Source organism: Candidatus Cryosericum terrychapinii (genome assembly GCF_003570925.1).
GTDB lineage: Bacteria > Caldisericota > Caldisericia > Cryosericales > Cryosericaceae > Cryosericum > Cryosericum terrychapinii.
Genome location: NZ_QXIS01000001.1, coordinates 68851 through 113687, shown reverse-complemented (window position 1 = coordinate 113687; position 44837 = coordinate 68851). Strand labels below are relative to the sequence as shown.

Below are 44837 nucleotides of genomic sequence, written 5' to 3'. Positions count from 1 at the left end.
GACACCACGATATCATGAAAGTCCGCTTCCTCCAGGAGTCGCGCTTCTCGAAGCGCTTCTTCAGCAAGGGCTTGGGCTCTCTCTGAACGCGTAAGGTCAGGGTTCATCGACCCCAGATTTGCGCCGACGCGGATCGGCACGGACGCCGACTTCGCGGTCTTGGCGACCTCACGCAGCATCGCTGGGTCCTTGATGTTGGAAGGGTTCAGACGGATCTTGTCGACACCGGCTTCAATGGATGCCAGTGCAAGGCGTGGGTCAAAGTGAATATCAGCAACCAGCGGTATGGACACCTCTCTCTTGATGGTCCGAAGGGCCCGGGCCGCTTCCATATCCTTGACTGCGAGGCGAACGAGTTCACATCCACCAAGTTCCAGCTCATGGATCTGACGGAGGGTGGACGCGACGTCACGGGTATCCGTCTTGGTCATCGTCTGTACGACGACGGGGTGGTCGCCACCCATGACCACGGATCCCACCTTGACGACGCGCGACACCCGACGTTCCATAGCTAGTGTACGAAGATTCCCGCTACGTCCTTGATGGAGATCAGGACCATGATGCCGAGAAGCGCGAACAGGCCGATGCTCTGGATTGTCCCCTGGCGCTCCGGCGAGATGCGGCGACGGATGACGGCTTCTGCCAGCAGGAACAGGACCCAGCCGCCATCCAACGCCGGAATTGGGAGAAGTTGGGTCAGCCCGATGGCTACCGAGATGATGCCGGTCAGCCACAACAGGCTCATGAACCCGCTCATCGCGGCTTCACCAGTCATGCGGGCAATGCCGATAGGGCCGGTGAGGGACTGGACACCTCTCTTCGTAAACAGCAATGGAAGCGCCTTGATGTAGGTGACGATGTATTCCCCTGTGAACATCAGCGCGCGCCAGACAGCCTTGAACGGGTTGTAGCGAACGAACCCAGGCCCATAGCCGATTGCAACATAGCCGAGACTCGCATCCAGCGCGGGGGTCACGAGGATATCGACCTGCGATCCGCCCCGATCGACGCGGATGTCGATCTGCCTGTTCTCGCTGGCTTGGACAACAGCCGAGATCTGGTCAAAATCCGTCATGGGCACACCGTCGATGGCGAGAATGTTGTCACCCGCCTTCAGTCCTGCTGCTTCTGCGAGGGAGGAAGGCGTCACCGTGCCCACCTTGGTGGATGCGCGCGGGTCTCCAAGCGTCGAGAACACGATGCTGAAAATGAGGAACGCCAGGACCAGGTTGCCAAGCATGCCGCCGACCATCGTAAAGAGGCGAGCCCACCATCCCTTCGTATAGAAACCATCGGGTGCGTCGTAATTGGACTCCATGCCTTTGATCTTCACGTATGCAAGGATCGGCAACGCGTTGATCTTGAAGACCGTTCCGCGCCACGTACGGGACCACACGGTACGGCCAAACCCAAGTCCGAATTCCTCGGTCTGCGTATGGGAAGCGGCCGCGGCGAGCATGTGGCCACCCTCGTGGAACAGCGTCGCCAACGTGAAACTGAACACAAACGCGAGGATCGTAACAATTATCTGCACAGGTCAGACTCCTTCCCGGTTACCCGGCTGAGTGCTGTATCTCTTTTCATACCACTGTTCAGCCAGTTGACGCCCGTGGGCCACGGCTTCGACATGTGCTCGAACAGTCGGATCGAGGACCTCGTCCCCGGTCTCGCTGAGCACGTATCGCAGGGCTGCCACTATATCCCCAAACGTACCCTGTGCAACGAGGAAGCATGAAACCGCAACCTCGTCCGCGCCAAGAAGCGCGAGCATGGATCGTGGCGAGCGCCTCTCTGCCTCACGGCCGACAGCAAAGGCCTCAAACTTCGCGTCGATGGGCTCGAACGTAAGTTGTCCCAGTTCTTCCAGGCGCAAGCGGGTCACCTCTTCGTGCAGAGGACGATCGGGAACCGACAATGCGTACGCAATGGCGACGCGCATGTCGGGACGGTACGCGATGGCACGCGTGGTGCCATCCCGGAACTCGACCAGACCGTGGACCACGGACTGAGGGTGCTGCACTGCAGTAATCCGCCTGGGGTCGACACCAAACAGCACGTGCGTTTCAGCCAGCTCGAGCGCCTTGTTGAACAGTGTCGCCGAGTCGACGGTCACCTTGCGGCCCATCCGCCACGAGGGATGCACCAGCGCCTGCGCCACTGTCACACTGTCCAGCTCTGCCGCCGGCTTCGTTCGAAATGGACCGCCCGATGCAGTCAGCACAACGCGCTCGACAGTCTCGGGATCCTCACCCGCAAGGCACTGCCAGACCGCCGACAACTCACTGTCGATAGGGCGCAGTTGCGCCCTGAATGGCTCCAGCAGGTCCCCCAGCGTGATGAGCAGTTCCTTGCTGGCGATGGCCATAGGCAATCCCGATCGCAACAGATCGTAGACGACCTGCGCCAAGTCAGTCGAGGCTGCTGCGACGACAGGCATGTCGAAAGCGACCCTGCCGAGCATCGAGGGCAAGTCCTGATCGCTGGCCACCGGGATACGCAGATCATGACGCTCCAGCCTGATCATCAGCCGTTCACGGGCGGCATCGTCCGACATTGCGACGAAGCGCGGCCGAAAGGCCACGGCCTGTTCAGCGAGCAGCTCGTCGTTCGTGTGCGCAGTGAGACCGACAATGTGGTATCGCTCGGGCTGAGCCTGTACCACATCCAGCATCTGGGTTCCAATGGAACCCGTCGAACCAAAAAGCACAAGACCCTTGCTGCCTGTCATGAGCTACCGAACCTCCGGTTCCTAGATTTGAACTTCTGCACAATCATGTCGAGCGTCGCCGGTGTGAAATCCGGCCACAGCAGGTCCAGAAAGAACAACTCGGCATAGGCCATCTCCCACAGTAGAAAGTTGGATACCCGCGACTCTGCTCCGGTACGGACAATAATATCCGGGGGGGCCTCACCCCACAGCCACAGATACGAATCGAACCTGTCTTCGGTGAGGTCTTCGGGCGCCGCCGTTCCCGCCGCACATTCGGCAGCAAATGCCCTTGCCGCATGCAGGATCTCCGCCCGTCCTCCATAGTTGAGGGCGACGTTGAGATGAAGACCGTCGCAGGACACCGTACGCTTCTCGATTGTCTCGACAGAAGCGCTGACGTCGGCAGGCAGCGCCGCACGATCTCCGATAATCCGCACTCGCACGTGCTGAGAAACCAGCTCTGGTAACCATTTCGTAACCATCGAGACGAACAGGTGCAAGATGTAGCTCACTTCATCCGGCGGTCGCTTCCAGTTTTCCGTCGAGAAGGCAAAAACGGTCAAGGCGGTCACGCCCAACCCGGGCGCAGCCGCCACGATGTCATGTACTGCCTGAGCGCCCTGCCTGTGGCCGGCAATTCGAGGGAGTCCACGCTCAACCGCCCACCTGCCATTGCCGTCCATCACAATGGCGACATGAAGCTGACTGCATGTGGTCACGACGTCAGGTGTCCCTACAGAGACAGGATCTCCTTCTCCTTGGCTTCGAAGGCTTTGTTGATCTCTGTGATGTGTTTGTCTGTGAGTTTGTCGAGCTCTTCCTCTAGTCGATGCTGCTCATCCTCAGACAGTTCCTTGGCCTTCTCCTTTGCCTTGATGTCATCGCGGACATCACGGCGAACGGAGCGGATCTCTTCGCGGAACTTCTCCGTGAGCTGGGAGATACGCGCTACCATCTTCTTCCGCTCGTCAAGTGTCAGATCCGGGAAGACGAGCCGTACACGCTGGCCGTCATTAGTGGGCGTGACGCCGATGTTGGCCTTCAGGATGGCGCGCTCAACTTCCTTCAACAGGTTCTTGTCCCATGGTTCCACAACAAGGACCTTCGCCTGTGGAGCCGAAATCGTAGCGACATCCTTCAGAGGGTTGCGTTGTCCGTAAGCCTCAACGACAACACCGTCAACGTAGGCCGGCGTGATTCGACCGGCGCGAATCTCGGAGTAGTCCTTGAGAAGGGCCTGATGAGCAGCCTGCATCTTGGCATCGATTGGCGTGAAGTACTTCTCCACCTAAGCCTCCTTGATCAGAGTTCCGATGTCGCCTTGCATCGCCGCCCGGACAATGTTACCGGGCTTGTTCATGTTGAATAGCAGAATTGGGAGATGATTCTCGCGGCAAAGAGAGACAGCTGTTGCGTCCATCGCCTTCAGATGGTCAGCCAGAAACTGGTCGTAGCCAATCTGGCGATACGGTGCGGCTGTTCTGTCCGTGCGCGGATCCGCGGAATATACGGCGTCCACGTTTGTGCCTTTCAGGAAGATGTCCGCTCCGACCTCGACGGCTCGAAGGGCCGCTACGGTATCCGTCGTGAAATACGGGAGACCGGTCCCTCCTACAAAAATGACGACGCGATTCCTGCGGAGGTGCTCAAGGGCCCGCTGGCGGATATACGGCTCACAAACCTCATCCAGACGCAATGCCGACATTGCCCTCGCTTCGAGTCCAACCTGCTCGAACGCCGATTGCAGCGCCAGTCCATTCATGATGGTCGCCAGCATCCCCATGTAATCGGCCGTGGCACGGTCCAGACCCGTACCCTCAGCATTGGTTCCTCGCCAGATGTTTCCGCCGCCAATGACCAAACCGACCTGTACGCCTAGTCCGAGAAGCTGCTGCACCTCTCGCGCAATGAACTGCAGTACCGAGAAATCGATGCCAGAAGCGGCGCTGCCCTTCAGAGCCTCGCCGCTGAGTTTCAGCACTACTCTCTTGTACAACGCCGCCATGGGTGTGAGTGTATGCCGAAGACTAGCAGACTGTGGGCTTGCCGCCGATCTTGAAGCGCGCAAACCGCGCGACTACGATGTTCTCGCCGGTCTTGGCAATCATCGCCTTGATGAGCTCGTCGATCGTCTTGCTCTCATCACGGATGTACGGCTGCTGAATCAGACAGTTCTCTTTATAATACGCTCCCAGCTTGCCCTCGATGATCTTCTCCCAGACCTGCTCCGGCTTCTTCTCAGCCTCGAGCTGAACGCGGTAGAGATCCTTCTCATGCTCGACGACGTCCGCCGGAACGTCCTCCAGACGGATGAAGGAAGGATCTGTGGCCGCCACTTGTATCGCAATCTCCTTGCCCAGGCCCTGGAAATCCTCGGTCTTGGCGACGAAATCGGTCTCGCAGTTCAACTCGACCAAAACACCCAGCTTGCCACCAGCGTGTATATAGGTGAAGACCATGCCATCTCCAGCCTCACGTGACGACTTGGAAATAGCCTTGGCCAGTCCCTTCTCCCGCAGCACGTCGATAGCTTTGTCGATGTTCCCATCGCAAGCTACGAGTGCCTTCTTGCAGTCGAGGACACCGGCGCCGGTTCGTTCGCGCAGGGTCTTGACAGTCTGCATATCAATCGTTGCCATTATCTCACCTCATTCTCGTCGTCCGTAGTGTCCTCCACCTCTAGCACCGGCTCCTTCGCCTTCTCAGCTTCATGGGCGAAGTCATCCATGCTGGCGTGCTCCTCATTTGCCTCGGACTGCTGCACACCCTCGCGTCCCTCGATGAGGGCACTGGCCATGAGCGCGGTGATGAGACGGAGAGACCTGATTGCATCATCGTTTGCTGGAATCTGGTAGTCGATCTCATCGGGGTTGCAGTTGGTGTCGACGATGGCGACCACCGGAATGCCGAGCACATGTGCTTCCTGGATGGCACTATGCTCCTTGTGGGTGTCGATGACATAGATGGCGCGGGGAAGGCCTTCCATGGTACGAAGACCGCCGAACAGCTTGCTCAGGCGAGCCTTGGACTTCATGGTCTTCGTGCGTTCCTTGATTCCCATTGTTTCGATAACACCATCGGCTTCTTCACGGTCGATCTGCTTCAGGCGGTCGATGCTCTTGCGGACAGTGATGTAGTTGGTCATGAGACCGCCGACCCAGCGCTCGTTGACATACCAGGCGCCTGCACGGGTCGCTTCTTCGCGAACGATATCCTGCGCAGCTTTCTTGGTGCCGATGAAGATGACGTTGCCACCTTCGCGCGAAACCTTCGAAAGGAAGGCATACGCCTCGTCGAGCTTGGCAACGGTCTGTTTGAGGTCAAAGATGTGAATGCCGTTGCGCTGCGTGAAGATAAAATGCTTCATGCGCGGATCCCATCTGCGAACCTGGTGACCAAAATGCACGCCTGCCTCGAGCAGGGACTTCATTGTTACGACTGCCACAATAGTGCCTCCTGTTAGTTTTTGCCTCCGCCCGTTCACCTTCCGGAGAACCGCAATGCGGAACACTCCAGAATCCCGGGCGTGTGGAATCTTGCATGGCAATTGTACCAGAAAATGCCGTCGCTGGCAAGCGAGGCGCTGTGACGACAGGAAGGACACAGGGGCTTTGGACATCGACGTGGAGGCAATGCGATGTCCAGATATCCGGATGCGTAGCATCTCTACAATTGACTTGCATTTCATCATCTCTACAATGAAAAAGAGAGACCGGAAGCTCGTTGTTCTTCGTAAGGAGACGCGCCTGCTGGAAGAACACGAGAGGGGCATGAGGAGGCACCATGGAAGAAGTCTTGCGGAAGCTGGACAAGGAAATGGGTGTGACAGGAAGTGCCATCGTGAGCAAGGACGGCCTTATCATTGCCAGCGCTCTGGACCAGGATGAGGAGTCTATCGCCGGCATGGCGGCAAGCGTTTTTCAGAACGCTTCGACGACATCCGGTATCATGGCCATAGGAACGATTGGCATGATTACTCTCGAGGGCGACAAGGGCAAGGCCTTCATGATTGACCTGCCCGACGCGTTTCTCGTGGTTCTCACGAACTCGGAAGTGAACCTCGGGCGCCTGCGCATCGAGATTCGCAAGGCTGCCAACCAGCTCAGAACACAGATGTAGCCGCTGCTGCGCGCGGGCATTTCTGGCGCGGCACTGTCGGTCATCCGACATCTCTGGTCGTATTGTGGTGTCATTCGAGCGCAGCGGGCTGTTCTCACGAACGCGCGCTACGCGCGCGACAATGTGCAAGGAGGAACCATGGCAGACGGTTGGATGGACAAGCTCAAGAGTGCCGCGGGCAAGGTCGCCGACGGAGCAAAGGACTTGGCGGCAAGCACAAAACTGAAGATGGACATCTCAGGTCTTCAGGGCAAGATCAAGGACGCGAAGCAGGAATTCGGCGTGAACGTGTACGCCATGCTTGAGCAAGGAAAGACCATCGATGACATCACCGGCGCATTCGCCGCAGTCCAGGCGGCAGTCGGCGAGTTTGAAACTCAGATAGCTGCAAAACAGGAAGAGCTCAAGAAGATCGGCGACGACAACGCCTGAGCTTTCAGTCTTCGATAGCAGCCTTCGAAAGGCGTGCGCAAGGAGCGCACGCCTTTCTGTCTTTCCTGTTCCGGGTACACTAGTTTCATGACAGAGCATGAACTGCAGTTCCTGTTGCGGGAGCTGACGACCTCACAGGATTATGATGGCCAGATTGTCAGCCGGCTGGACTTCGAAGCGCGGGAAGCGTCGTTCGCCCCTCTACCGCCAGCTGTCGATCCCGACTTGTCAGCCGACCTTGCAGACAAAGGGATCCGCGAGCTGTACGCCTTCCAGCGCGCCTGTTTCGACAGGGCCTGTGACGGCTACAACGTAACAGTGGTCAGCCCCACGGCGAGCGGAAAGAGCCTTGCCTTCCAGCTACCAGTCCTGGACCATCTCCTCAAGCATCCCGGGGCAACAGCTCTATTCCTCTACCCCACGAAGGCACTTATCGAAGACCAGCTGGCCAAGCTGAGGGAAATGGAACGATGCATGGCCCGCATCAACACCGCCGTCTATGATGGCGATACCGACCCCGACGCGAGGCGCCAGCTGCGCAAGTTCGGGCGTCTCATCCTGTCCAACCCCGACAGCCTCCACTACAGCATTCTGCCACATCACGAGAGCTGGTCACGGTTCATGCGCGGACTGGCGTTCATCGTCGTCGACGAAGGTCACTACTACCACGGCGTCCTGGGTTCGCACATGGCCCTGCTCCTGCGGCGTCTTCGGCGACTGGCCAACTTCTACGGCGCCCACCCCGTGTTCTTCGTTACGTCCGCTACGATCGACGAACCCGGCAAGTTCGCTTCCCAGCTTACTGGAGAGCTCGTCCACAACGTGGATTCGTCCGGAGCTCCCAAGGGACAGCAGACCCTCCTGCTGTTCAATCCGAGGATCGTCGACAAGCAGAACAACATTCGTAAGAGTGTCATGAAGGAAGCACTGTGGCTTCTTCAGCGCGCCGTTCAGGAAGATGTGCGAACGATCGTCTTCACGAAATCGCGTCAGGAAGCAGAGTTGTTGTACAAGTACGTCAGGGACGCCGGAGCAGGCAAGGGCCAGCGCCTTGGGGACCGCGTCGCGACCTACCGCGCAGGCTACCTCCCTGCCGTTCGCAGGGGCATCGAACACCGTCTTTCCTCCGGCGAGCTGACCGGCGTCATCACAACCAATGCGCTCGAACTCGGCATCGACATCGGGCACCTCGACGTGTCGATCACGGCGGGTTACCCTGGTTCCGTGACCAGCCTCTTTCAGCAGATGGGACGGGCAGGGCGCGAACGAGACCATTCGTTGTCCGTGTTTGTGGCGTCATCGAACCCGCTCGACCAATACGTTGTTCAGACGCCGGGGTTCCTGTCGTCAGGCCGCTTCGGCACGCCGACGATCAACCCTGGCAACGAGTACATCCTCAGCGCTCACCTCCGCTGCGCGGCGTATGAACTCCCGCTGCGAGCAGCAATCGACGTCGAGTACTTCGGCCCGCAGTACACGCCGCTCGTCGAACAGCTGGAGGCGGATGGAAAGCTGCGCGCCCGCGGCCCGCTCATCGTGTCGACTGAGACCTATCCCCACCGGTTCGTGAGTTTGCGCACGCTGTCGGACAAACGCTACCACATTCTGAACCAGGGCGACGGGCAGGTCATCGAGGAAGCCGACGCTTACAAGGTCATCGAGGAATTCTACCCCGGTGCTGTGTTCCTCCATCAGGGAGACTCGTATCTCGTCACGGACAATGATCACGAACAGCAGGTCGTCCATGCCATCCCCACGACGCAGAACTACTACACCGATGCAATTATCCGCAGTGACGTCGTCGTCCAGAACGAACGGGACCACCGTGACTATGGCGACGTCGGCCTGTCGTTCGGCAAGGTCGTGGTGTCCGAGCAGACGGTCGGCTTCATCAAGAAGAGCTTCCACATCGAGACGGAGGTTGGGCGTGAATACATCGACACGCCCGAGATCAGCTATGAGACGATGGCGCTTTGGATCACTGTCCCTGATGCCATGCTCGACACGCTCAAGGAAGGTGGCTATGACATCGCAGGGAGCCTGCATGCCGCTGAGCACCTGCTCATAGCCCTGATGCCGATTGTCGTGCTGTGCGACCAGCGCGATCTCGGGGGCATTTCCACCATTCTCCACCGGGATACGTTGAAACCCAGCATTTTTGTATATGATGGGCATATTGGAGGTGTCGGCCTCACCGAATCGGCGTACGGACACTTTCGCGATATCGTTTACCTTGCACTAGACAGAGTGACCAAGTGCCCCTGCAAAGATGGCTGTCCAAGCTGCGTATACTCGCCCAAGTGTGGCAACAACAACAAGCCGCTGGACAAGAATGGTGCACGTGTTCTGCTCGGGCTCCTGCTCGACAGACTTGACACGACCACTGGAGGTGGCGAATGAGCGAAGAAGGAATGGTTGCTCTTCTCAAGGATGCACTGCAGCTGGAAATCGAAGGATGGCTGTTCTACCGCGGCGTAACCTACACCCTCCCCGAAGGGGCGGTGCGTGACGTTTTCGTCTATCTGACCGAGCAGGAGGAGAAACACCGGCAGTACATCAACAAGGAACTGGACCACGTGCAGGCAGGCAGCATGCTGGACATCACTGGACTCGGAGCACTGAAAGAGACGACTCACGATGAAGTCCTGGCCGACGCCGTGCGCAGCGCAACAGATCTCTCGCAGCACGAAGCCTCCGTGATTCACACGGGTATGCTGCTTGAGCGCAATTCATGGGAGTTCTATCATGCAGCGGCCGAAAAGGCTACCCAGCCCGACGAGGCTTCACTCTACAGACAGCTGGAAGAATGGGAGAAACTCCACCTTCATCTTCTCGAGAAGGCATATGACCTCCTCAAGGAACGCATCTGGGCGGAGAACCGTTTCGCACCGTTCTAGAGAGCAGCGTTCTCCTTGAACCCCAGACACTTGCCCGCGATGATGTGAAGGTGCAGGTGTGATACGGTCTGTCCACCTTCGGCGCCCGAGTTGATGGTGACGCGGTACCCTGCTTCAAGGTGATACTTGACCGCGATGAGACGGACGACCTCGAAGAGGTGAACGATCAGCCCATTGTCTTCTGTGCTGAGAGCATCGATACGAGCGATGTGCTTGCGGGGGATCACGAGCAAGTGTACCGGCGCCTTCGGAAACCGGTCCTTGATGACGAAGACCGTCTCATCCTCGTAGACGTATTCGGCCGGCGCTTCGTGCCGGCCGACACGGCAGAAGACACAGTCCTGTTCGTTCGCGCTCATTATGCGGCTACACTCCCGGAAAGGATGACCCGGTTGCCGTCGAAGTGGCAGCCCTCGACACGAACGACGACAAAGCTGTCACGTTCCAGCATGTCGTTCCCGTGTGTCCGTCCCTCCGTCCAGAGGTAGTGCTCTGAATACCCTTCAACCTCCCCGGGGGAGGACTTCTCCGATACGATCGTCACGTCCCGACCGATGAATCGATGGGCAAATGCCATACCTGTCTGCTCCGCGGTCTCAAGCACGCGGTGCAGCCGCTCCTTCGCGACTCCCGCGGAGACCTGATGGTCCTCACGCGCCGCAGGGGTGAAGGGACGAGGTGAATACGGGAAGACATGGACCTTGGCAAACGCCGCAAGCCGGATCACGTCCAGGGTAGCCTGCAGGTCCTGCTCGGTCTCACCGGGGAACCCGACGATGACGTCCGTCGTCAGGGCAAACGATGGGTCGACAGCCCGTAAGCGTTGAACACTGTCGAGCAGGTCCTTCGACGTGTACGGCCGACGCATGCGCTTCAGCACCGCGTCACTCCCGCTCTGCAGGGGAAGATGCATCTGTGGACATAGCGTGGCATGGTTCGCAAACTGACTGACCAGTGCTTCCGTGATCGCGTCCGGGTTCAGCGAGCTGATGCGTACACGCGTCGGAAGGCCTGCAGTCTCAAGCGCTCCCAGCATGCTGTCCAGCAGGACGGGCAGTATGTCCGGCGCCTTCTCACGAGCATGTTTTTCCAATGCCCCCTGAGCATGTTGGTTCAATGCAAAGGGTGCACTTCCCGAGTATATCCTTCCAATACGAGGGGTGCTTCTGAGTGGCGTTTCTCCGTACTTGCCTATCTCCGTCCCGGTCAGCACGACTTCCTTGACGCCTGCCGTCGCCAGCCCCATAACTTCGTCCACTGCAACATCGACCGGCTTGGATTCCAGCCGCGAGCCACGCACAAACGGTACTACGCAATAGGTGCACATGTTGTCGCAGCCCTCCTGAACGCGCACATCCACGCGGTTGCGAGCGCCCGCTCTCTGAATGCGCCCGTCGACCCATCGCGCAGCGGTCTGGACAGCCTCACGCGAGCCGACGACAAGTCTCGCCACTTCCGAACGATCGCCCATGGCAACGACGGTAACACCGACAGGAGGTTGCGTACGCGTCAGGTTCAGCAGTGCTGCCCCGCACCCGGTCAGATACACAGGGGCGCCTGGCCGTTCGCGCAGAGCACGACGCGCAAACTGCAGACTCTGAGCCTGAGCTCGGTTCGTGACACTGCACGAGTTCACAACGACGGCGTCGGCTTCAGTCAGCGTTGTGGTCGTCTCGGCGCCCAGCAACTGCATTTCTTGCCCATAGAGCTCGGAGTCGACCTCGTTGACCTTGCAACCAAGCGTGTAGATGAACACCTTCATGGGGTCGCCTGCAGCTCCCGCACCATGAGCATGGTGGCGAACCCGGCGAGTTCGCTCCTGAGAATGCCTATGCTGAGGCGAACGGCCAAGGCGCCTCGTTCGATGAGCAGGGCCTCCTCGGGCCCCGAGAACCCACCCTCCGGGCCCACTGCGACCGCAACTGAACCATCCAGAGCATGTATCCCGTCACGCGCAAGTCCCATTATGGTCGAGGCTGCGCGAGGAGACATCATGATCAGACTGTCCACAGGGCCGGCACATGACAGAGCGCCCTGGAGTCCTGTTGCCAGTTCGACCGTTGGGACGTCACCTGTCTCGGCTTGCTCGGCCGAGGACAGAGCCACCTGGCCCAGGCGCTCGAGCCGCCCGGCGACATTCCATGGCTGGCTGCGCTCAGCGGCATACAGGACGAAACGATGCACTCCCAGCGGAGCACAAACATGGACAACGTCATCGAGCAGTGCAGGTCGGATGATTGCCTGCAAAAGGGTGACCGGGTACAGGGAAAAGGGCGACTGGCGGACGCCCTCCACGAAAACGGCAAGGCCGGACCTGGAGGCATCTTCGACGACGGCGTCATACAGTTCTCCTGCGTGAAACAGGATGATCCGTTCGCCATGACGGGCACGGAGGACATCTGCAATGTGGTGTGCGGCAGGCGTGCCGCCAAGCATGACATGTTCGCCCAGCCTGAGCAACCGACCCGTCTCAAACGCCGGCATGGATCAGCCGCTACCCGAGACCCTGCCGAGGTATCCTGCGAAACTCTCCAGGACCGTGATGGCCCGGATGTAGTTCATGCGGATGGGACCGACGAGACCGAGAACGCCCCTCTGGTTCGAATCAAGCGAGTAGCTCACCGATACGAGGCTGAAGCTCCTCAGTTCCTCCCGCTGGTTCTCCTCTCCGATGAACAGGCTGATCTCTCCCCGATCGCTCAGCGAGTTCAGGTACGGTTTCACGACCTCTTCGCGGCTCAGGAAGGTGCTCAGTGTGGAAAACGCCCCTACCTGGTCATCGGGAAGATCACTCAGCATCTGTTCGATACCCCGGACAAAGATCTGACTCTCTCCCTTGCGCAACTCGCCTTCCATAAGCTGGGCCACGGCGTCCAGAACGCCTTCGTAGCGCAGAGCAAGGTCCTGTGGCAGCATGTTGCCAAAGCGAAGCGTATGAATACCTTCTTCGAGGCTCTTCCCGCGGAGCTCCCTGGCAAAAATGGCATTGATGTCTGCGAGTTCCTGCTCAGTCGTGTCTGCCGGGGCAAGCAGCTTGTATCCCTCGACGTTCTCGCGGTCAGTGATAAAGACCAGCATGAGCACTGTTTCGCTGAACGGCACGAGGCTGATATGACGCAGAGTCACAGAGTTCATCGGGGGAGACAGGACGAAACTCACTTTCTTCGTGCGGTCAGACACGGCAGTCGCCACCCCGTCAAACAGACGCGGAAGACTCTCATACTGCAATGGGAGATCCATCGGTCCGGTGAACATGCGTTGACGCGTCGCCTCGACGAGAAATGCCGAGATATACATGTGATACGCCAGCACCGTGGGAACGCGCCCGGCGGATACGTGAGGCTGCTGAAGATATCCCATGCTGCTAAGCTCCGCCATTTCATTGCGGATCGTCGCAGACGAGAGGTCGTTGCCCAGTTGGCTGGTTACGAATCCCGAACTGACAGGCTCGCCGTCGTCCATGTACTTCCGGACGATGGCCAGCAATATGCGCTTCTGTCGTTCTGTCAGGAACATCTATCTCACCCCCTTTATTGTACCGATTAGCGCCGAGCTGACAAGCAAGAAGCGGGCAGCCGCCACGAAGGCAACCACCCGCTCTCGAAAACTGTGAAGATGTCCTAGCTCTTCTGGAGCAGGGCGTCGACCTTCGTTGTGATAGCCCGCTTTGGAACAGCGCCGATAACCTGGTCGACGACGACGCCGCCCTTGAACAATGCCAGCGTCGGTATACTCATGACACCGTAGCGAGCGGAAATCTCCTGATTCTCGTCCACGTTCAGACGAGCGACCTTCAACTTGCCTGCATATTCATTGGCAATCTCGGCAATGACTGGTGCAATCATGCGGCACGGGGCGCACCACGGGGCCCAGAAATCGACCAGAACAGGCAGCGAAGAAGAGAGTACCTCGCTCTGAAAATTCGCGGTTGTTGCAAGAATCTCGTTGTCTTCCATGTGTTCCTCCTTGCAGGATTGTCTGCTCAATGCCATGTCTGCTTCACCACTCTACTTGAGCCCACTGTATGTAAGAAGAAGTCTCTCCAGGCGCTCCAGTTCCTTCTCGGGGGTAAGATCCTGTTGCACGCGGCAGCCGACTTCGTTGAGAAGAATGTCGGTTCCGATGCGACCTATAGCCGCATGAGCAGCCACAAGCTGCGCGAGAACTTCATCGCACGGACGACCTTCGTCGACCATCTTCTGAATCCCGCGCAACTGCCCTTCGACACGTCGAAGGCTATGCAAGACCTTTGTCTTCTCCATCATATACCCCTTGGGGTATATTAGGCAGAAAGTTGCCGTTGTCAAGAATGCCTGTAGTATAATGTAGTAGAGTCTGGAGGTGTTATATGAAGCGAGTGTTCACCAGTCTGGTCGTTCTTCTTGTCGTGTTTGCCATCCTCGCAGTTGTCATTGGCCAGTTGCCAATAGAGTCCGTTAAACTGCCGATTCCGTTCTTCCCGACGATACAGACGTCAGTCAAAGCAGTAGCCTACGCCTCTTTCTTCATCGGTCTGCTGCTTGCCACCGTGATCGCTCTCGCCGGAGACCTGGCCCTCCGGAAGAGGTTTCGACAGATGATGCTCGAGCAGAGAAAGCAACTGAACACAAACGGTGGGACTAAGGATATCGCTGACACCACGGTAACAACTCCTCCCAGCGAGCACAAATCTCCAGAATGAACCGCCACAGCACGGTGCAGATCACCCGCGCCGCCCTCATTGCCGCCATGTACATCGTCTTCACAATGGTCCCACCCTTCAATGCCATCAGCTACGGAGTCGTGCAGTTCCGGCTGGGAGAGGCTCTGGTCCTGCTGCCATTTCTGCTCGACGAGGCAGTCGTTGGCGTGGTCGTCGGTTGTCTTGTCGCCAACCTGTTCTCCCCGTTTGGCCTCATCGACGTCGTTATCGGTACCGGTGTGACCGCGCTGGCCGCCCTTCTCACAAGACGTTTGCGCAGAACCGGTAAGCTCTGGCTGGCAGCCATACCACCGATCGTCCTCAACGCGCTCATCGTGTCCGCCTATGTATCGACACTCACCCTGCCGGGAGCTGAGAACCTGCGTCTCGCACACAGCCTCACGGCGGGTCTGCGCTTTATCCTGGCGCACTTCTCCTGGGGAGTCTATACGCCGGTGGCGCTCTCGATCCTCGCCGGTGAGGCGGCCGTTGTCATTCTTCTCGGCCTTCCCATGCTTGTCCTGGTCCGTCACAATATCCGCCCAATCAAGGAGGTTCGATGACCTATACCGTCGCTCTTGCCCAGGTGAACCCTGCGTGCGGTGACCTCGAATACAACGTGAAGATGCACATCGACCAGGCTGAGCGGGCACTTGAGGCCGGGGCCGACCTGATTGTGTTCCCCGAGCTGTCACTCTCCGGATACCTGCTCAAGGATCAGACGCTTGATGTCATGCGCCGCGCCGACTGCCTCGAATTCGCTGGCCTCTGTGAGCTTTCGCGCCACATCGCGATCTGCGCAGGCTTCGTCGAAGAAGGCGAAGACGGCATTCCATACAACAGCGCGCTCTTCATGGATGCCGGCGAAGTCTGCCACGTCCACCGCAAGATGTACCTGCCCACACACGGCATGTTCGAGGAACTCAAGTTTCTTGGACGCGGGCGGGAACTCTCCGTGTTCGACACACGCTTCGGGCGCACTGGTATCGTCATCTGTCGTGACCTGTTCCATCCCCTCGAGGTATCCACGATGGCCGCTCTCGGCGTGGAGCTGCTGCTGGCGCCCAGTGCCATGCCGGCACGCGGATTTGGCGGTGAGGAACTTGGAATCGAGCAGACCGTCGGCTTGGCCCTCGGTTCGGCCAGCACGTTCCTCGGGATGTTCGTCGTGTATGTGAACCGCGTTGGATTCGACGACGGACTCGGGTTCTACGGACGTTCGGCTCTGAGCGACCCAGTCGGGGGGATCACCGTCTCGGCCCCACGGTTCGAGGCAGTACAGCTCCTCGGAACCGTCGACACGTCGCACATTGCACGACACCGCTACCAGCTTCCCATTCGCCGGGAGGAAGACTTGGAGATCGTACGCCATGCTCTGGAAACGAGGAGGAACTCATGACAATGGATACCCTCGCCCTCAACAACACACTTGTTGAGGACTATCTCAAACGCTTCATCCAGGAAGAGCTGCACACGAGTGGGTTCACAGAGGCGTGCATCGCCCTTTCCGGTGGACTGGACTCTGCACTGGTGCTCAAGTTGGCCGTCGACGCTCTCGGGGCTGACCATGTTCACGCCATCTTCCTTCCCTACAAGGCCAGTTCAGACGAAAGCAGACGGGATGCGCGCACGATGTTCGAGTTCTGCGGCATTCCCTGGCAGGAGCTGGATATCAGCGGCATGGCCGATGCATACCTCGCATTGCAGCCCGGCATCGACCGGCTGCGAACGGGCAACCTCCTGGCTCGACTGCGCATGGCCGTCATTTTCGACCAGTCGAAGAAGGAGAACGCCCTCGTCGTGGGAACCAGCAACAAGAGCGAACTGCTGGTCGGCTACTCGACGTGGTACGGTGACATGGCATGTGCCATCATGCCCATCGGCGACCTGTACAAGACCCAGGTACGGTCACTCGCGCGTCACCTCGGACTGCCACAGCAGGTCATCGCCAAGCCGCCTTCCGCCGACCTCTGGGCCGGCCAGACGGATGAGGGAGAAATCGGTGTGAGCTACGAGACGCTCGACCAGGTCCTGTACCTCCTGGTCGACCAGCGGTGCTCGTCCGCCGAAGTCAGCTCGGAAGGCTTCGAACTCGACCTTGTGCAACGGGTCGAGCGCAAGATTCTGACATCCCAGTTCAAACGCGTCTCTCCTCCTATCGCCAAGCTTTCGCAGCGCACCGTTGGCATCGATTTCCTCTACCCGCGCGACTGGCGCAAGTAGTCTGCGTCGCCTCAAGGCATTGATCAGCGAAGAACGCCCCGGTCATCAGACCGGGGCGTTTGCTGTCAAGCGGCCCTGTGGTTGGTCGGCCAGGATCTAGTAGAAGGTCTTGGCTTGAAGAACAATATCGGCCGGGATGATGTGTGGCTGAGTCGTCGCTTCCCTGAGGTCGGTGAAGGCGATGCGTTGCCCAACCTCACCCACAAGGATGCCAGTCTTGCCTTCGCGCACCGCGTTCACGGCCGCCAGGCCGAGCCGGGTGGCCAGCAACCTGTCAAAGACCGTGGGCGAGCCGCCCCGCTGGAGATAGCCGAGCACCGTGACACGTATGGACAGGTTGGTCGTACTGGCCAATGCTTCTGCCAGTCCGTATCCCGCTACGGGCCTGCCCGCAACGGTCGGTTCATGTATGGTTACCGGGTATCCCTCGGCGACGACGACGATGGAGAAATCCTTCCCCTCTTCCTTCCGCTGCTTGAGGTGTGTTGCGAGTGTCTCAATGGGTACAGGTTGCTCAGGGATGGCTATGAAATCGGCTCCCCCTGCGAGGCCGCCGTACAGCGCCAGCCAGCCGGACTGACGGCCCATGACCTCCACGATCATGACCCGATGATGCGCCGACGCTGTCGAATGGAGTTTGTCCAGCGCCTCGCTGATGGTCGTGATCGCGCTGTCGAATCCTATGCTGAAGTCGGTGCCAAAGATGTCATTGTCGATCGTATTGGGTACGACGACACACGGAATGCTGTTTGCGTCAAAAACTGCCGCCACAGCAACGGCACTGCGGTCGCCGATGATGATGCTGGTCGTGATGCTGTTGCTTTCCAGGACGTCGCGTATCTTCGCCAGGTTCTGGACCGCAAACTCAGGCGACACCCGAGAACAGCCGAAAATGCTTCCACCCAGAGGAAGGATGCCGGAGACTGTCTTCTTGTTCATGATCTCGATGTCGCCACGGACGAGTCCTTCGAACCCATCCCGTACCATCAGGACATCGTAGCCAAGCTCAAATGAACGCCTTGCAACGGAGCGAATGGCTGCGTTCATACCTGGTGCATCCGCCCCTGCCGTCATGATTGCGATACGTCTCATCTGTGTTCCTCCCTTTCCCTTTCTGTTACCGGGTCACACCGGTGAACTGGAACCCCTCGGCCCGGATACTGGGGAGCACCATGGCGCCGATTCCGAATGATGAAGCCAGAACTGCGCGGTTCCGGCTGATTTCAATCGTGTGTGCAAACATGTCGACGAGCCCCTGCGTGAACCGAAGGTTTCGAATCCCATGCGTCTTGTGACCATTCTCGATGAGGTACGTACCGTCACGCGTCGTCCCGGTCACCACCGCGCCCCTTGGCTCGACAGGGTTGCCGTACCAGAAACGGGTCACGTAGATGCCTCGTTCGACATGGGAAACCATGTCAGTCTCACTGCTGTCACCCGCACCCATGAAGATGTTGAGCGGATAAGGACCGATGTCGTTTGGCTGCTGAAGCGAGTGTCCTGTCGTCGCGCGATCCATCTTGGCGGCATAGTAGGAATCGTACACGACGTTCCCTCCCTTGCCTTCAGTCAGGAAATCGACGTGACGCTTCGGCATTCCCTCGAAATCGAAGGGAACGGGCATTCCTGCAGGATCCAGCCCGTCGTCGTACAGACTGACGATGGGGGAGGCGATCTGCTCACCCTCGTGTCCCTCCAGGAAACACGTGTGCTGCTCGACACTGCGAGCGGACAGGGCAAGATAGGCTAGCATGCCCATGAGCTCCTCGACGGCAAACGGGCTCAGGACAACCTCAAAGGCTCCGGGTCCGACCTCAGCAGGATGCCGCGTCTCCACCGCCGTGCGCACAGCTCGTTCGCCTGTGGCTTCCGGATCAATGTTCGCAACGTCGGCCGACGACATCAGACTATACCCGGAACTGTCATCGCCCATGACGACGGCTTTCAATGCCGCGACCGTGTACTGTTGATAGGCTGCTACGCCCATCGAACTCACAACTGCCAGTTCAGAGTTCTGCACCTGATAGGTCCCGGCTGCCCGCAGGCCCTCGTGCTCCGCGCGCTCGATGACCTTCTTCACCGCCAGAACGCGTTCTCCGGGCTGGGAGGCGGCAGTCGCCGCGACCCATCCATCAACGCGTCCTGCAGTTATCGGTTGAGGAGACGGAAGACCTGGAAACCCGGGATCGTCAGGCATGAGCCGGGCAGCCTGCGATGCCTGCCGAACAATAAGCGCCAGACCCTCGGGAGAGCAGTCGGTCGTCGATGCACTTCCGACCTTCTTCCCGACGACGGCACGAACTTGAACCTGCGCCGTATGCTCGGCCACGTTCTGATGAATGATGTTCTCGGCATACCACGTGAGAGCGCTGTTGGAGGTCATGGTCACGATCTCTGTCTGGTCTGCGTCCGACGCCCTCAGTGCGTCGCGCATGAGGCCGTGAAGCTGTTCCTTACTCATGAAGCACCCCCACCTGAACGTGGCGGAACCGGGCAGGCGATGTGCCATGCGACACATGTGCCACCTGCATCGGCTCTCCTTTGCCACAATTGTCGACACCCCACACGTGGTACAGCTCAGGGCCCCCGATGCCGTCACATGACCTCCAGAACTCATATGTGACGCCGGTATACGTCGGGTTCCTGACCATGTCCTGCAGTTTCCCTCCCCTGATCTCCCAGCCGATCTCACTGCCGAACTGGAAGTTCAGGCGCCGATCATCGATGGACCAGCTCTTGATGCCGTCCACGTAGAGTCCGTCCTCGACGCCGGCAATCAACTGCTCGAAGGTTAGGTCGCCCGATTCGAGGTTGATGCTCACCATGCGGACAATAGGACACCGTGCGAAGCCGTCGGCCCTCATCGCCCCCATGGGCTCCTCGCCGACGACGGGCGCTGATGCACGAGAGTTGAGGTAATGCTCGAAGATGCCGCCCCGCACCAGGTACACTTTGCGGCCCTTCACCCCCTCGTCGTCATATGCGAGTCCGCCCAGCGCGTGGGGAATCGTGGGATCAGCAGTCAGATTGACGATGTCGGACCCATAACGGAAGCTGCCTTTCTTGTCGGGCGTCAGAAATGATGTCCCAGCGAACGACGCCTCCATGCCCATGACGCGGTCCAGTTCGGAGGGGTGGCCACATGACTCATGGACCTGCAACGCGAGTTGCTGCCCACCAACGACCAGATCCTTAACTCCCGACGGGCAAGGCTTGGCAGCCAGGAGCGCCAGAGCTTCCTTGGCAGTCGGCTCCGCATGTTCCAGAAGCTTCATGGCTTCCACGAACTCCCAGCCCGACTGAGCGTTGTCGCCGGAGAAGGACATGGGGTAGCTACGGATCTGGACGTCACCTTTGTCGCTGGCCGCCATGGCACTGACGCCGGCCCCACTCTCGACCCGGTCCTGGACGATGTATGAACCCTCGGAGGACGCGAAGATCTTGCGCTCCTTCAGAAACTGCATCTGACCTCGTGCCAGGACGACTCCCGGTAGCATCATCGATCTGGTGGCTTCGGCGAGCAGTCCGATTTTCTCAGAATCAGGGATCGTGAAGGGATCCACGTCCGCCTGGTTCGGTATCATGTCTTGACTGGGAACAACTGTGGCCAGGACGACATCCTTCTTCTTTGCCAGCGCACTCGCGTGCGCGATGGCCACCGCCTCTTCGACGATATGGTCGGCCTCAGCGTCGGCCACGACGGACGATGATGAGAATCCCCACGCCCCACTCGCGATCACGCGGACCCCAAATCCACGCTGGTGAGCATGCACGACGGCGCGGGGTGCTCCCCCGACAACCGACACGTCCTCACGTTCCATGTCAATAAGACGGCAATCACAGTAGCTTGCGCCGAGGCGCTTCGCGCCCGCAATGACCCGTTCCGTAAACTTGTCCACTGGCTACCTCCCCTAATCGATAGTGTCAGTATATTGGAGCATCCGCCAAAAGCAACGCTAGGAGCCACGTGCCGTTGGGTCCGCCAACCTCTTCTTTGCCAAACCTGACGTTCAGGCTAGAATTGTCACGGTGATGAGATGAAGAAAACCGTTCAATCGCATGGTCTGCGGCAGATAATCCTCCACAATCGGCGCTGGCTCGCTGCTTTTGTCATTGTGGCAGCAACCGTGGGTGCCACGACTATGTGGGCGCTCCGTGGAAAAAAGACGGCGCTGCACGTAGTCTCGCAGTTCAAGACTAGTGATTACCCAATTGGAATCGTCGGCACACAGGACCAGGGATATGTCCTGACCGCGGCCGGCCAGATATTTGCGTTGCGTGGATGGGCGAGCCAGAGCGAAGGCGTGGAACTGGGGGATAATCCCACGTCATTGACGTTGAGCACGTCAGGCAAGTACCTTCTGGTAGTGGGACAGCGGCTGACACTGCTGGACGATGCTCTTCGTCAGAAATGGTCACGAAAGACGACGGCTCCCAGCGTAGTCGAGCAAGCCGTGTTCACCGTCACCGGAGGGGTTGCCGTCGTCTACTCGTTCCTGGAGGACCAATCCCGACAGTTCGTCATGTACGATCTTGCCGGCAAGTACCAGGGTGGCTACACTGTACCCGATTTCGGTCGTGGGTCGCAGATCAGCCTTGCGCACAGCGGCATGCTCGTCGTGACGCTGGAAGGCGGCACCATTTACACCGTCTCTCCGCAAGGAAAGGTCATCGCAAAATTCACTGTCCCCAACCCAGACCAGAAACTTGCAGGACTTGTCACGGCTGTCGACGACAGCGGCACACGCATCCTGGCCGGCTACAGCCGCAGCGTCTCGGGTGTTGCCGGTCCCCTGCCCCGCTATCTGTTCGACCAGACGGGCAAGAAGATAGCCCAGATTTCGGCCACTTCCGACAATCCCGGCCTTCGCGCGCTAGGCAATTACTTTCTGACCTTTGGACGCACTGCCGAGATTTTTGACAAAGACGGCAAGCAGCTGCTGTCAGCCTCAAAACTCAACTTCAATGCGATCGATGCCTCGATGTCCAATGGAGAATGCGCACTCCTGTTCCAGGAGCAGACCACCTCTCAGACTGCGGTCTATTTCCTTGGTATCTACGACATTGAGACCCACGCACTTGTGCGCCAGTGGAGTACGGCTGAGAGCGACGAGGTACGAGTGTTTCAGCTGCCGGGGATGCGCTCCGTCCTTGCTCTCGGCACCGGTCTCTTCATTCTTACACCCTGACAGGAGGGATCCGTGGACCGCGATACAGCGCGCGAACGCATACGGGAGCTCAAGGCACAGATCGAGCTTCACAACTACGAGTACTATGTCCTGGACAGCCCGAGGATAGCAGACGCAGCCTTCGACGCTCTGATGCGCGAGCTCAAGAGTCTGGAGAATGAGTTTGCGGATCTGGTGACGCCGGACTCACCGACACAACGCGTGAGCGGAACCCCGCTCGGCGGATTCACGACCGTCCGGCATCGCGTTCCGATGCTCAGCCTCAGCAACATGTTCTCCGAAGAAGACGTCGTCCTATTCGACGCCCGCGTCCGGCGAGCACTCGGACGGGATGACCCCGTCGAGTATCTGACCGAGGTCAAGATGGATGGACTTGCCATCTCGCTTCGGTACGAGAAGGGTCTCCTGGTAGAGGGCTCCACGCGCGGAGATGGCGCAACGGGCGAAGACGTCACCGCCAACGTCCGGACGGTGCGTTCCATCCCCATGAACCTGGGCAGTATGAGGGGCCGTATTCCAGCATTGGTCGAGATTCGTGGCGAAATGGTCATGTTCAGGCGTGACTTCGAGGCACTGAATGCCGCACGCGCTGCCTCAGGCGACCCCGTGTTTGCCAATCCACGCAATGCGGCTGCGGGGACCCTGCGCCAGCTGGACCCGCGCGTGACTGCTTCACGCCCACTGCATCTCGTGGCCTATGCGCTGGGGGAGACATCGGAGGACCTGGTGCTTCCCACCCAGAAGAGCCTGCTGGACTGGATTGCCGGCGTCGGCTTTCGTGTATCGCCGTTTGTGCGCCTGGTGCGGACACCCGCCGAGATGTGGGCAGTAACCCGGGAGATTTCAGCTACCCGCAGTTCGCTGCCGTTTGCTGCCGACGGTATCGTGTTCAAGGTGAACGAGATATCGCTGCAGCGTACGCTGGGCCAGACGGCCAAGGAACCGCGATGGGCCTCGGCCTGGAAGTTCCCTCCTGAAGAAAAGGAAACACGCCTCGAGAATATCATCGTCTCTATCGGTCGAACGGGTGTCGCAACGCCAGTCGCAGTACTCACTCCAGTGGAGATCGACGGGTCGGTCGTTGCGAGGGCGACCCTGCACAACGACGACGAGGTCAAGCGTCTTGGCATCCTTATCGGAGACACCGTCATCGTGCGCAAGGCAGGCTCGGTCATCCCCGAGATTCTGGGACCGGTGCTCTTCGCCCGCACCGGTATCGAGCACCCCTTCATCATGCCGGCCGTATGCCCAGTGTGCGGCTCGCAGCTGGTGCGTATCGAAGATGAAGCCGCCACCAAGTGTGTGAACGCTTCGTGTCCCGCACAAGTGCGGGAAAGGCTGCTGCATTGGTGCTCGAAGGACGCCATGGATATCCAGGGTATAGGAGAAGCCGTGGTCGAGCAGCTCGTCACGGCAGGACTGGCACACGATGTCGCCGACCTCTACGATCTGACGGAGGAGCAGCTTCTTCGACTGGAGCGCATGGGATCTCTCGTAGCCCGTAAGCTGCTGGTTCATCTCGAAGAGAGCAAGGGAAGGGGGCTTGCCCGCGTACTATATGCCATGGGCGTTCCTCAGGTCGGCGAGGTAGGCGCCCGCGATCTGGCCCAGGCCTTCGGCTCCATGGAGACGCTTGCATCGGCCACGCCTGAATCCCTGACCCATGTCTACGGCATCGGAGAGAAAACAGCCGAGAACATCACCGCCTTTTTCCAGGAAGAGCACAACCGCACGCTCGTCGAGCGCCTCCGGAAGGCAGGGATTCACATGGAAGGCATCGCGGCCCCCGGGGCGCACGGTCCCCTCACCGGCAAGGTCTTCGTCTTCACCGGCGAGCTGTCCACCATGGCCCGCAGCAAAGCACAGGAACTAGTGCGTGCGCTCGGAGCCGAGACGTCGGAGACCGTTTCCCGGAAGGTGACGACGCTCGTCGCAGGATCCGCCACGGGGAGCAAGACGGCTAGGGCCCAGCGGCTGAAAATCGAGATCCTTGACGAACAGCAGTTCCTCTCCCTCGTTGGGCAGGGGACCTGAGAAAACAGGCACAGGAGGTATCATCGCTATGATCATCGACAAAGAGACGCTCGAACACGTGGCTTCACTCGCGCGTCTCGAGATAACTCCAGATGAGGACGGGTCTCTTCTGGGGGACCTCGAACGAATTCTCGGGTATGTCGCGCAGCTGGGCTCCGTCGATACATCAGCCATCGTCAGTAAGCGACCCGCCATGACCGAACTCCGTCCGGACGAGCCAGGCGAGGGCCTGACCCGGGAAGCAGGGCTCGGTGGAGCGCCCGCGATGCGTGACGGATTCATTGTCGTGCGGAACGTCATGGGAGGCGAGGATGAGTAGCGAGCTCCCACGCACCCTGGAACAGTATCGCCACGCTGTTCGTGCGCACGAACTGTCGGCAGAAGAGTACCTGGACGAGACGCGGCAACTCATCGAACGCGGAGACCCTCAAGTGAAGGCGTTTCTACACCTGCGCCTTGACGCCGCCCGGTCCGATGCGCAGGCCGCCGATCCCTCGTCTCCTCTTGCAGGAGCCCCGATAGCGGTCAAGGACAACATCATGATGGCAGGCGAACGCTGTACCTGCGGCTCCCGGATCCTTGAACACTATGTCGCCCCCTATTCGGCGACTGTCGTGCAGTCGTTGCTTGCTGCGGGAGCTGTTGTACCGGGCAAAACCAACCTCGACGAGTTTGCCATGGGGTCCTCAACGGAGAATTCTGCCTTTTTCCCGACGCACAACCCCGCGGACCTGAGCCGAGTTCCCGGTGGGTCCAGCGGCGGTTCGACGGCTGCGGTCGCTGCGGGTTTCGCTCTTGGAGCAATCGGTTCCGATACCGGTGGTTCTGTGCGACAGCCCGCCGCGTTCTGCGGGGTCGTCGGTTTCAAGCCGACCTACGGGCTTGTCTCGCGGTACGGCCTGGTTGCCTTCGGGTCCAGCCTCGACTGCATCGGTCCCATTGCCAGAAGCGTCCGGGACGCCGCCCTCATGATGAACGTGATGGCTGCCCATGATCCAAAAGATGCTACCAGCGTCAGGCGGTCCCCTGTGGACTTTGAGGCCGCACTGCAACCGACCCTCGCAGGCAAGCGGGTGGGCATCATCCGTGAGCTCCAGGGGCTGGATGTCCAGCCGGAAATCGCAGCAGCCATGGAGACGACCCGTAAAGCAGCCGTGAAAAGCGGCGCATCTCTTGTCGACGTCAGCCTGCCGCATATTCTGTCCGCGCTGCCCGTTTACTACATCATCGCGCCTGCCGAGTGCTCTGCGAACCTCGGGCGGTTTGACGGCGTCCGTTACGGCCTGCACGAGGACGGACGGGACATGACGGAAACATACAGCAAGACCCGCAATGCGGGATTCGGCACGGAAGTGAAACGACGCATCCTCATCGGCGCATTCGTGCTCTCGGCCGGGTACTATGACGCCTACTACAAGAAGGCAAGCAGTGTCCGCCAGCTCATCACCGACGAACTGGACGCCGCGCTGCAGTCCGCCGACGTGTTGCTCACACCGACCACCCCGACGACAGCGTTCAGACTTGGAGCGGTGACCGACCCGCTTGAAATGTACAAGGCGGATGTATTCACGATCCCCGCGAACCTGGCCGGGGTCCCTGCCATTTCGTTTCCCGCCGGAAAGGACGCCGCCGGTCTTCCTATCGGACTGCAGCTCATGGGTCCCCGCTGGAGCGATGCTGACATCCTCTCCTGCGCGAACGTCCTGTTCACAGCGCTTGGAGGTGAGTCATGACCACGACGATCGGCTTGGAGATCCACGTCCAGCTGGCTACGCAGACCAAGATGTTCTGTGGCTGCAGCACGGCGTTCGGGGACGAGCCCAACACCCATGTCTGCCCCGTCTGCCTGGGACTGCCGGGTGCACTGCCCACGCTGAACGCCCAAGCCGTGCGCTTGGCCGTCAGGATCGCCACGGCACTGGGCTGTACTGTCCACGAGGTCTCCGAGTTCTCACGCAAGAACTACTTCTACCCGGACCTTCCCAAGTCCTACCAGATCACCCAGTTCGACCACCCGATCGCGACAGGAGGATCGCTTCCCATCGTCACGGAACAAGGCGCCCGCAGCGTCCGGTTGACACGCGCCCATATTGAGGAAGACGCCGGCAAGTCGATGCATGCCGCGGACATCACGCTCGGGGGTGAGACGCTGGTCGACTTCAACCGCTGTGGCATGCCACTGGTCGAGATTGTCACTGAACCAGACATGCAAAGCAGCGATGAAGCATACGAGTTCCTGCGTAATCTGAGACGGCTTGTCAGGTGGCTCGGCGTATCGTCAGGCGACATGGAGAAGGGTGTCATGCGGTGTGACGTGAATGTCTCCGTCAGTCCGGATCCTGCGAAGCTAGGGACAAAAGTAGAGATCAAGAACCTCAACAGCTTTCGCAGCGTCAAGCGGGCCGTCGACTACGAGGAGCAGCGCCAGGCACAGTGCATTGCCGACGGTACTCCCATCATGATGGAAAGCAGGCACTTTGACGAAGTGCAGGGAACAACGACCGCCATGCGCAGCAAGGAAGCCAGCAATGATTACCGCTACTTTCCGGAGCCGGACCTGCCCCTGCTGCAGCTGGATCCCACAGAGCTGGAATCCGTGCGGGCACAGATTCCCGAACTGCCCTGGGAGATGCAGTCACGCTTCGAACGAGACCTCGGCCTCTCGCCATATGATGCGGCCCTGCTGACCGAGGAACGCTCCACGGCAGAGTTCTTCCAGCAGACCATTGCTCTGTATGACAACCCGAAGAAGCTCGCCAGCTACATGGAGACCGAGGTGGCGAAGCTCCTGAACGAACGCGACAAGACACTGACGGAGACGCAGCTGACGCCCGCGACACTCGCCGGCCTCCTGACGATGGTCGAGAGCAATGTGATCAGCAACACGGCCTCGAAGGACGTCCTGCCCCTTCTCGTGGACACGGGGACAACGCCCACTGAAGCGGTCAGAAGCCTTGGTCTAGAACAGGTCTCCGACACCTCGGCAATCGAAGGATTTGCGCGCGAGGTGATAGCGGAGAACGTCACCCAGGTCGAGCAGTTCAAGAGCGGCAAGGAGGCAGTACTCGGTTTTCTCGTCGGCCAGCTCATGAAGAAGAGCAAGGGCAAGGCGAATCCGAAGTTTGCCGGAGAGATCCTGCGGATCTTGCTGAAATGAAGGAGCTCAGATCCTGACTCAGAATCATTCTGCCGGTCGTCCTTGTCCTGGTACTGCTGGCCACATCCCTTGCTGTGCATCAAGGGTGGTCAGGACGCATGCCGGCAACACAGTATTGGGAAAACTGACATGACGAGCGGGGATCCCCCTATGAGGAGATCCCCGCTTCCTCGATAGTCACTACGAGTTCACGTCCCGAGGTTCACTTGGTCAAAGCCTCTTCAATAGCCTCCATTGTGTTCTCATCAAGAGTCACATCGATAGCCTTGACATTCTCTTCGATTTGCTCAGGCCGTGATGCTCCAATGATCACACTGGTTATCTCTTTGTGATGGAGTATCCAGGCCAAAGCCAATTGTGCCGTTGTGACATTGTTCTCCAATGCTATCTTTGAAACTCTCTCAACCTTATCAAGGTTTTCTTCGGTCAAGTAGTGCTCTACAAAGTGCCCGACTTTGGGGTCTGCTGCCCTGCTTCCTTTGGGTAGTTCCTGGCCCTTCTTGTACTTTCCTGTCAAAACCCCCTCGGCCAGCGGACTAAACACGGCAATTCCCAATCCTTCCCTGGTGCACATTGACATTACTTCTTTTTCTATATATCTGTTCAGCATATTATACGCCGGTTGATTAATCGCAATGGGATCCAGATTGAGTCGCTTTGCTGTATCCTGAGCGTCAAGTATCTGCGTCGAACTCCACTCACTGACGCCTGCGTACAAGATCTTACCTTGGTGTATCAGGTCATCTAACGCCCGCATAACCTCATCAACAGGTGTTTCAGGGTCGTATCTGTGACAGTAGAAGATATCAATATAATCAGTGTTGAGGCGCTTCAAACTGGCATTGCACTGTTCCATAATGTGCTTTCTGGAAAGTCCTCTGTCATTGGGGCCATCACCCACAGGCCAGAAGGTCTTTGTAGCAAGCACGTATGAAGACCTAGAGAAATCCTCCAGAGATTTGGCCAGGACTTCTTCTGCCGCACCGGGATGTGTCTGTCCGACGCCATAGACATCAGCGGTATCGAAGTAGTTTATCCCCAAATCGTAGGCCTTCTTTACGCATGCATCCGCCTGCTCCTGTCCATAGGAACCGCCATAGGTAAGCCAACTACCCAAAGCCATTTCGCTCACTTTAACGCCATAACGGCCAATCCTTCGGTAGTTCATCCTATCCTCCTTTCATTTTAACAGCTATCATCTCCAACCATTACTATAATCCGCTTTGAAAAGTTCCAAATCTCAAGCGAGAAGTTATGTTACAGCACCCCAGATTCTACTCTGCCGACACCATGAACAACGACATGGGGGGTGGACCGCTTATCCTTCAGGCCGCGACTCCCCAAGATCGCCAGCATCAGCACCAGCAGTCCTATGGTCAGCGAAGGTAATGTCTCAGGACTGGCGACCAAGCTCCTCGTCGCTGTCGAGCCGAAGCGACACGACCTTGGAGACACCACTCTCCTGCATCGTCACACCGTACAGGACATCCGCTGCCAGCATGGTCTCACGGTTGTGCGTCACGACCAGGAACTGTGAACCCTCCTGTTCTCGAAGCAACCGCGCAAAACGATGAACGTTGTTATCGTCTAGTGCATTGTCCACCTCGTCGAGAAGGTAGAACAGGCTGGGTCGCGCCTTGAAGAGAGCAAACTGCAGAGCCGCGGCCGTCAGGACTTTCTCGCCACCTGAGAGCAGCTCAAGAGGTTGCCGCCGCTTGCCCGGAAGCACGACGTCGATGTCGATCCCCGTGAGTTCACCGTTCTCCTGGCGCACCAGCCTTGCCTCACCACCGTCGAACATCTTGACAAAGTTCTCCTGGAATGCCTTCTCGATGACGACGAACGACTCTTCGAATAGTGTCGATGCACGTCGATCGAGGTCATCGATCAGCGCGAGCAACTTTGTTCTCGACTGGGAAAGGTCGTCATCCTGCGTTTTGAGATGCGCAACGCGTGTCGCAAGTTCTTCGCTTTCCCTGATGCTGGCCATGTTCACAGGCTCCAAGTTCGTCATGTTGCGGCGCACCTCGTCCATCTCGCTCTGCATGTGTTCGAGGCTTGCCTCTGGTTCGGTTCTTCCCGTCAGCTGCGCGAAGTCATCGCGCGCCGTGAATTGCTCCAGCTTGCCCTTCCCCTCTGCCAGCAGGACTTCCAGCTCGCGTACGCGGCCCTCGAGACGTGTACGACTCGCCTTGACCCCTTCCATCTCCGCCGCCAGGGCCGCACTCTGTTCGTCCTTGTGACGCTTGTCGAGTTCCAGCTGGTCGATGCCGGCCTGGAACGCTGCCAGTCCGTTCGACTTCTCCCTGAACTGGGCGTCCAGCGACCCGATACGCTGCTCTAGCGCCACGCGTTCGGCACGCACCCGCACCAATCCGTCCTGCGACGCCTTGATCTCCGTGGCAAGGCTCGAGAGCTGGTCCTCATATGCCAATTTCTTCTCCAGCAATGCCTGGATGCGTCCCGACACGGAGTTGCGCCGGATCTGCAGCGCCTGGACTCTGTCCTTCCCTGCGAGCAGGTCCGCCTCGGCTTTCTGGCGAGCTTTGTCCGCGCCGTCCTGGGCGTCACGCGCCTTAGCCAGCGTGCTTCTGCGTTCCGCAAGAGTCTCGCGGAGGGGCGCCAGCTCCTTCTCGAGTTCCACGATACGGCTCCGTGCCGCGTCCAGGCGGCTCGCACGCTCATGTTCGACCGCGAGGCGGCGTTCCTCCTCCACGACCATCGCCTGTAACCGCGCCTGAGCCTGTTTCAGATCGCGCTCAGTCTGCTGGATGCCACTCAGGAGCTCACTTCGCTTGCCGCGTGCGAGCGTCACCGTCTGTGTCTGGTCAGTAGCCAGCCGCAAGGCTTCGGTGACCTCTGCCTCGAGCCGGGCAAGCTCGGCAGAGCCCTTGCCCGCAAACGAGTGTTCGATCGACCCGCGCAGCGCCCGCACCGCAAACGCGCTGTCGATGACAAATCCATCTTCGCAGTACACCTTGTAGAAGTCGTAGCGATGCTCGCGCGCGAACACCAGTCCCTGCTCGAGAGACGAAGCGACGAAGAGCCGGCGCAGCAATTCATCGATGAGAGGTGGCGCGCCCGCCACACTGCTAGCCATCGCCGCCACGGAAGAGGCAGCGACGTCCTTCTGGTCCGCTGTATCGTCCCCTGGTGCGTACCGGACCCCCATGGTCGCCTGTCCAGAACGGCGGACGGCTAGCGCCAGGGCATCGCACCGATCATCGCTCAGCAGGGTGGCCAGCTCCTCCCGCAGCAACTGCAAGAGCAGAGGCCCATGTTCACCCAGGTCGACCACGTCGAGGACACGGCGTGCCGTGGACCCGTTCCGTATCTGCCGCTCGAGGCTAGCAACGAACGCGGCGGCATTCTGGAGCGACTTCCGATAAGATTCTGCAGCCATTGCCCTGTCCCTGCTGTCAGCTGCACGTGCGGCCTGCTCCTGTTCGAGCATGGTCAACTCCCGGGAAGCGCTCTCAGATTGCCCTCGCCGCTCCTCAAGCGTTTCCTCGAGCGCATCTGCCTGCTCACGTACCAGGTTCACCTGTTCCGCGGTCGTTTCGGGTTCGGGGACGCCAGTGGCCTGTCCAGAAATATCGACCGTCTTGCGCTTCTCGTCCAGCTCGAACTGCAATGGGTTGAACCGGCTGAACAACTGACGGACCTCGGTCTCGAGCTGCAGGACTTGGGCCTGTGCCTGGGCCAGGCTCTTGCGCCTCTGTTCGACGCCCTGGATCACTTCGTCGTAGGTGCGCTGCTCTGCGGCCAGCTCCGCGCCCGCCTGCGATTCCTCGCCCCTCAGCTGGTCGATGGACGATCCTGTCTCGCCGGCCAGTCGGGTCGTCTGGAGCCTGCTGGCATCCCAATCCTGCTCCTGGCGCACAAGCCTCGACTCCTCTGCTGAAAGGTACTTGGCCTTCTCGCGGACGGAGACCAGTTCCTTCTCGAGCCGGTACGCATCCTCCCGCGCCTCGCTGAGAGCCGATGCCTTCTCGCGGAGTGATGCACTGAGCTTGTGCTGTGCGGTCTGAAGGTCGTCATACGCTGCCTGACGGCCGTTCAGGTTGGTGATGACCTCCGCCATCTTCTCCTGTGCCTCGGCAAGTCGCGCCGTGGTACGTTCCTGCTCCCGCACCACCGACAGATACCGCGCATGTGCAATGTCCATCTCCAGATCGCGCAAGCGTGACTGATAGCCGACATACTCGCGTGCCGCCGTCGCCTGGAGGCCAAGATGCGCATAGTTGCCGTTCAGCTCGGCCAGCAGGTCCTCGACACGTGCAATGTTCACCCTCGTCTCTTCCAGCTTGATCAGCGTGTCCCTCTTGCGCTGTTTGTACTCGGCAATGCCGGCGACCTCTTCGAAGAGAGTCTTGCGTTCCTCGGGCTTCATCGTGAAGATGCGGCTCATCTCGCCCTGCCCGATGAACGGGTAGTGGCGGAACCCGAGCCCCGTCGATGTCAACAGTTCTTCGACATCCCGAAGCTGAACATCGTTGCCGTCGATGAGGAAGTCCGATTCTTTGGAACGGAAGATACGCCGGGCTACTGTGACCTTGTCCGTGCCGGTGCCGAACACGTCGCCCTCGTTGTTGAACACGACCTCGGCTTCGGCGTAGTTGACGGGATGGCGTGTCGCGCTGCCGGCGAAGATAAGATCCAGCATCGAACGGGCACGAAGTGTCCTCAGGTTTTGCTCACACAATGTCCAGCGCAACGCATCGACCAGATTGCTCTTGCCCGAACCATTGGGCCCGACGATAGCGATGACCGGATAGGAAAGCTCCAGTGTCGTGCTCTGCTCAAAGGTTTTGAACCCCTGGATATGAAGGGATTTCAAATACATATCGCGCGCGTCCTCCTACTCAAAAGGGTCCGGTCCAGCGAAAGTATAGCCGCGTTCCTGGCCGTGGCAATCAGGGGCGAAGAGCCTCAGTTCAATTGACAAACAGCGGCCGCAGCTTATACTTGCGAGATACTGTCGTGGAGGTTTGAGCGATGACTCCAATCGAACTGGATCCGCTATACGAAGCAAAAAAGTACGAGGAACAGATCTACAGTCTATGGCTCAGCCAGGCGGCTTTTCATTCGGAGCCCAACCCCGACAGAACACCATTCGTCGTCATGATGCCGCCACCCAATATCACTGGGTACCTGCACATCGGACACGCTCTCCAATATACACTCCAGGACATCGCAATACGATACAAGCGCATGAAGGGATTCGAGACGCTGTGGCTGCCGGGCATGGATCACGCCGGCATCGCCACACAGGCAGTCGTCGAGCGCCAGATCAAGGAACAGGGGCTGACAAAGGAAGGACTTGGGCGCGACGAATTCGTGCGTCGCATCTGGGAGTGGAAAGAGAAATACGGAGGCATCATCCTGTCCCAGCTCAAGAAGCTCGGCGTCTCTGCCGACTGGGACCGTCTGCGCTTTACACTTGACGAACCGTATGAGCGTGCTGTCAAGACTGCTTTCGTCCATTACTATGAAAAAGGCCTTCTCTACAAGGGTCAGCGCATCACCAACTGGTGCCCCCATTGCCACACGGCCATCTCCGACATTGAGGTCATGTACGCAAACGAGAAGGGTCATCTCTGGTACATCCGATACCCGTTCGCCGATGGCTCGGGGTCCGTCACGATCGCCACCACGCGCCCGGAGACCATCCTCGGGGATGCAGCCGTCGCTGTCAACCCGGCTGACCCACGCTACACGGATATCGTCGGCAAAGAGGTCATCGTCCCCGTCGCGAACCGGGTGGTCCCGGTGATCGCGGACGAAGCCGTCCTGCTGGACTTCGGCACGGGCGCCCTCAAGATCACTCCCGGTCATGACCCCACAGACTTCGAGGTCGGTAAGCGGCACGACCTTCCGAGCATGGCAGTCATTGGTCTCGACAGCCTCATGAACGAGAATGCCTTGCACTACAGTGGCATGTCTGTGGCTGAAGCCCGTGAGAAGATCGTGGCCGAGATCGACGCCCTGGGGCTGCTGGAAAAGGTGGACGACTACGAACACAGCGTTGGGCACTGCTCTCGCTGCGCCTCGACAATTGAGCCCATTGTCACGGACCAGTGGTACCTGCGCATGAAGGAACTGGCCACCAGGGCACTCGAGGCTGAACGTGAGGGCAAGGTCGAGGTCCTGCCGGTCAAGTGGCGGAAAGTCTATGAGGGCTGGCTGGAAAACATCAACGACTGGTGTGTTTCCCGTCAGCTGTGGTGGGGCCACCGCATCCCAGTCTACCATTGTGAAGACTGCGGAGAGGTCATCGTTTCTGTCGACGCCCCACACGTCTGCCCGAAATGCGGCAGTAGTCATATCACCCAGGAAAGCGACGTCCTGGATACATGGTTCAGCTCGGCCCTGTGGCCGTTCGCTACGCTGGGATGGCCTGACCAGACTGCCTCTCTCAGGTATTACTATCCGACGTCTCTCCTCATCACGGGCTACGATATCATCTTTTTCTGGGTCGCCCGCATGGTCATATCTGGTCTCGAGTTCATGGATGACGTTCCCTTCCATACGGTCTTCATCACGGGCCTTGTCCGCGACGAGCAGGGACGGAAAATGAGCAAGTCGCTCAAGAACCAGGTGGATCCACTGGACCTGATCAGTATGTATGGCACCGATGCTCTGCGATTCACGATGGCCTCCCTATCCACCTACGGAGGACAGGATATCCTGCTCTCCGACCAGAAGCTGCTGTCGTCGCGGAACTTCATCAACAAACTCTGGAATGCGACGCGCTTCGTCGTTGCCAATGTGGATGTCAAGGAGACACTGGCCGGCCCCCGCCCTTCCGATGATCAGCTGGGACTGTTCGATCGATGGATTCTGGCGCGTCTGGCCGACGCAACACGTGACGTGACGGCCAAAATGGACATGTACGACTTCGGCGAGGCTTCGCATCGGCTCTACGAGTTTATCTGGGGCGACTTCTGCGATTGGTACATCGAGCTCGCGAAGATCCCTCTCCGCGACGAGGCCAGGGCACCCGCAACCCGCTGGGTATTGGCGTACGTCCTGGAAAATATGCTGCGCCTTCTCCACCCGTTTGTCCCATTTGTCACCGAGACCGTCACACAGCAGCTGTACAGCGGCGACCATCTGATGGCGACGGCGGCGTACCCCGAGGCCGATGGGATGATCACCTACGACAAGGATGCCACGCAGGCCGACTACCTCATCGGGTTCATCAAGGCAGTCAGGAACCTCAAGGCGGTCTTCCATCTGCCGCCAACCGAGAAACAGAGCGTGGTGGCGGTCGGGGCGGAAAGCGACATCGCGGCAATCATGGCAAATGCGGAGGCAGTCAAGTTCGTTGGACGGTTTGCCGACATCGGCACGGAGCTGGATTCGACCCAGCGCCACATCAAGGGTGCCTACGGGACGATGCAGGTCATGATCCTTGCGAAGTCAGACTTCGACTATGAAGGCGAGCTCAAGGTCCTCGCGGGCAAACTGGAACTCCTGCACGCAGATACCACCAAGTTCGAAGCTCGGCTGGGCAACCAGGACTTCCTTGCACGTGCGCCGGCCGAAGTCGTCGACAAGGACACACAGAAACTGGAAGACCTCAAGGCTGAGGAACAGCTCATCGCAACCTTCCTGCAGGGACAAGGGTAGACCTGGCACAGCGTGCAGAATCGCGAGCGAAGAACAACATACGCTGAAGCACTCGATTGCGTCTTCTCACTTGCCAAGTTCGGCTCGAAGCTGGGTTTGGAGAGAATTCGCCGTATCATGGCCAGTCTGGGAAACCCGGAACGGCAGCTCCGATTCGTTCACGTGGCAGGCACCAAGGGCAAAGGGTCGGTCTGTGCGTTCACGGCACGTATCCTCGAGGAAGCCGGCTACACCGTCGGCCTCTACATCAGTCCCTCGCTCGTGGATGTCGGCGAACGCATCTCGGTCAACGGAACCATGCTCTCACCGGAGGACTTTCTTGACACGTTTGGCGCTGTGTGGAGTGCGATTGGCAGCGTCTCGCAAGACGACCCTGTCACGGTCTTCGAGGTCTTCACCGCTATGGCGATCGTGCACTTCGCGCGCAAGAAGGTCGACGTGGTCGTGTGGGAGGTCGGTCTCGGAGGACTGTACGATGCTACCAACGTCATCCCTGTGCCCGAGGTTGCCGTCATCACAAATATCGGACTGGAACATACGGACCGGCTTGGCAACACCGTCGAAGAGATCGCGACCCAGAAAGCCGGCATCATCAAGCAGGGGGGTATTACGGTGCTCGGCCACCAGGACTACCCTGCCGCCCAGGCGACCCTGCTCGCCCGGGCCGAGACGATGGAAAACCAGATTGCCCTTGCTGAACGAGATTACACCTTCTCCTCGCAGCGGTTCACACCTGACTCCGTCACATTCGACTACGCCGGTGTGGTTCTCGGGCGACAGGTTTCGCTCCCTGACGTGACCCTCTCGCTGCGCGGGACTCATCAGATCCAGAACGCAGCAAGCGCCATCACGGCGGTCGTCGCTCTGGCTGTCAAGGACGGCATCGACGTCCCTGAAACTGCAATGCGACGTGCCCTGGGGCAGACGTTCTGGCCGGGGCGCATGGAGCTCGTTCCCGGTACGCCAACGGTCCTTCTCGATGGGGCACACACGCAGACGGCGGCCAAGTACCTGGTGGAATCACTACACGCCCATTTCCCCGGCCAGCGGTTCACCATGCTGTTCGGCGTGCTCATGGACAAGGACATGGACGGGATCGCCAGCATACTAGCTCCAGAGGTAGACACCATCGTCCTGACCCGCGTCCCCGACAACGGCCGGGCTGCCAGCCCCTGGGAACTAGAGGAGAAGTTCCTGCGCTACCATCCCCACGATTCCATCGTCGTAGAAGACGACACAGAGCGGGCATACGAGAAAGCCCGAAGCCTGACGCCGGATGGCTCGTGGCTGCTCGTGACAGGCTCCCTGTACCTTGTGGGGGCAGTCCGCAAGCTCATGGGTCTCTACACATTCGTGCGTCCATGATACTCTTTCGCACCGGGAGGTGACACTATCGGCACTTCACTTTTAGAATTCTGGCAGAACACCGTCATCCCGAACCTCAGTTCCATCCTGCTGGGTGCGGCTGTCCTTGTCGCCGTCATCCTCATCTGGATCATCAAGGACACGTCGAGGAGAGGCGCCAACACCCTCGTCTGGTCGGTCTTCACCGTGGTCGGCCTCGGGTTGCTGCCACTAATCGTATACTTTCTGGTCCGCGAGCCCCTGACTCTGGACAACCACATGGCGGACAAGTTGAACAATGACGTTCTCAAGCTCGAGAGAACCTACTATGCATTCCTCATGGACGAGCAGGACAGAAAATGCCCGGTCTGCGGACACGAAGTGAAGTCAAGGTACCGGTTCTGTCCCGCATGTGGCAATGAACTCCGCACGGTATGTCCGGCATGCGGCGAACTCATGGAAACAAACTGGAAATCGTGCCCACACTGCGGGCACAAGATCGAACAGCCTGAAGCGAAAGGAGAGTTGGTCTAGATGAGTCTGAAGACATTCAGGGGTGGCATTCACCCCCCTGAGCACAAGGAACCAACCAGAGACGTGCCCATCGAACGCGTGCCGACGCCAACGTCTGTCGTCATTCACCTGACACAGGCCATCGGAGCCCAGAACCAACCGCTCATAAAGGTCGGAGACCGCGTTCTGAAAGGCCAGAAGATCGGCGATGTTCAGGCCTGTCCTGCGGCGGCAGTTCACGCGTCCATCACCGGCATCGTCAAGAAGATCGAGCCTGCCCCCCAGAGCAATCTGAAGGATGGTATGGCCGTGTTCATCGAAGCTGACGGCACCGATGAGACAGCATACATGTCGCCACTCGACGCTTTTGCCTGCTCACGTGAAGAAGCGGTCAAACGCTTGCGCGATGCCGGTATCGTCGGCATGGGTGGGGCGTCCTTTCCCACGGACGTCAAGCTCGCTCCCCCTGCAGACAAACCTGTGGACACGATTATTGCCAACGGGGCAGAATGCGAGCCCTACCTGACGATCGACTACCGGACGATGATCGAATCGCCTGCGGACGTCGTCGAGGGACTGGCCATTGCGGCGCACATTGTGGGCGCCAAGAAGGCATATATCGCGATCGAATCCAACAAAGCGGATGCTCTACCTGTCATCGAACGGCAGTTTGCCGGACATAGTCACGGCATCCTCATGGGGACTATCATCGCTGCAACAAAGTACCCAGAAGGCGGCGAGAAGATGCTCATCAAGGCGGTTACCGGTCGTGAAGTCCCTTCACACGGACTGCCGGCCGACATCGGCGTCATCGTCCAGAATGTTGGGACGCTCAAGGCTATCAAAGAAGCGTTCATCGACGGAAAACCCCTCATCGAACGTGGGTTCACTGTCTCAGGCGGAGCCTGCAAGACGCCAAAGAACCTGTACGCTCCCATCGGGACAGTGGTCGCTGATCTTATTCCAGGCGTGATTCAACTCAGCGACGACGTCCGCAAAGTCATTTTCGGCGGCCCCATGATGGGTGTCGCCGTAGCATCGCTGCAGACCCCTGTCGCCAAGGGCACCAGCGGTATCCTGTTCTTTACCGCCGCAGAATCGAAGCAGTACGAGGAGCGTCAGTGCATCCGCTGCGGCCGTTGCGCAGACGCCTGTGCCGCATGGCTAATGCCTATGCTGCTGAATGCCGCGCTTTTGTCCGATGATCTCAACCGTGCCGACGCCATCGGCCTTGTTGACTGCTTCGAATGCGGTGCCTGCAGCTATGTCTGCCCAGCACGCATCCCTCTGGCCCAGCGGTTCAAGCTCGGCAAGGATCTTCTCCGCAACCAGCGTGCCAAGGAGGCCCGCCATGGAAAATAAGGCGATGAAGCTTGTGTTGTCCGGTGCACCACACTTCGTGACCGGCTACGATATCCAGAAAACGATGGGCATGGTCATCATCGCTTTGCTCCCCGCCTTGGCGGGCGGCGTCTACTTCTTTGGACCCCGGGCGCTGCTGGTCACAGCGGTATCCGTCGTCAGTGCGGTTGCAGCCGAGTTCCTGTTCCGCAAAGCGCTTCGCCGCGAAACACACATCACCGACCTGTCCGCGGTCGTCACAGGGATGCTGCTCGCGCTCATCCTGCCGGTGTCCTCACCGTTGTGGATGGCTGCGGTCGGCTCCGCGTTCGCCATCGTCGTGGCCAAGGAGTTATTCGGCGGCCTCGGCGGCAACTTCGCGAATCCTGCTCTCGTGGGGCGTGCTGTTCTGCTGATGAGCTGGCCGGCGTTCATGACGCGCTGGTCTCCCTCTCTGCACGCGGCTGCCGTCGATGCGACAACAACTGCGACGCCTCTGGGTATCCTGAAGCTGGGCGGAACCATCACCGACGTCATAAAGAGTGTCGGAGCCAGTGGAAAGCCGGCTCTGTACCTTCAGATGTTCCTTGGCAACCACGCAGGCTGCATCGGTGAGACGTCTGGGTTGCTGCTCCTGCTGGGAGCGGTGTTCCTGGTGGTGACACGAGTCATCGACCTGCGGACACCAGTCGCCATGATCGCCGCGGTATTCGCCGCATCCTGGTTGTTTGGACGAGACCCGGTCTTCTCGGTGCTGGCCGGCGGCATCTTGCTGGGAGCCTTTTTCATGGCCACAGACTATGTCACGACCCCTGTGACACCCATTGGCAAGTGGGCTTTCGGTATCGGTGCTGGACTCATGACGGTTCTCATCCGTCAGCTCGGCAACTTCCCTGAGGGTGTCACCTACGGTATCCTGCTCATGAACGTCGTCGTTCCCTATCTGGACAAAATCATCCCCCGTAAATTCGGATTCGTGAAGCCCAGGAAGGTGAACGCATGAAACGCTGGCAGATGATCAAACTGGGACTCATCCTAGCAGTGTACACCATCGTCGGCTGTGTCGGGCTCGCATTCGTCTACAACAGCACGAGCAAGACCATCGCACAACGTCTGGAGGCCGACCTTCAGGCTGGTCTTCGCGAAGTGTTCCCCGAGGCCACTGGATTCACCCCAACGGACAAGGTGAAGTCCACGAACCCCAACATTGTCTTCGATGCGGCGTACACAGCAAACGGCCCTTCGGGCTCGCTCGGCATAGCCGTCAAGGTCCACGGCCCCAGCTACGGTGGCCCGACGACTCTGATCGTCGGCGTTTCGACCGATGGGACCATTACAGGCGTGAAGGTCCTCGAGAACAAGGACACTCCCGGTCTCGGCGCGAATGCGGCAAGTTCGACGTACTACGTCGACAAGGCCACCAAGACGACGTTTCCGGGACAGTTCGCCGGCAAGAAACTCACCGACGCCTTCATTGTCAAGAAGGATGTGATCGCCATCACCAGCGCAACTATTACGAGCCGATCCATTACCAATCTGGTTCAGGTCGTCGGCAAGGCTGCTTCCGAAGCCCTCGGCACTGCGGGCCCCGCACCGGTCCCCTCCTCACAGAGCCCCAGCGCTGTCCTTCCGTCGGCTGACACCATCCGGTCTTCCTCCAAACCCGCGACGTCCAGCCTGCCCGGCGTCTCCATCCTGGAAACCTCGGTGGGAACAAGAACTGGAACCATCGTCGGCGCCATCGCGAAAGCCAAGGCAAAGAGTTATGACGGTGACGTCACCGTTCTTGTGGGCATTTCAACCGACGGAATCATCACTGGTGTCCAAATTTTGGAATGCACCGACAGCCAGGGCAGCCCGATTCTCGCACCAGACTTCGCCCAGCAGTTCGCCGGCAAGAAAGCAAGTGCCCCTCTCGAGGTCGGCACGAACATCGACGCAGTCTCAGGGGCTACATTCAGCAGCAGGGGGGCCACAGCGCTCGTGAAAGCGACTGCGGACGCGCTGGTCAAGGCTCTGGCAGGAGGTGGTCTATGAAACGCTTGTTCGGTGTCTTCGTCAACGGTCTCATTGTCGAGAATCCGCTATTTGTAATCATGATCGGCCTCTGCTCCTCGATGGCCGTAACGACAACGGTCGCCAACGGCATTGGCATGGGCGTCGCGCTGACGTTCGTCCTGGTCATGTCCGAGCTCATCATTTCGCTGTTCCGGAACCTGATTCCAGACAGCATCCGCATGCCCATCTTCCTTATCGTCATTGCTGCATTTACGACCATCATGGACCTCGAGATGAAGGCGTACTTTCCCGCTCTTTCCAAGTCGATGGGTGTCTTTATCCCGCTCGTCGTAGTGAACTGCATCGTCATGGGACGTGTCGAGGCATTTTCCTCCAAGCAGCCCGTAGCTGACTCCACCGTAGATGGCCTGGGCATGGGAATCGGATACACATGGGTCCTTATCGCCCTGGCGGTTGTGCGTGAGTTGCTGGGCAACGGTACCCTTCTGGGACGCCAGATCATGCCGTCATCCTTCTCACCCATGATCTTCTTCGTCCTGCCACCTGGTGGCTTCCTCGTCTTCTCCCTCTGGATGGCTGCAAGCAATAACCTGCGCCGAAAACTACTGGCAGGAAAAAAGCCGGAACCGACCCAGGATAGCTGCTGTACGCTGCCCGAAAACGGTTCGGCCGAAAAGGCATAGGAGGAAAGATGACTGACCTGATCAAGATCTTCGTCGCAGCGTTCCTCATCAACAACATCATCCTCATGCGCTTCATCGCGCTCTGCTCCTATATCGGCATGACATCCGACGTGGGGCAGTCCGTAGGCATGGGACTGGCCGTAACCTTCGTCACCGTGCTGGCTTCAGCCGTCACGTGGCCCATCTATTACTGGATTCTCAAGCCGAATGGCCTGGAATTCCTTGAGATTCTGGTCTTCATCGTGGTCATCGCCGCGCTGGTCCAGCTGGTAGAGTTCTATCTCAAGAAGAGCGTACCCTCGCTCTACCACGCCATGGGCATCTATCTGCCTCTGATCACGACCAACTGCGCCATCCTAGCTGTCACGTTCGACCAAATCACATATAACTACAACTTTGTACAGTCCATTGTTTTTTCGGTCGCCGTTTCGCTGGGGTATCTGCTTGCGATGCTCCTCCTGGCGGGTGTGCGTCAGCGTCTCAAGAACTCCCCGATTCCCTCCTTCATGATGGACACGCCTATCCTGTTCCTCACGACAAGCATCATCGCAGTCGCGTTCATGGGTTTTGCTGGGCTCATCAAGTAAGGTCGCGATGAAAATCATCCTCGAAACGACAATCATCGCTGCAGTCCTCGGTTTGCTTATCGGCGTTGCCCTGGGCTTCTTCCGCGAAAAGTTTGCGGTCCCCAGTGACCCACTGGTCGACAAGGTACGTGCCATCCTCCCTGGTGCCAACTGTGGCGCCTGCGGCTTCGCGGGCTGTGACGCCTACGCGCTTGCCGTCGCCCATCAGACGGCCACTCCCGACCGCTGCACGACGGGCGGCAAGAAAAGGGCTGACCAGATCGCCGCACTGCTTGGCCTCACGTCCAGCGCAGTCGACCAGATCGCCGTTCTCGTGTGCCAGGGATCGAAAGACAAGGCCCCTCTCAAGGCCGACTACGCGGGCATCCAGTCCTGCCGTGCCGCCAAAATAACGACGGGAGGCACGAAGCTGTGTCAGTGGTCCTGCATCGGCCTGGGCGACTGCACCAGAGTCTGTCCGTTCGACGCGCTCCATATAGCAGACGACGGCCTTCCTCATGTGGACACGGTCAAGTGTACCGGGTGCGGAAAGTGCGTCGACGCCTGTCCTCAGAACGTTCTCACCAGGATCTCACGCGCCAAGAAGGGTGCAATGCCGCTGTGTTCCAATAGGAACCCCGTGAAATCAAAGGTCATCGCGACATGCAAGACCGGCTGCATCAAGTGCGAGATATGTGTCAAGTCCTGCCCCGAAGGAGCCATCCACATGGAACGCGGACTCTCTGTGGTGGATGAGCACCTGTGCACCTCCTGCGGCATCTGCATCGCCAAGTGTCCCACAAAGGTCTTCAAGCTCATCGAGAAGGACATCGTCCGATCCTGATTGTCTGCCCTGGCCCAGTCCTCATGCAGCAAACCCCCGGCCAAGAAGCCGGGGGTTTAGTCTTCTGTGCCCTGACATAGCGTCTCAAGACGCAGGGGTAACGTCAACCTCCTGCGCGTCCCGCACGCCGCACAGCCGGCAGGCAGGTGCAGACATGACGATGCTCTTGCCCAATCCCTGTTTCGCCAATGCGGCGAAGACATGCCCTCCGATAAGCACCCGCCCCGCGAAGACACCAGCCTCACGCCATCCCGCAACGATCCCCTGGTCGAGTTCGACGGCTTCCTCCTCCCGGGTGTACCCCTTGACCACGGTCAGACGGACTCCGGCGATACCGGCAGACATGATCTGCCCAGTCCGTTGCACGAGTCCGCTGAGGAGCAGGGAGGACAGAGCCTTCTTGACCGCGAACGGGTCTCGTCCCTCGCTCAGGTGCCGCAACGTGCAACGCTGGGGGATCTGAGCCAGGAGCAGCCACTGCAATGGCGTCAGTGAAAGCGGGTCTGCGAATGACAGCATCAGCGTCAATTTCTCGTCGACGTCAGGAAGCACAGGTGCCATCGTGTCCGTCTCGATGTGCGTCTGCTGCGAGAGACTCGACAATTGGGACTCGTCCACGTGCATCGAGGGCGTCGGTATCTGTTCATCCTCGTAGAACATGAACTGTCCAGCAGAGAATGCGACCAGCGCACTGACCAGGGCTTCCGGGCCATGAACACGACCGTGGATCGCCTCGACAATAGCCCCTGCGTCAAAGTACAGCGAGCTCTCGGCAGCGTTGTCTTTCAGAACGAGGCGTCCCGATTTGCCGTCCCTCATGATGAACAAGACGACCTCATCGACGCTGAATCCCGATAGATCACCAGCCAACGGCATGCGCACCTCCGCATTGACGCCCGAATGTGCATCACTCTTTTCAATATTGGCATTATACTTGCTGTATCAATCCGCACAAGCTGACCGGGCGAGACAGCACACTGGCAGGCCCTGCATTATTGCAAAACGGTGAATGGCCTGTAACATTCTTGCTACAAGGATGGTGCGCATAGTATGAGAAAACGAGCGAGAAGCGTTCTGACAGGACTTCTGGTACTCTGCTGCGTCGTTGCGGGCTTTGTGCCCGTGGTGCATGTTCAGGCGGATTCGTCCAGCTCGGCTGGACGCAACATCGTCGTCACGAAGAATGCCGATCTCGTACGTACGGCCTATCCGCTCGCCGTCTCGGCACAGACAGCTGCTCCCGTGGAACCACCATCGTCGGGACCCTGGCAGACGGCGTGGGCTTGGATCCAGAAAGCAACTCACTCGACTGGTGCATGGATTCAGAAAGCAACTCACTCGACTGGTGCGTTTATTGCTTCTCTGTCTATGAACATCCGTGATTTCTTCGTCTCGGGTCAGGCATTGAGGGTTCTCCAGACCGCGACGCAGGCGATCAATGATCTCGCCGTCCGGTTGTTTCTGCCTCTTACTGCATTGCTCGTGCCACTTCTGGGACGCATCGTTCCTGGCCTCTCGGTGACGCCCGAGCTCATGGCTGTATGGATGTTCTGGATCATTGTCGTTCTTGCCCTTATCATCCTCATCCTCGCCCTGCGTCCCCGGCACAATGTGGCCAAGCGTCTGCCCAAGGTGTCACCCAGAACAGCAGGACAAGGAGAAAACGCCATAGAGTTCGGCCCTGTGGAACAAGGACCCAAACCGTCGCCCGCGACATCACTGAATCAACTGGCACGAACCCACGAGAAGCAGGAAACACAGCCTGTGCAGGAACCGGCAGCCCGACCTGCAATCACGGACGAATCATCTCATGCCCGGCCCGAGTCACTGTCAATCCCGGAGATTTCCCTGGAGCCACTTGGCTTCTTCGCCGGCGCAGATACGGTGCCCACTACAGTGCCCGCTGTGCCTGTCGCCATGATTGCATCGGCCGAGCCGCCACTTCTGGAGTTCACCCCGCCCGAGACAGAACCATCCACGACTCAGACCGAACTGTCGGAGCCCATCACGGCTACTCCGACAGTCCTAGCCGAGGTTCCTTCGGAAGCTCTCCTCACCCCTCCACAGGAGACTTCTTCTGCCCAGGAACTGCCCCCAGAAACGCTCCCTGAACCGTTCCCTGAACCCGAACTGAGACCCATCGGGCAGGAAGCTCCGGTGGTCCAGCCCACTGAGCCGGAAAGCAACGCTGTAGAGACCGTGTTGCCTCTCGATCAGCCCTTGCCTGCCGACGAGGCTTCGATCGCTGAAGAGACCCTTCAGGCTGAAGAGACTCCCATTCCAGAGGCATCTGTTGCCCCGCAAGCTGGTTCCATCGAAGAGCCGGTTTCGACGGAGGAGATGAGTACTCCAGTCTGCGAAGAAGTTCCGTCTGCCAACGAGACAGTGCCGGCTGCGCAAGAAACGCCAGAAGTCGCAGCGACAACCGAGGTCGTCCCTGTTGAGGTCGT

42 protein-coding genes and 1 pseudogene are annotated in these 44837 nt (G+C 59.0%); 23 read left to right on the top strand and 20 right to left on the bottom strand.

The window, feature by feature from the left end; translation table 11 throughout:
* From SMC7_RS00445 to rpsB, 8 genes are all read right to left on the bottom strand, one after another.
* On the bottom strand, nt 1-497 hold a 497-nt coding region (locus tag SMC7_RS00445), incomplete at its 3' end, for a flavodoxin-dependent (E)-4-hydroxy-3-methylbut-2-enyl-diphosphate synthase (RefSeq protein WP_207798663.1).
* A 14-nt stretch (nt 498-511) separates the two neighbouring features.
* A complete protein-coding gene (locus SMC7_RS00440) occupies nt 512-1534 on the bottom strand; it encodes a M50 family metallopeptidase (RefSeq protein WP_119088416.1) in 1023 nt (340 codons plus the stop codon).
* Nucleotides 1535-1537: 3 nt separating this feature from the next.
* Nucleotides 1538-2728 (bottom strand): 1-deoxy-D-xylulose-5-phosphate reductoisomerase, encoded by a 1191-nt coding sequence (locus tag SMC7_RS00435; protein WP_119088415.1) that lies wholly within the window; start codon nt 2726-2728, stop codon nt 1538-1540.
* Nucleotides 2725-3429 carry a polyprenyl diphosphate synthase gene (gene uppS / locus SMC7_RS00430; RefSeq protein ID WP_207798662.1) on the bottom strand — a complete coding sequence of 235 codons (705 nt, stop codon included), beginning with the start codon at nt 3427-3429 and terminating at the stop codon, nt 2725-2727. Before uppS ends, SMC7_RS00435 begins: the two co-directional genes overlap by 4 nt.
* A 14-nt stretch (nt 3430-3443) precedes the next feature.
* Nucleotides 3444-3998 carry a ribosome recycling factor gene (gene frr, locus SMC7_RS00425; protein WP_207798661.1) on the bottom strand — a complete coding sequence of 185 codons (555 nt, stop codon included), beginning with the start codon at nt 3996-3998 and terminating at the stop codon, nt 3444-3446.
* The gene (pyrH, locus tag SMC7_RS00420) at nt 3999-4715 is read right to left on the bottom strand and encodes a UMP kinase (RefSeq protein WP_119088414.1); all 717 of its coding nucleotides are present in this window, start codon (nt 4713-4715) and stop codon (nt 3999-4001) included. It lies immediately after the preceding gene.
* A gap of 22 nt (nt 4716-4737) precedes the next feature.
* Nucleotides 4738-5349: a translation elongation factor Ts gene (gene tsf, locus SMC7_RS00415; protein ID WP_119088413.1), complete on the bottom strand. Its 612-nt coding sequence runs from the start codon at nt 5347-5349 to the stop codon at nt 4738-4740.
* The gene (gene rpsB / locus SMC7_RS00410) at nt 5349-6155 is read right to left on the bottom strand and encodes a 30S ribosomal protein S2 (RefSeq protein ID WP_119088412.1); all 807 of its coding nucleotides are present in this window, start codon (nt 6153-6155) and stop codon (nt 5349-5351) included. Before rpsB ends, tsf begins: the two co-directional genes overlap by 1 nt.
* 338 nt (nt 6156-6493) lie before the next feature.
* Between rpsB and SMC7_RS00405 the strand changes: the two genes are divergently transcribed.
* From SMC7_RS00405 to SMC7_RS00390, 4 genes are all read left to right on the top strand, one after another.
* Nucleotides 6494-6829, top strand: coding sequence for a roadblock/LC7 domain-containing protein (locus SMC7_RS00405; RefSeq protein WP_119088411.1), 336 nt, complete (start codon nt 6494-6496; stop codon nt 6827-6829).
* Nucleotides 6830-6967: 138 nt separating this feature from the next.
* Complete coding sequence (locus tag SMC7_RS00400) at nt 6968-7261, top strand: hypothetical protein (RefSeq protein WP_119088410.1); 294 nt, start codon at nt 6968-6970, stop codon at nt 7259-7261.
* Nucleotides 7262-7348: 87 nt separating this feature from the next.
* Entirely contained in the window at nt 7349-9661 is a 2313-nt protein-coding gene (locus tag SMC7_RS00395) for a DEAD/DEAH box helicase (protein WP_126850680.1), read from the top strand.
* Complete coding sequence (locus SMC7_RS00390; protein WP_119088408.1) at nt 9658-10158, top strand: ferritin-like domain-containing protein; 501 nt, start codon at nt 9658-9660, stop codon at nt 10156-10158. The genes SMC7_RS00395 and SMC7_RS00390 overlap by 4 nt, the downstream gene beginning before the upstream one ends.
* Here SMC7_RS00390 and SMC7_RS00385 read toward each other — a convergent pair.
* The 6 genes from SMC7_RS00385 to SMC7_RS00360 all read right to left on the bottom strand — a co-directional run bounded on the left by SMC7_RS00385 (nt 10155) and on the right by SMC7_RS00360 (nt 14420).
* Nucleotides 10155-10517 carry an HIT domain-containing protein gene (locus tag SMC7_RS00385; protein ID WP_119088407.1) on the bottom strand — a complete coding sequence of 121 codons (363 nt, stop codon included), beginning with the start codon at nt 10515-10517 and terminating at the stop codon, nt 10155-10157. The genes SMC7_RS00390 and SMC7_RS00385 overlap by 4 nt on opposite strands.
* The gene (locus SMC7_RS00380; RefSeq protein ID WP_119088406.1) at nt 10517-11920 is read right to left on the bottom strand and encodes a MiaB/RimO family radical SAM methylthiotransferase; all 1404 of its coding nucleotides are present in this window, start codon (nt 11918-11920) and stop codon (nt 10517-10519) included. The genes SMC7_RS00385 and SMC7_RS00380 overlap by 1 nt, the downstream gene beginning before the upstream one ends.
* On the bottom strand, nt 11917-12642 hold the full coding sequence (locus tag SMC7_RS00375) for an RsmE family RNA methyltransferase (protein WP_119088405.1): 726 nt from the start codon (nt 12640-12642) through the stop codon (nt 11917-11919). The genes SMC7_RS00380 and SMC7_RS00375 overlap by 4 nt, the downstream gene beginning before the upstream one ends.
* Before the next feature lie 3 nt (nt 12643-12645).
* Nucleotides 12646-13674, bottom strand: a complete 1029-nt coding sequence (gene hrcA / locus SMC7_RS00370; RefSeq protein ID WP_119088404.1) for a heat-inducible transcriptional repressor HrcA — start codon at nt 13672-13674, stop codon at nt 12646-12648.
* Nucleotides 13675-13778: 104 nt separating this feature from the next.
* The gene (gene trxA / locus SMC7_RS00365; RefSeq protein ID WP_119088403.1) at nt 13779-14114 is read right to left on the bottom strand and encodes a thioredoxin; all 336 of its coding nucleotides are present in this window, start codon (nt 14112-14114) and stop codon (nt 13779-13781) included.
* A 51-nt stretch (nt 14115-14165) separates the two neighbouring features.
* Nucleotides 14166-14420 (bottom strand): metal-sensitive transcriptional regulator, encoded by a 255-nt coding sequence (locus SMC7_RS00360; RefSeq protein WP_165845014.1) that lies wholly within the window; start codon nt 14418-14420, stop codon nt 14166-14168.
* A gap of 86 nt (nt 14421-14506) precedes the next feature.
* Here SMC7_RS00360 and SMC7_RS00355 point away from each other — a divergent pair, with 86 nt between their 5' ends.
* From SMC7_RS00355 to SMC7_RS00340, 4 genes are read left to right on the top strand one after another with little or no spacing between them, the layout of a single operon-like run.
* Nucleotides 14507-14839: a hypothetical protein gene (locus SMC7_RS00355; RefSeq protein WP_119088402.1), complete on the top strand. Its 333-nt coding sequence runs from the start codon at nt 14507-14509 to the stop codon at nt 14837-14839.
* The gene (locus tag SMC7_RS00350) at nt 14836-15402 is read left to right on the top strand and encodes a QueT transporter family protein (RefSeq protein WP_119088401.1); all 567 of its coding nucleotides are present in this window, start codon (nt 14836-14838) and stop codon (nt 15400-15402) included. Before SMC7_RS00355 ends, SMC7_RS00350 begins: the two co-directional genes overlap by 4 nt.
* Nucleotides 15399-16238 (top strand): nitrilase-related carbon-nitrogen hydrolase, encoded by an 840-nt coding sequence (locus SMC7_RS00345; RefSeq protein ID WP_119088400.1) that lies wholly within the window; start codon nt 15399-15401, stop codon nt 16236-16238. The genes SMC7_RS00350 and SMC7_RS00345 overlap by 4 nt, the downstream gene beginning before the upstream one ends.
* Nucleotides 16235-17062, top strand: coding sequence for an NAD+ synthase (locus tag SMC7_RS00340; RefSeq protein WP_207798660.1), 828 nt, complete (start codon nt 16235-16237; stop codon nt 17060-17062). The genes SMC7_RS00345 and SMC7_RS00340 overlap by 4 nt, the downstream gene beginning before the upstream one ends.
* A 96-nt stretch (nt 17063-17158) precedes the next feature.
* Here the strand turns inward: SMC7_RS00340 and SMC7_RS00335 are convergent, their stop codons facing one another.
* The 3 genes from SMC7_RS00335 to SMC7_RS00325 are packed head-to-tail and all read right to left on the bottom strand — an operon-like array spanning nt 17159 to nt 20961.
* Nucleotides 17159-18154 (bottom strand): 6-phosphofructokinase, encoded by a 996-nt coding sequence (locus tag SMC7_RS00335; RefSeq protein WP_119088399.1) that lies wholly within the window; start codon nt 18152-18154, stop codon nt 17159-17161.
* Nucleotides 18155-18179: 25 nt separating this feature from the next.
* Nucleotides 18180-19523, bottom strand: coding sequence for a TldD/PmbA family protein (locus SMC7_RS00330; protein ID WP_165845013.1), 1344 nt, complete (start codon nt 19521-19523; stop codon nt 18180-18182).
* Complete coding sequence (locus SMC7_RS00325; protein ID WP_119088397.1) at nt 19516-20961, bottom strand: TldD/PmbA family protein; 1446 nt, start codon at nt 20959-20961, stop codon at nt 19516-19518. The genes SMC7_RS00330 and SMC7_RS00325 overlap by 8 nt, the downstream gene beginning before the upstream one ends.
* A 138-nt stretch (nt 20962-21099) precedes the next feature.
* Here SMC7_RS00325 and SMC7_RS00320 point away from each other — a divergent pair, with 138 nt between their 5' ends.
* Genes SMC7_RS00320 through gatB form a run of 5 tightly spaced genes read left to right on the top strand, consistent with a single transcriptional unit; the run spans nt 21100 to nt 27442 of the window.
* Nucleotides 21100-22251, top strand: coding sequence for a hypothetical protein (locus SMC7_RS00320; protein ID WP_119088396.1), 1152 nt, complete (start codon nt 21100-21102; stop codon nt 22249-22251).
* A gap of 12 nt (nt 22252-22263) precedes the next feature.
* Nucleotides 22264-24285 carry an NAD-dependent DNA ligase LigA gene (gene ligA, locus SMC7_RS00315; protein WP_119088395.1) on the top strand — a complete coding sequence of 674 codons (2022 nt, stop codon included), beginning with the start codon at nt 22264-22266 and terminating at the stop codon, nt 24283-24285.
* Between the two features lie 28 nt (nt 24286-24313).
* Nucleotides 24314-24604: an Asp-tRNA(Asn)/Glu-tRNA(Gln) amidotransferase subunit GatC gene (gene gatC / locus SMC7_RS00310; RefSeq protein ID WP_119088394.1), complete on the top strand. Its 291-nt coding sequence runs from the start codon at nt 24314-24316 to the stop codon at nt 24602-24604.
* Entirely contained in the window at nt 24597-26018 is a 1422-nt protein-coding gene (gatA, locus tag SMC7_RS00305; RefSeq protein ID WP_119088393.1) for an Asp-tRNA(Asn)/Glu-tRNA(Gln) amidotransferase subunit GatA, read from the top strand. The genes gatC and gatA overlap by 8 nt, the downstream gene beginning before the upstream one ends.
* Nucleotides 26015-27442, top strand: a complete 1428-nt coding sequence (gene gatB / locus SMC7_RS00300; protein WP_119088392.1) for an Asp-tRNA(Asn)/Glu-tRNA(Gln) amidotransferase subunit GatB — start codon at nt 26015-26017, stop codon at nt 27440-27442. Before gatA ends, gatB begins: the two co-directional genes overlap by 4 nt.
* Nucleotides 27443-27644: 202 nt before the next feature.
* Here the strand turns inward: gatB and SMC7_RS00295 are convergent, their stop codons facing one another.
* Both SMC7_RS00295 and smc read right to left on the bottom strand, forming a co-directional pair.
* Nucleotides 27645-28610 carry an aldo/keto reductase family protein gene (locus SMC7_RS00295; protein WP_119088391.1) on the bottom strand — a complete coding sequence of 322 codons (966 nt, stop codon included), beginning with the start codon at nt 28608-28610 and terminating at the stop codon, nt 27645-27647.
* Between the two features lie 225 nt (nt 28611-28835).
* Nucleotides 28836-32288 carry a chromosome segregation protein SMC gene (gene smc, locus SMC7_RS00290; RefSeq protein WP_119088390.1) on the bottom strand — a complete coding sequence of 1151 codons (3453 nt, stop codon included), beginning with the start codon at nt 32286-32288 and terminating at the stop codon, nt 28836-28838.
* Nucleotides 32289-32440: 152 nt separating this feature from the next.
* Here smc and SMC7_RS00285 point away from each other — a divergent pair, with 152 nt between their 5' ends.
* The 9 genes from SMC7_RS00285 (at nt 32441) to SMC7_RS00240 (ending at nt 42387) form a co-directional block, all read left to right on the top strand.
* Nucleotides 32441-35077: a valine--tRNA ligase gene (locus tag SMC7_RS00285; RefSeq protein WP_119088389.1), complete on the top strand. Its 2637-nt coding sequence runs from the start codon at nt 32441-32443 to the stop codon at nt 35075-35077.
* Nucleotides 35078-35089: 12 nt separating this feature from the next.
* Entirely contained in the window at nt 35090-36442 is a 1353-nt protein-coding gene (locus SMC7_RS00280; RefSeq protein ID WP_119088388.1) for a bifunctional folylpolyglutamate synthase/dihydrofolate synthase, read from the top strand.
* 258 nt (nt 36443-36700) lie between these two features.
* Nucleotides 36701-36955: a zinc ribbon domain-containing protein gene (locus SMC7_RS07575; protein ID WP_126850677.1), complete on the top strand. Its 255-nt coding sequence runs from the start codon at nt 36701-36703 to the stop codon at nt 36953-36955.
* On the top strand, nt 36956-38296 hold the full coding sequence (gene rsxC, locus SMC7_RS00265) for an electron transport complex subunit RsxC (RefSeq protein WP_119088385.1): 1341 nt from the start codon (nt 36956-36958) through the stop codon (nt 38294-38296).
* Entirely contained in the window at nt 38286-39278 is a 993-nt protein-coding gene (locus tag SMC7_RS00260; RefSeq protein WP_119088384.1) for an RnfABCDGE type electron transport complex subunit D, read from the top strand. Before rsxC ends, SMC7_RS00260 begins: the two co-directional genes overlap by 11 nt.
* A complete protein-coding gene (locus SMC7_RS00255; RefSeq protein ID WP_119088383.1) occupies nt 39275-40312 on the top strand; it encodes an FMN-binding protein in 1038 nt (345 codons plus the stop codon). The genes SMC7_RS00260 and SMC7_RS00255 overlap by 4 nt, the downstream gene beginning before the upstream one ends.
* Nucleotides 40309-40977, top strand: coding sequence for an electron transport complex subunit RsxE (gene rsxE / locus SMC7_RS00250; RefSeq protein WP_119088382.1), 669 nt, complete (start codon nt 40309-40311; stop codon nt 40975-40977). Before SMC7_RS00255 ends, rsxE begins: the two co-directional genes overlap by 4 nt.
* A gap of 8 nt (nt 40978-40985) precedes the next feature.
* On the top strand, nt 40986-41564 hold the full coding sequence (locus SMC7_RS00245; protein WP_119088381.1) for an electron transport complex protein RnfA: 579 nt from the start codon (nt 40986-40988) through the stop codon (nt 41562-41564).
* A 7-nt stretch (nt 41565-41571) separates the two neighbouring features.
* A complete protein-coding gene (locus SMC7_RS00240) occupies nt 41572-42387 on the top strand; it encodes an RnfABCDGE type electron transport complex subunit B (protein ID WP_119088380.1) in 816 nt (271 codons plus the stop codon).
* Between the two features lie 84 nt (nt 42388-42471).
* Here SMC7_RS00240 and SMC7_RS00235 read toward each other — a convergent pair whose 3' ends face one another.
* The gene (locus tag SMC7_RS00235; protein ID WP_119088379.1) at nt 42472-43263 is read right to left on the bottom strand and encodes a DUF4388 domain-containing protein; all 792 of its coding nucleotides are present in this window, start codon (nt 43261-43263) and stop codon (nt 42472-42474) included.
* Nucleotides 43264-43437: 174 nt separating this feature from the next.
* Between SMC7_RS00235 and SMC7_RS00230 the strand changes: the two are divergent.
* Nucleotides 43438-44837, top strand: a pseudogene (locus SMC7_RS00230) (hypothetical protein); the annotation flags it as partial.

Excerpts from the sequence above, each read along its gene's own strand:
- pyrH (WP_119088414.1), bottom strand. The coding sequence starts at position 4,715 with ATGGCGGCGTTGTACAAGAGAGTAGTGCTGAAACTCAGCGGCGAGGCT.
- SMC7_RS00385 (WP_119088407.1), bottom strand. The coding sequence starts at position 10,517 with ATGAGCGCGAACGAACAGGACTGTGTCTTCTGCCGTGTCGGCCGGCAC.
- SMC7_RS00435 (WP_119088415.1), bottom strand. The coding sequence starts at position 2,728 with ATGACAGGCAGCAAGGGTCTTGTGCTTTTTGGTTCGACGGGTTCCATT.
- SMC7_RS00335 (WP_119088399.1), bottom strand. The coding sequence starts at position 18,154 with ATGAGACGTATCGCAATCATGACGGCAGGGGCGGATGCACCAGGTATG.
- SMC7_RS00285 (WP_119088389.1), top strand. The coding sequence starts at position 32,441 with ATGACTCCAATCGAACTGGATCCGCTATACGAAGCAAAAAAGTACGAG.
- SMC7_RS00400 (WP_119088410.1), top strand. The coding sequence starts at position 6,968 with ATGGCAGACGGTTGGATGGACAAGCTCAAGAGTGCCGCGGGCAAGGTC.
- SMC7_RS00355 (WP_119088402.1), top strand. The coding sequence starts at position 14,507 with ATGAAGCGAGTGTTCACCAGTCTGGTCGTTCTTCTTGTCGTGTTTGCC.
- SMC7_RS00350 (WP_119088401.1), top strand. The coding sequence starts at position 14,836 with ATGAACCGCCACAGCACGGTGCAGATCACCCGCGCCGCCCTCATTGCC.
- trxA (WP_119088403.1), bottom strand. The coding sequence starts at position 14,114 with ATGGAAGACAACGAGATTCTTGCAACAACCGCGAATTTTCAGAGCGAG.
- SMC7_RS00235 (WP_119088379.1), bottom strand. The coding sequence starts at position 43,263 with ATGCCGTTGGCTGGTGATCTATCGGGATTCAGCGTCGATGAGGTCGTC.
- gatB (WP_119088392.1), top strand. The coding sequence starts at position 26,015 with ATGACCACGACGATCGGCTTGGAGATCCACGTCCAGCTGGCTACGCAG.
- gatA (WP_119088393.1), top strand. The coding sequence starts at position 24,597 with ATGAGTAGCGAGCTCCCACGCACCCTGGAACAGTATCGCCACGCTGTT.
- SMC7_RS00320 (WP_119088396.1), top strand. The coding sequence starts at position 21,100 with ATGAAGAAAACCGTTCAATCGCATGGTCTGCGGCAGATAATCCTCCAC.
- rsxC (WP_119088385.1), top strand. The coding sequence starts at position 36,956 with ATGAGTCTGAAGACATTCAGGGGTGGCATTCACCCCCCTGAGCACAAG.
- SMC7_RS00340 (WP_207798660.1), top strand. The coding sequence starts at position 16,235 with ATGACAATGGATACCCTCGCCCTCAACAACACACTTGTTGAGGACTAT.
- SMC7_RS00330 (WP_165845013.1), bottom strand. The coding sequence starts at position 19,523 with ATGAGTAAGGAACAGCTTCACGGCCTCATGCGCGACGCACTGAGGGCG.
- SMC7_RS00345 (WP_119088400.1), top strand. The coding sequence starts at position 15,399 with ATGACCTATACCGTCGCTCTTGCCCAGGTGAACCCTGCGTGCGGTGAC.
- SMC7_RS00405 (WP_119088411.1), top strand. The coding sequence starts at position 6,494 with ATGGAAGAAGTCTTGCGGAAGCTGGACAAGGAAATGGGTGTGACAGGA.
- tsf (WP_119088413.1), bottom strand. The coding sequence starts at position 5,349 with ATGGCAACGATTGATATGCAGACTGTCAAGACCCTGCGCGAACGAACC.
- SMC7_RS00255 (WP_119088383.1), top strand. The coding sequence starts at position 39,275 with ATGAAACGCTGGCAGATGATCAAACTGGGACTCATCCTAGCAGTGTAC.
- rsxE (WP_119088382.1), top strand. The coding sequence starts at position 40,309 with ATGAAACGCTTGTTCGGTGTCTTCGTCAACGGTCTCATTGTCGAGAAT.
- SMC7_RS00395 (WP_126850680.1), top strand. The coding sequence starts at position 7,349 with ATGACAGAGCATGAACTGCAGTTCCTGTTGCGGGAGCTGACGACCTCA.
- hrcA (WP_119088404.1), bottom strand. The coding sequence starts at position 13,674 with ATGTTCCTGACAGAACGACAGAAGCGCATATTGCTGGCCATCGTCCGG.
- SMC7_RS00295 (WP_119088391.1), bottom strand. The coding sequence starts at position 28,610 with ATGAACTACCGAAGGATTGGCCGTTATGGCGTTAAAGTGAGCGAAATG.
- SMC7_RS00240 (WP_119088380.1), top strand. The coding sequence starts at position 41,572 with ATGAAAATCATCCTCGAAACGACAATCATCGCTGCAGTCCTCGGTTTG.
- SMC7_RS00390 (WP_119088408.1), top strand. The coding sequence starts at position 9,658 with ATGAGCGAAGAAGGAATGGTTGCTCTTCTCAAGGATGCACTGCAGCTG.
- smc (WP_119088390.1), bottom strand. The coding sequence starts at position 32,288 with ATGTATTTGAAATCCCTTCATATCCAGGGGTTCAAAACCTTTGAGCAG.
- gatC (WP_119088394.1), top strand. The coding sequence starts at position 24,314 with ATGATCATCGACAAAGAGACGCTCGAACACGTGGCTTCACTCGCGCGT.
- SMC7_RS00260 (WP_119088384.1), top strand. The coding sequence starts at position 38,286 with ATGGAAAATAAGGCGATGAAGCTTGTGTTGTCCGGTGCACCACACTTC.
- SMC7_RS00375 (WP_119088405.1), bottom strand. The coding sequence starts at position 12,642 with ATGCCGGCGTTTGAGACGGGTCGGTTGCTCAGGCTGGGCGAACATGTC.
- SMC7_RS00380 (WP_119088406.1), bottom strand. The coding sequence starts at position 11,920 with ATGAAGGTGTTCATCTACACGCTTGGTTGCAAGGTCAACGAGGTCGAC.
- SMC7_RS00245 (WP_119088381.1), top strand. The coding sequence starts at position 40,986 with ATGACTGACCTGATCAAGATCTTCGTCGCAGCGTTCCTCATCAACAAC.
- SMC7_RS07575 (WP_126850677.1), top strand. The coding sequence starts at position 36,701 with ATGGCGGACAAGTTGAACAATGACGTTCTCAAGCTCGAGAGAACCTAC.
- SMC7_RS00360 (WP_165845014.1), bottom strand. The coding sequence starts at position 14,420 with ATGGAGAAGACAAAGGTCTTGCATAGCCTTCGACGTGTCGAAGGGCAG.